This is a genomic window from Microbispora cellulosiformans (assembly GCF_008728085.1).
Taxonomy (GTDB): domain Bacteria; phylum Actinomycetota; class Actinomycetes; order Streptosporangiales; family Streptosporangiaceae; genus Microbispora; species Microbispora amethystogenes.
On record NZ_VYTZ01000018.1, the window covers coordinates 113,740 to 159,496 of the forward strand.

Here is a 45,757-nt window from a genome sequence, read left to right on the forward strand (position 1 = left end):
CCGACGATCGACAGGCCGACGATCGTGAAGGCGAACAGGAACGTCCACGCGTACATGATCAGGACGCTGCGCCGGTGGGAGTGGCCGATGTCGAGCATCCGGTGGTGCAGGTGGCCGCGGTCGGGGGCGAACGGCGACAGCCCTGCCGACGTGCGGCGGACGACCGCCATGATCAGGTCGGCGAGGGGCAGGACCACGACCGCGATCGGCAGCACGAGCGGCAGGATCACCGGGAACTTGTTGATCTTTCCGGCGATCGCGTCCGGCTCGACCGACGACAGGATCGTGATCATCGAGGTGGCCAGCAGCAGGCCGATCAGCATCGCCCCGGTGTCACCCATGAAGATCTTGGCGGGGTGGAAGTTGTGCGGCAGGAAACCGGCGCACATCCCGATGAGGATCGCCGCGATGGCGGCCGTCCCGTTGATCCGCGAACCGCTCGCGGTCTGCTGGAGCACGATCGAGTAGGCGAAGGTCGCCGCGGCCGCGATCCCGACGATGCCCGCCGCCAGGCCGTCGAGGCCGTCGACGAAGTTCACCGCGTTGATCACGACGACCACGATCATGATCGTGAGGATCGTGTACAGGGTGGTGTCGAGCGCCTGCGACCCGCCCATGAACTGCGGCAGTGGGAGCCACTGGAGATACATGCCGAACTTGACGAGCACGGCTCCGGCCGCGACCTGGCCGCCGAACTTGACCAGCGCGTCCATGCCCAGCCAGTCGTCCAGGAAGCCGGTGACGACGATCAGGCCGCCGGCTGCCAGGAGGGCGAGCACCGTGTTTCCCGTCTGACCGCTGTCGAACGCGCCTCCGACGTACGGGAGGTTGGTCGCCACCAGCAGCGCCGCCGCCATCCCGCCGAACATCGCCAGGCCGCCCAGTCGCGGGGTGGGCACCTTGTGCACGTCCCGCTCCCGCACCTCGGGTGCGGCGCCGATGCGCAGCGCGAACACCCGGACCGGCGGCACGAGCAGATACGTCACCGCTGCCGCCACGAGTGCCAAGAGGAGATATTCCCGCACGGACCTAGTTTCCTGGATAGGCGGTTCAGTTGTGACGGGCAAAAGACGCAGATCGCCCTATCCCTGGGGATATGCCGGATGCGCCGCGGTCAGCCCCTTTACCCGTTCGAGAACTGACGGTATCGCACCCAGCCGCCCAATGGCCCGGACGACGAGAGACCCGATCTCCTCCATTCCGGACGCGCCCATCCCCCGGCACCGCGCGAGAGGCCGCCGGGCCCTGTCCCGAAGGGCGCCCGGGGGCGCCCTGTGGGCACCGGGGGCGCCGGGGGCGCGGTCACGGTTCCAGGCGTACGGTCTGGCCGGTGCGGCGGTCCGCGGGCCGCCCGGCCGCGTGACAGGTGCCGGCGGGTGCCCGGAGGCACCGGCGGGCGTCAGGAGGTGAACGCGTGCGGCGCGCTGGTCTTGCCGGGAATCCAGCGCGGCGTGTCCGCCGCCTGGTCGCTGATCGCCGTGAGCACCGCCTGACGGTACATGCCGAGCCTGCTGCGCCACTCCGCGATGTCCTGGACGTACCGGCCGGCGACGGGCGCGTCCCAGACGTCCCTGCTGCGCGCCATCTCGTACGGCTTGTCGAGGGACTTGGTGAGCTGGTCCAGCAGCGGGACCACCTGCAACCACAGGTCCACGAGCTTCTGGTACTCCGGGTTGAACACCCAGTGCGTCGGCTGCCCGCCGGGCGAGAGCAGGTCGGTGCTCGACGGCGCCGGCGGGGTCTCGCCGGGCTGCAGCGGGGTCGGCGCCGGGGGGTCGGCGTAGCTCACGATCGCGCCTCCTGTGCGGGGCCGGCGGGAACGCCGGCGATGGTGATCGCATGCCCTGCGGCACGGTGCCCGATACGGTGCCGGGCAGGGGACCAGGCCGCGGTCCCCACGCCCGGCGACAGCGTCGTTCGTGCTCGCACGGTCAGTTCTCCGGGGTCGGCGGACCGGGGTCGACGGCCTCGACGCCTCCGGGAGGCCCGTCGGGCTGGATCTTCCTCGCCGCCCAGTCGCCCTCGCCCCACTCCCCCTCCGGGACTCTGACGTCCGGCATGTCGTGGGGAGCGATGTCGCGGTGATGGTCGGCCAGCATCTGCAGCGCCGCGTCGTCGTGCAGGTGACGCGCCGGATAGGTGAGCACCTCGCCGGGCTGCGTGGAGGCGACCGTCCGCGGATCGGCCCACGAGGAGCCGTCGCCCTCCCTGGCCCCCGCGCCCGTGTCGTCCCGGCCAGTACCGGTCACACCCGTCCCGCTGCCGTCTCCCCCGCCCGGCCCATGTCCGCCCCATCCCTGGCCACCCGCCGCTCCGTGGTCCCCCGCTCCCCTGCCGCCGGCCCCATGACGATCCGCCGGATCGCAGTCCCCCGCTCCTCGGCCACCCGCCGTGCCGTGATCACCCGCACCGTGCGTTCCGTGACCGTTTCCGTGACCATTCGCCGAGCCGTGACCACCCGTCTCGCCCTGACCGCCGCCGCCGGTCCAGCCGGTGACACCGTGGCCGGCCGTCACGCCGTGACCGCCCGCGCCGGCGTGCATCGCGCCGCAGGTGCAGCCCGGCCCGCCGATGGCGCCCCCAGGCGCCGCGCCGCAGGTGCAGGACATGCCGTGGGTCGTGTCCGAGGTCCCGGCGGAAGGGGCGGTGTCCACCGGCCGCGTCACGTCAACCGTCACCGCACCGCTGCCCCTGCCCGGGTGATCGGCCAGGCCGCCCGTGGCCGTGCCTTTGCCCGGGTGATCGGCCAGACCGCCCGTGCCTGTGCCCGTGCCACTGGCCGTGCCGTGCGCGGCGCCGCCCGTGCCCGTGTGACCCCTCTCCACACCGTCCATCGCGACACTGGACGTCGTGCCGTGCGTCCCACCGCTGCCGGTGCTCGCATGACCGCTGCCCGTATGACCGTTGCCCGTGCCCGTATGACCGCTGCCCGTGCTCGGGTGGTCGGCCAAGCCGCCTGTGCCTGTGCCCGTGCCACTGGCCGTGCCGGTCGCGGTACCGGTGCCCGAATGATCGGTCAGGCCGCCGGTGCCTGTGCCCGTGCCACCGGCCGTGCCGGTCGCGGTACCGGTGCCGGGGCCTGCCGGACCGTTGTCCGTCCTGTTCATCTCGAGGCTCGCCGTCGTGCCGTTCGCCGCCCCGCTACCGGTGTCGGCGTAGCTGGTGTCGGCGTAGCTGGTGGCCGCGTTGTACGTCACAGGCTGGCCCGTGCTCGCGGTGTGGGTCGACACCGCGCCGTGACTGTCGGGGGTCCCCGGAACCGAGGTCGCGGTGCCCGCCGCGTACGGGTCCTCCGTGGCATTGTCGGCAGGTGTGCCGACATAGTCGCCCTCGGGGTCACCGGGCGCGAGCCCGGTGTGCGAAGCCTGGTTCGCCGTCTGGCCCGTGCTCGCGGTGTGGGTCGACACCGCGCCGTGGCTGTCGGGGGTACCCGGAACCGAGGTCGCGGCGCCCGCCGCGTACGGGTCCTCCGTGGCGTTGTCGGCAGGTGTGCCGACATAGTCGCCCTCGGGATCGCCCGGCGCTAGCCCGGTGTGCGAGGCCTGGTTCGCCGTCTGGTTGCTCGGTTCGAGCGGATTGACGTACCCGGGTGCCCCGTTCGGGTGCGGACCGGTCCCGTTCGCCGTCTGCTGAGCGTGGGTCGCCGCGCTCCCCGCGTCGGGCTGGTTCAGGGGAGTGGCGACGACCCTGACCCCGTCGACCGTCATCTCCTGCCGGCCGGCCCTCTGGTCGATGTCGTCCGGATGGTCCTTGCCCGGGGTGTCGATGATCTGCGAATCGTCGCGGACGCCGACCGGCTGCTCGGTCACCGGCTTCGACGCCTCCGGCACCCCCTGCGCATGACCCTGGCCCTGAGTCTGGCCGACACCCGCGGGCTGCTCACCCGCCGCCTTCGACCCCTCCGGCGTTCCCTGCCCGTGGTCCTGAGTCTGACCGACACCCGCAGGCTGCTCGGTCACCGGCTTCGACGCCTCCGGCACGCCCTGCGCATGACCCTGGCCCTGGGTCTGGCCGACACCGGCCGGCTCTCCGAGGCCGGAGTCGCCCGTGTCGGTGACGTCGACGGGCCGGACGGGATGGACGACCTGGGCCGCGTCCTGTGCGGGCCGCATCTGGGGAAGCTCGCCCGTCGCCGTGCCGTGCGTCTTCTCCGCGGGCTTCGCCCCGGCCGAGCCGCTGCCTTCCGCGGCGGAGCGATGCGCTCCGTCGGACGCGCTGTGCACCTGGTGAGAGCTCTCGCCCTTCGCCGACCCGCCGGAGTCTCCCGAGCCGTGGCCGGGCGGCGAGGTGCGGACCGGGTGCTCCTTCTCGTGGACCTGCTTGTCCCCGGGCTGCGTGGCCGTGCTCTCCGCCCCGCCGGCCGCCGTCCCGTGCTTCGCGGCGGGCTTGTGGTCGGCCTTGTGGTCGGCCTTGTGCTCAGTCTTGTGATCGGCCTTGTGGTCGGCCTTGTCTCCGTGCGAGTCGGACTTCGGCGCCGGGTCGTCCGCCGGCGCGGTGATGTCCTTCTCCTGCGTGTAGGCGGCGCCGTCGACCGTGGGCGCCTTGCCGGTGCTCTGCTTCTCCTTCTTCTCCAGCAGCTCGAGCCGGCCGGTGACGTCCTTGACCAGGGTGGAGCAGGCGTCGGCGACCTGTGACGGCCGGTGCGTCACGTGCACGGACACGCCCGCGTTGCGTGCCAGCTGGGTGACGCGGGCCTCGATGGTGCCCATCTGGTTCGCTGCGTGCTGAACTTGCGACAGCAGCTCACGGACGAGCTTGGGATCCATCCCGTCAAGCTTGGCCATCGGCGCGCCTCCACAGAGATATCGGCGCACTTCACGGTAGCCGGGGTGACTTCAGTAAAGAAGACCGATAGCCAGACGGCATTGATCGTCCTGCTCAGAGCCGAGATCACATCTCACATCGTGAGACATACAACCAGAGGGCGGTCACTCCTCCGTCGCGAGATACCCCACCAGGTTCCGGATCTTGTCCGTGGGGATCGCGCCCGTGCGCAGCACCCGGGGCACGGCGGTGGTCAGGTCGACGATCGTGGAGGGGACGTTGTCGTCGCAGGGGCCGCCGTCCAGGTAGACGGCCACCGACTCCCCAAGCTGCTCCTGGGCCTGGTCCACCGTCTTGGCGGGAGGATTGCCGGTCCGGTTGGCGCTGGAGACCGCCATCGGACCGGTCTCCTTGAGGAGGTCCAGCGCGACCGGATGGAGCGGCATGCGGACGGCGACCGTTCCCTTGCTGTCGCCGAGGTCCCACGACAGCGACCGGTTGGCCCTCAGGATGAGCGTGAGCGGCCCGGGCCAGAAGGTGTCCACCAGGTCCTGCCCGTACGTCCCGAGACTCTCCACGAGCGCGTTGGCGGCCCGCACGGTGCCCACGAGAACAGGCAGGGGCGTGTCCCTGCCGCGCCCCTTCGCCTCCATCAGCATGTTGACCGCGGAGGCGGTGAAGGCGTCGGCGCCGATCCCGTAAACCGTGTCGGTGGGAAGCACCACGAGCTCGCCCTTGCGTACGGCAGAGGCGGCATCGGTCAGACCACCGGTTCGCTCGTCCTGGTTCGCGCAGTCATACCGTCGGCTCACGAAGCCATCCTTCCACGTCTTCCGCCCGGCCCCGCCGTCGTGACCGGCTCACCGAGCCGATCGCGGTCAGTCCCGAATCAGTCCCGGACCAGTCTGGATCAGTCCTGGGTCAGCCGCGCGGTGACGAACCGGTCCCGGCCGGTCAGGTCCTGCCGCAACCGCACGTCGCGCCAGCCCTTCTCCTCCGAGAACAGCCAGTACACCGCGTTGCCCTGGAGGTCGGCGTGCTCGACCACGACGAACCCGCCCGGCCGCAGCAGCCTGCGGGCCGTGCGCTCGACGGCCCTGACCTCGTCCAGCCCGTCCTCGCCCGAGCCGTACAACGCCCGGGAGGGATCGTAGTCGCGCACCTCGGGGTCCCTGGGGACCGCTCCGGGCGGGATGTACGGAGGGTTGGAGACGACCAGGTCGACCTGGCCGTTCAGCTCGGGCAGGCAGTCGGTGAGGTCCTCCGGGTGCAGGGTCGTGCGCCCCTGGCCGTGTTCGAGGACGTTGCGCCTCGCCCAGCCGTACGCCACGGGGTCGATCTCGACGGCGTGCACCTGGGCCAGCGCGACCTCCTGCGCGATCGACAGCGCGATCGCCCCCGAACCGGTGCCGAGGTCGACCACGACCGGGGAGGCGACGTCCATCTCCTGGAGCCGGTCGATCGCCCAGCCCGCGACGACCTCGGTCTCCGGGCGGGGCACGAAGACCCCGGGGCCGACCTCAAGGGACAGATAGCGGAAGTAGGCCCGCCCGGTGATGTGCTGCAGCGGCTCGCGTGCCTCGCGCCGGGCGACCCCCTCCCAGAAGCGCGCGTCGAAGTCGGCGTCCTTGACCGTGTGCAGCATGCCGCGCGGCACGCCGTGGACGAAGGCCGCGATCTCCTCGGCGTCCGTTCGCGGTGACGGCACTCCCGCCTCGGCGAGCCGGGCGGTGGCGAGGGCGATTTCGTCGAGCAGAAAGGTCATGATCTCTTACGGCACGGGGTTCGCGGCTGGGCGTGGCGGTCGCCGGTTCGCGGAGCACGGGCCGACGGGGTGGCGCGCGGCGGGGTCGCCGGGTCTGCGGGTCTCACGCATCATCTCCCAGGTCCTCCACGGTCTCCCATCGACCCCCACCGCTAGCTCACCCACCGCTGTCTCACAAACGGGCGGCCAGCTTCTCCGCGAGTTCGGCGTCGAGCAATGCCTGTATCACCGCGTCGAGATCGCCGTCCAGGACTTGGTCGAGGTTGTAGGCCTTGAAGCCCACACGGTGGTCGGAGATGCGGTTCTCCGGGAAGTTGTAGGTGCGGACCCGCTCGGAGCGGTCGACGGTGCGCACCTGCGACTTGCGCTCGGCCATCGCCGCGGCGTCGGCCTCCTCCTGCGCCATCGCGAGCAGCCGGGCGCGCAGGATGCGCAGCGCCGACTCCTTGTTCTGGAGCTGGCTCTTCTCGTTCTGGCAGGAGACGACCACGCCGGTCGGCAGGTGCGTGATCCGTACGGCCGAGTCGGTGGTGTTGACGCTCTGCCCGCCGGGCCCGCTGGAGCGGAAGACGTCGATCCGCAGGTCGTTGGGGTCGATCTGGACGTCCACGTCCTCCGCCTCGGGATACACCAGCACGCCCGCGGCGGACGTGTGGATGCGGCCCTGCGACTCGGTCACCGGTACGCGCTGGACGCGGTGCACGCCGCCCTCGAACTTCAGCCGCGACCAGACGCCCTCCCGCCCCTTGATGGCGACGGTGACGTCCTTGTAGCCGCCGAGGTCGGAGTGCTGGGCGTCGATGACCTCGGTCTTGTAGCCGGCCCGCTCGGCGTACCTCAGGTACATCCTCAGGAGGTCACCGGCGAACAGGGCGGACTCCTGGCCGCCCTCACCCGCCTTGATCTCCATGATGACGTCCTTGTCGTCGTTGGGGTCGCGCGGCACGAGGAGACGGGTGAGCTTCTCCTCCAGCACCGGGATGCGGCCCTCCAGCTCGGTCGCCTCGTCCGCGAACGCCTGGTCCTCGGCGGCGAGTTCGCGCGCCGCCGTGAGATCCTCCCGTACGCCTTCGAGCTCCCGGTACGTCGCGACGATCGGCGTGAGCTCCGCGTACCGCTTGCCGTACGCCCTCGCCTTGCTCTGGTCGGCGTGCACGGCGGGGTCGGCGAGCCGCAGTTCCAGGTCCGCGTATTCGCTCATGATCTCGTCGAGGTTCACCGCACGCTCCTTACGCTCTGTCCTCGGTAAAGGCCGCAATCACCAAGAACGCCGACCCGGTGGCGCCCCGAAAGAGGGCGCCCCGAGCCGGCGTGTTGGAGGAGCTACTTGCCCTGGGCCTTCTTGCCGAAGCGCGCCTCGAAGCGCGCCACCCGGCCACCGGTGTCGAGGATCTTCTGCTTGCCCGTGTAGAAGGGGTGGCAGGCGGAGCAGACGTCGGCGTGGATGACGCCGTTCTTGGCGGTGCTACGGGTGGTGAAGGAGTTCCCGCAGCTGCAGGTCACCTGGGTGACCACGTACTCCGGGTGGATGTCGGCCTTCATGTCTCAGTCCTAACGCTAGGTGCGGTCGCCGGGTCGCTCTGCCTGTCGGGGCTGCGCGCATCGGGCACACCTCGATGCGCTGCGCGGGAACCGGTACCGCTGCGGTCGGCTACCAGTGTGCCAGATCCTGCAACCATCCCAGGCCATGCGCTATTCCCCCGCGCGCGAGGGCTGCCGGGCGGCGTCACCGGTCTGACAGAAACGCGGTGAAACATGACCGGGGTTATCAGCCGTGTGGACGAGCCACATCTGTACCACTAGGCTCCCGTGTCCAAACCCGACTTTTCCCTCAATTTTACCAATGTAAGGGGTAACCATGAGGAAGGGCTTGCGGATCGCCTGGGCGACCGCAACGGGGGCAGCTGTTCTCGCCGCAGGAGCGGCCATCACGACAGTCACCCCCGCGTACGCCGCTGCGGCGATCGCAGAGATCAAAATCGACACCACGGTGAGCTTCATTCCGCCCAGCGGCAGTGACTCGATCCCGTTCGTCGTCAAGGTCAACAGCCCCTACGTGGGTTCCAAGGCTCCGGACATCAAGGCCGAGTTCTGGAAGGAAGGGGAGGCCACCTCCAGCGCGGGGCACGCCGCGTCGGTGACCGCCCTGAGCGACCTGGCGAACACGACTCCGGCTCCGACGCCGCCGGCGAGCCCGGTGGAGGTCAAGGGCAGCATCCCGGTCTCCTCCAGCGACAAGCCGACCACCTCCACGGGCAAGTGGACCCTGAAGGTGGCGGTCTACCCCGATGGCAGCACCACCGCCGTCAGCAGCGACACGGCGACCTTCGAGGTCAAGGCCGCGACGCGGGTGACCAGCGCGAACGTGGACCCTGACCCGGTGTATCTGAAGTCGGGCAAGGAGGTCGACGTCTACGCCGGCTTCCACCTGGAGAAGTTCGGCGACGAGAAGATCACCGACGTCCGGCTGGAGTCGAAGGACTCGGACGACTACTACTCGCTGTCCACGGGCCTCGAGGCGGACGACTCCTACCACGACTCCACGTCGATGGACTACAGCACGTCCACGGGCAGCTGGCAGCTGCGGATCAGCATCAGCCGGGCCACCAAGAAGTACTCCTTCACCAAGGCCTTCCAGGTCAAGAAGAGCGGCAGCTCGAAGGCCAAGTCGAAGATCACGCTGTACGCCTCCCCCAGCAAGGTGAAGAAGGGCAAGGCGACCAAGCTCTACGGCAAGGTCTACCGCGGCTCGAAGGCGTGGAGCAAGAAGATCCTGAAGCTCTACTTCAAGAAGAAGGGCACCAAGAAGTGGAAGTTCGTCGGCTACGTCGGCGCGACCTCCACCGGTAAGTACACCAAGAGCGTCAAGCCGAAGTACGACGGCTACTGGCGGACCACGGCGGCCGCGACCAGCCTGACCTCCGGCTCCCTGTCGAACATCAAGTTCGTGGACGTGAAGTAGCGCCGGGCTGTACGGCTCGCCCCACCAACCCCTGGCGCCGGCCGTACAGCACACCGCGGTGACGCGGCACAGATCGTCGAAGGCCCGCGCGGACCAGTCCGCGCGGGCCTTTCCGCGTCCGGGCGCGGATGCGTACCCGGAGACGCCGTACCCGGAGACGCGGACGCCCCGGACGGGCGGGCCGTCCGGGGCGTCCGCGAGAGCCGTGCCGGTGTCAGTCGCGGTCGTTGCTGACCGTGGTCTTCTGCACCTGGAGCAGGAACTCCGCGTTCGACTTGGTCTCCTTCATCTTCTCCAGAAGGAGCTCAAGCGCCTGCTGCATGTCGAGGGCGTGGAGCACGCGGCGGAGCTTCCAGACGATGGCCAGCTCCTCCTTGCCCATCAGGATCTCCTCCTTGCGGGTGCCGGAGGCGTCCACGTCGACCGCGGGGAAGATCCGCTTGTCGGCCAGGGAGCGGTTGAGCTTGAGCTCCGCGTTGCCGGTGCCCTTGAACTCCTCGAAGATGACCTCGTCCATCTTGGACCCGGTCTCGACGAGGGCCGTGGCGAGGATCGTCAGCGAGCCGCCGTTCTCGATGTTGCGGGCGGCGCCGAAGAACCGCTTCGGCGGGTAGAGCGCGGTCGAGTCGACACCACCGGACAGGATCCGGCCGCTCGCGGGCGCCGCGAGGTTGTAGGCGCGCCCGAGGCGGGTGATCGAGTCGAGCAGGACGACGACGTCGTGCCCCAGCTCCACCAGCCGCTTGGCCCGCTCGATGGCGAGTTCCGCGACGGTGGTGTGGTCCTCGGCCGGACGGTCGAAGGTCGAGTGGATGACCTCGCCCTTGACCGACCGCTGCATGTCGGTGACCTCTTCCGGACGCTCGTCCACGAGGACGACCATCAGGTGGCACTCCGGGTTGTTGCGGGTGATCGCGTTGGCGATCGCCTGGAGCACCATCGTCTTGCCGGCCTTGGGCGGCGACACGATGAGCCCGCGCTGACCCTTGCCGATCGGCGCCACGAGGTCGATGATCCGGGTGGTCAGGACGTTCGGCTCGGTCTCCAGGCGCAGCCGCTCCTGCGGGTAGAGCGGCGTGAGCTTGTTGAAGTCGGGGCGCTGGCGGGCCTGCTCCGGGTCCATGCCGTTGACGGTGTCGAGGCGGACGAGCGCGTTGAACTTCTCGCGCCGCTCGCCGTCCCTCGGCTGCCGGACGGCGCCGGTGACGACGTCGCCCTTGCGCAGGCCGTTGCGGCGGATCTGGGCGAGCGAGACGTACACGTCGTTCGCGCCGGGCAGGTAGCCGCTGGTGCGCACGAAGGCGTAGTTGTCGAGGATGTCGAGGATTCCGGCGATCGGGATCAGGACGTCGTCCTCACTGATCACCGGCTCGTTGCCCTCGAAGCGGTCGCGCCCGCGGCGCCCCCGCTCCCGGAAGCGGCCACGACGCCCGCGGCTGTCGTCGCCCTGGTCGCCCTTGCCGTCGGAGCGGTTGTCCTGACGGTTGTCCTGGCGGCCGTCTCCACGACTGTCACCACGACTGTCGCCACGGTTGTCGCCACGGGTCTGCTGGTCGCGGCGGCCCGGGCCGTCGCCGCCGTCGGCGACGCGCTGCTCACCCCGCTGGTCGCCACGCTGGTCGCCACGGCTCTCACGGCTCTCGCGGCCGTCGCGGTCTCCGCGCTCCCGGCTCCGCTCGCCGCGCGTGCGGCGCTCCCGGCGCTCGCCGCGCTCGGGCCGCTCGCCACGCACGTCGGACGGCGCGGACTCGGCCTGCGGCTCGGAGACCACGGCGGCGGATCCGTTCTGCGCGGGCTCGGCGACCACGGCGGGCGCGTGCTCGATCGCGGGGCGCTCCTCGCGCGGCGCGACGACGGGCTCGGCGGCGGTCACGGGCTCGGCGGGCGCCGCCACGGGCGCGGCCGAGCGGGAACGTTCCCTGCGGGTACGGGCGGGGCGCTCCGCGACGGCGGGCGCCGCCTCCGCGGCGGCCTTCGGCTCGGCCGCGGCCTCTCCCGTTCCGCCCTGCTTCTCCTGGATGGCCGAGATGAGCTGGCTCTTGCGCATCCGTCCGGTCCCCGTGATGCCGAGGCTGGTCGCCAGGGCCTGAAGCTCGGGGAGCACCATGCCTGCCAGGCCCGTGCCGGAGCGACGTCGCGGACGGGCCGGGGCGGAAGTGGGGGTGTCGCCGGCGGCCTGGCCGTCGGAGAGGAGTTCGGTGGTGTCGCTCAACTAAGGGTCCTTCCCAGGGGTCGGGCGCCAGAATCGTGCGTCCAGGCGTCCCGGTGATGCGACCCGGCGGGACAGACCGGGTCGGGCTTCGCGAATCTCATGTGTCGGTGACCCTCGGGATTCGCGAGCGGTAGGTGCCCGGGGGCGATCCCCCGGATTGCCGCCACCGACCAGATGTCTTGGTGGTTCGAACGCGCATGTCTCCGAGAGCGCCGCCTCCGGCCATGCCACCCGAGGGTGTGCCGACTGGAGGAAACGGTTTCGGGGAAATCGCCTTGCCCGCGTCGCGGGACGCGAGACGAAGTGCAGCGATGAACGAATGACAAGCACGCACCCAACACGGGGGCACCTGGTGCGGCTATCAGCCTAACATCACCAGCGCGCACAGCTATTCCCTGAAGGTCGAAGAAACATCAGCGTGTCTCGGGAAACCGAACGAACGCACCAGACGGGTCGACGTTCATTGGCTGGATGTGCCAGTCATTACCCACTTCTGCCGCGATCAAATCCTTGGTTCCCGTTGTCGTCAACGCGAGCACCGTCGGACCTGCCCCCGAGACCACGGCGGGCACCCCCGCCGTACGGAGCCGTCGCACCAGGTCGGCGGTGCGCGGCATCGCCGGCGCTCGGTACTTCTGGTGCAGGCGGTCCTCGGTGGCGGCGAGCAGAAGGCCGGGTTCCGGTCTCCCCGTGAGCGCCGCGACGAGCAGAGCCGCCCGTCCCGCGTTGGCCGCCGCGTCCGAGTGCGGTACGTCCTTCGGCAGCAGCCCCCGTGCCTCCTCCGTGGACAACCGGAAATCCGGGATCAGCGCCACCGGCCGGACGTCCTCGTGCGGAGTCAGTTTCACCATACTCGCCACCCCCGACTGGTCGGTCCAGGCGATGGTGAGCCCGCCCGCCAGGCACGGCGCCACGTTGTCGGGATGCCCTTCCAGCTCGGTGGCCAGCGCGAACACGTCCGCATCCGGAAGATCTTCCGCGCCGCGCCCCCGCGCGAGGGCGCGGGCGGCGAGGATACCCGCGCAGATCGCGGCGGACGAGGAGCCGAGCCCGCGCGCGTGCGGAATCCGGTTGCGGCACCGCAGTTCGACGCCGGCCGGCTGGGCGAACCCCATGCGGTCGAAGGTGGCGCGCATGGTCCTGACGACGAGGTGGCCCTCGCCGTCGTCGAGTTCGCCGGCGCCGTGGCCCTCCACCTCGATCCGAACGCCGGGCGAATCGGAGATCGCCGCCTCCACCTCGTCGTACAGGTCGAGGGCGAGGCCGAGGCTGTCGAAGCCCGGGCCGAGGTTGGCGCTCGTCGCGGGCACGCGTACGACGACGCCGTGACTGTCGGTCAATTCGTCACCTGGAGATGTGCTGAGTGTCAGAGAGCGGGTCAGGCGAGTCCCAGCGCCGCCGCGGCCGCGTAGGCGTCGGTCGGGATCGTCACCGGAGCGGGAGCGCCGGAGATGGCCCAGTCCGGGTCCTTCAGGCCGTTGCCGGTCACGGTGCAGACGACCCGCTGTCCGGCCGTGAGCAGGCCCTGCTCGTGGGCCTGCAGCAGGCCGGCGACGCTCGCGGCCGAGGCGAGCTCGACGAACACGCCCTCCTCCTGCGCGAGCAGCTTGTACGCCGCGGCGATCTGGCGGTCGGTCACGGCCTGGATGTCGCCGCCGGACTCGTCGCGGGCGGCCTCGGCGAGCCGCCACGAGGCGGGGTTGCCGATCCTGATCGCCGTGGCGATCGTCTGCGGATGGGTGACCGGGGAGCCGCCGACGATCGGCGCCGCGCCGCTGGCCTGGAATCCCAGCATGCGGGGACGCTTGGTGGCCACGCCGTCCTCGGCGTACTCCTTGTAGCCCATCCAGTAGGCCGAGATGTTGCCGGCGTTGCCGACCGGGATGCAGTGGACGTCCGGCGCGTCGCCGAGCGCGTCGACGATCTCGAAGGCCGCCGTCTTCTGGCCCTGCAGGCGGTGCGGGTTGACGGAGTTGACCAGCGCGATCGGGTACGTCTCCGCGAGCTTCCTGGTCATCTCCAGGCAGTCGTCGAAGGAGCCCTCGACCTGGAGCAGCTTCGCGCCGTGGACCAGCGCCTGGGCCAGCTTGCCCATCGCGATCTTCCCGCGCGGCACGAGGACGGCGCAGGTCAGCCCGGCCCGTACGGCGTAGGCGGCGGCCGAGGCGCTGGTGTTGCCGGTGGAGGCGCAGATGACCGCCTGGGCGCCCTCCTCGACGGCCTTGCTGATCGCGAGGGTCATGCCGCGGTCCTTGAAGCTGCCGGTGGGGTTGAGACCCTCGACCTTCAGATGAACGTCACATCCCGTGATCTCGGACACCCGCCTGGCGGGGACGAGCGGCGTGCCGCCTTCCAGCAGGGTCACCACGGGCGTCGTCGCGGAGACCGGCAGACGGTCGCGGTACTCCTCGATAAGGCCACGCCAAGCCCTGAACATGGTTGCTCCTCCCACGCGTGCGGACGCGTGTAACCAGGGGTATCGGTCACCGAGTCTACGGCCAACCGTTTGACGTGCGGACTCCGTTGTCCACCGACTGGACATATTGGGCGTCACCTTAGGGAACCGTCAGTCGCTTTCGCTAGTCTGGGCCAGCCCTTTGACCACCGCTGTGAAGGACGAGGATTGGCCCACCTGACGGGCGTGGAGCCCCGGCCGAGGATTCGCCACAACGACTACTCTCCGCTCACGCCGCCGCCCCTCGGCGGCTGGAGTCCCACGCTCGGCGCGAGCGTCGTGATCCCCGCGCACGGCGGGCAGCACCGCCTCGACCTGACGCTGGCCGCGCTGGCCGCGCAGACCTATCCCGCGCGTCTCACCGAGGTGATCGTGGTGGACGACCGCAGCGATCCCCCGCTGCGCCTGCCCGATCTGCGGCCGGAGAACACGAGAATCGTCCCTGTGCCGGACGGCGGGTGGGGCGCCGGGCACGCGATGAACACCGGCATCGCGGCGGCCGAGGGAGAGATCGTGCAGCGCCTCGACGCCGACATGGTGATCTCGCGTGAGCACCTGGAGGCGCTGTTCCGCTGGCACCACCTCACCGACTACCTCGTCACCATCGGCGGCAAGAGGTTCGCCGAGGAGCCCGCGCTCACTCCCGGCCAGGTCAACGACGCCGTACGGCACGGCTCGCCGGAGGACCTGTTCGACCCGTCGGCGCTGGTGTCCAGTTCGACCGAGGAGACCATCCGCCGCCTCGACGGCCTGCGGGCCAGCAAGAACCCCTACCAGGTCTGCACCGGGCCGACGGTCTCCCTGCGGCGGACCCTGCTGGACGAGGTCCGGGGCTTCGATCCCGAGGTCGTGCGCGGCCAGGACACCGAGTTCGCCTACCGGCTCGCCCAGGCGGGGGCCGTCTTCGTCCCCGACCCGGAGGCCCGCGCCGTCCACCTCGGCCTGCCCGCGCAGCGCGGCGAGCACGGCAGGGCGATCGTCCGGCTGGTCGAGGCTCACCTGGCGCACCGGGTGCCGCTCCGCCGCGACCTGCGCAAGGAGCCCGGCCGGCGGTGGCGCGTGCCGTACGTGGAGGTCGTCTTCGACGTGACCGGGGCGGACGAGCCGCGGATCGCCGCGGCGGTCGACGCGGTGCTGCGCGGCACGCTCACGGACGTCGCGGTGACGCTGACCGGCCCCTGGACGCTGCTCGACGGGGACCGCAGGTGGGCGCCGGGGACCGAGGCGTTCGACCTCGCCCTGGTGCGGGCGGCGTTCGGGCACGACGCGCGGGTGCGGTTCGCCGAGAGCGCGGCGCCGACGGCCGCGCCCGTCCCCTTCCGCTACACCGCGCCGATCGACGCGCCACCCTCTGCGGCGCTGCTGGAACGGGCGGTCAAGGCGATGCTGGAGGAACGCCTCGGCCTGCTGGTGCTGGAGGCGCCCGGCGGCCGGACGGCCACGCTGGAGCGGACCGAGGCCGTCGCCCGCGCCCGCCTCCTCGCCGCGCCCGGAGAGGCGATCGCCGACGTCGTCGCCCAGACCCACGGCGTACGGCACGCCACGCCGAATCAGTTCGACAAGGTTTCGACGACCGGCCGCGAACCGGCCGCCCAGTCCACCCAGTCCGCCCAGTCCACCCAGTCGGCGCAGCCCGTCCGGACGACGCAGACCGGGTCCGGCACGCCGGGCGGCGGCGGGGCTGCGGATGGGAACGCCAAGGCACGACCGGAGGAGCAGGCGCCGCGGGCGCGCCGGGGCCTGTTCCGCCGTTCCTGACGCGGGGAGACGCGGTCAGGACTTCTTGAAGGTGAAGGGCCGGGTGAGGCCCCGGGCGATGCCGCGCAGGCCCTGGCTCTGGCTCTGCCCCTGGGTGCGGCGCAGCGCGGAGATCTGCTTGCGCAGGGCGCCGATCTCCCGGCGGAACTCGACGGCCGACTTGCGCCACCGCCCCGCCTCGTCGCGCCACTTGGCGACCTGGCCGCGCAGTCGCTCGACCTCATTGGTGAGCCGCTCGACCTCGGCCTGCGCCGACACCCGCGCCCGGTAGGCCGCGCGGGGGTTCAGGTAGGGCGCGGCCTCGCCGAAGGCCCGGAAGCCGAGCGTCTCGCCGTCGGCCCAGTAGGTGCCGAACATCTCGTCCACGAGGTCGTCGGCGTTCTCGCCCTCGGCCGCGATCAGGGCGGCGCGGGCGAAGGCCTCGGTGCGCTCCAGGCGGGCGGCGACAATCCCCTTGGCGTCCTCGGCCAGGAGCACGCTGACCAGCCCGCGCTCCCGCCCGCGCAGCACTTCGAGCAGCCGGCCGAGGGTGTCCTCGCCCGGCGACCAGCCCGGCGGGACGCGCAGGCGGTACGGCGACGTGGTGTCGGGCGGCGTCGTGGCCAGCCGTACGCGGCCCTCGTGCGCGTAGTGCGCGCGCAGCAGCACCAGATCCAGGCGCGGGTCCCTGAGCGGGGCGCGCTGTTCGGGCGCGAGTTCGTCCCACGGGCCGGTCAGGACGACGGCGAGGTCGGTCACGGTGCCGGCCAGCACGCCGTCCACGGTCGCGCGGACCTCGTCGTACGACCCCGCCGTCGCGTCGACGACGACCTCGACCTGCGGGATCTTCCACTGCCGGGAGGGATGGGTGCGCAGCCACCGGTAGCCGGGGACGCGGTCGGTCACCAGGGCGTGGCTGACCCGGCTGATCCGCTCGCTGTCGCGCATGCGCATGGACGGCCCGAGGTGGTACGCCCTGGCCTGGGGGTCGGGGATGAAGACCGCCCCCGCCTGCGCCAGCCGGTAGCCCATCTCGGTGTCCTGGCCGAGGATCATCTCGGGGTCCATCGCCCCGGCCCGCTCGAACAGCCTGACGTTCGCCGACGACGCGCCGCCGATGTGGATGCTGAACGGCCGCGGCGAGCGGGTCAGCCCCTGCGACCGCTCGACCAGGTCCTCGATCCAGGCGTGCGGCTCGGCGGGCTCGAACAGCGTGGCCAGATCGTCCGTGCCCGCGACCTCCTCGGGAGCGGGCAGCGCCGCGGTGCTGAAGCGCAGATAGGAGGTGACCGACAGATAGGGCGCGAGGTGGTGCCAGCGCATGTGGGCCTCCACCTCCGCACGCTCCGGCACGACGTCGGAGTCCATCCAGTGGATGACGTCCCCCGTCGCGGCGGCCAGGCCGGCGTTGCGCGCCCTGGCCCGGCCGGGCGCCTCGCACACCAGCAGCCGCGTGCCGCGCGGCCGGATCTCCGGCAGGCGCAGCGGCGGGTCGCTGCCGTTGTCGACGACGATCACTTCGAGCAGGTCGGCCGGGTACGTCTGGGCGGCCAGCCCGGCGAGCGTGAGGTCGAGCTTCTCCTGGGCTCCGTACGCCGGGATGACGACGCTCGCCCGCAGACTCGGCGTCCACGCCGATCCGAGCGCGGGCGGCTCCAGAACGGTGTAGTCGTTTCCCCTGATGCGTGGCGTCATGGCGTGTCCAGAAGCAGACTCGGGCGAAAACCGCGCCATTGGTTCGTCGCGACTCGCAGGAAGTGGGCAAGGGGAAGGTTCCAGGTGTGGTCGGCGCTGAGGGACCGCCGCAGGACGTAGCCGAGGCCGTGCGTGCGGTAGATCCGCCCGCCCGCCTCCTCGACGGCGCGCCGCAGGTGGGCGTCCTCTCCCCGGTCCTGCGGCCCGAAGCCGCCGACCTCCTCCAGCAGGTCGCGGCCGAGCAGGATCGTGCCTCCCGCGACGTGGTCGGTCCACACCTCGCTGCTGTAGTCGGTGCGGCGGATCGTGGCGTCCAGAGGCTGGAGGTAGAAGAACTCGGGAGCGGTCCCGACCAGGTCGGCGCCCGAGTAGGTCATGGCCAGCAGCAGGTCCGACAGGTGCTCGGGGCCGTACCAGTCGTCGTCGTCCCACTTGGTGACGATGCCGGTGGACGCTCGCGCGGCCGCCTCGTTGAGGACCGTTCCGAGCGGCGCCCGCTCGGCGGCCTCGACCACGGTGACGGGACGCGGGAACTCCTCGACCGCCTGCCGAACCCGCGCCGCGGGGAAGCCGTGCAGCGCGACGACCACCTCGAAGTCCACCCCGCGCTGGCGGGCCATCTGCCGCAGCGCGTCGCCGACGTACTGCGGCCGCCGCGTGGCCATGACGACGGTGACCGGCGCCGGGTTCGCGGCGACTCCCCGGGCGCGCAGTGCGTGCCTGCGGAGGCGCACGCTGTGCTCCTCCCGGCGCAGGTCGGCGACCGACGCCGGGGTACCGTCGCCGGACTCGGGCGTCCAGGCCGCGGCGAGCCGGGCGAGGACCGGATCGGCCTCGCGCACCCATGGGGGCGGGTCCGGGCAGGTCAGCGGCACTCCCGCGGCGGCGAGCGCGGCCACCGGCTCGAACGCTCCGGCGACGGGCCGCGCGGGCCACTCGACCGTCAGCCCGCGCAGCGGCCGGAGTTCCTCGACGTCGGCGGGTCGCGGCGAGCCGGGCAGCGGGCGGTCTCCCGCCATCCAGCTCTCACCGCTCCAGGACAGTGTGGCGGTCTCCTGGGTGGGACTCCTGGTGAAGCCGTACGGCGAGCACAGCTCCGTCGCGACCGTCACGTGTCCCTCCCGCTCGTCTCTTTACGAGGTTTGTGGACTTATATCATCAGAAACTGGTAAGAACCTGTGACTTTGAGGCCCCGGACCGTCTCTCACATGTCGTCGGGGACCGGCCAGACCTTTCCGCCGACGAGGTCGCCCAGCGCCCTCACCTGGATCTTCCCCGCCTTCCGCTGCCGCGCCACCCAGTCGATGAAGGCCGCGAACTCCTTCGGCGCCGTCGCGTACTGGTCCCTCGGGTTGTTCTTGATCTCGTGGAAGACGAAGGTGACCAGCCCCGGGGCGCCCTCCTGCTGGGCCCGGGTGACGAAGCCCTCCAGTGTGCGGGCCGTACGCGGCAGGCGGGTCTGGCTGGTGGCACGCACGGCGGCGAGGTCCACTGGCGGCAGCTTCTCGGCGATCGGGCACGACTGGCAGCTGTCGGGCCGGTAGAGGCCGTTGATGCCGCGTGCGGTGGTGTAGCCGCACCGCATGGCGAGCTGCTTGGTGGTCTCGTCGTAGTCGCCGAAGGGATAGGCGAACGAGCGAGCGGCGAAGCCCAGCTTCAGCAGCGCCCGCCTGTCGTCGCAGATCTCGCTCTGCTGCACGGACTCGGACTCGTCCGACAGGTGCGGATGACGAAGGGTGTGGCCGCCGATCTCGTGGCCGGCCCGCGCGATGGCGCGTAGGGCCGGCACGCTCAGATATCTGCGGGAAGTGCCGAGGCGCGCGCTGTTGACGTAGAAGGTGCCCTTGAGGCCGCGCTTGCTCAGCATCTTCGCCACGGCCAGGTGGTCGGCCGTCCCGTCGTCGAACGTGAGCGCCACGATGGGCACCCCGCTCCTGGCCGCCTGCCGCGTGCCGTGAGCGGGGGCGGTCGCATGCCGGGCGGCGTGCGCGGCCGCCTGCCCCGAGGAGGGAACGCCGGCCGCCCCGGCGGGGGCCTGCTGGAGCCCCGCGACCGACGCCGCGGCGACGAGACAGGCCGGTACGAGTCTCTTCACCGTAAGTCGCATAGGGGAAGACTTTACTTGCATCGGGCAATCACTTTGCCGTCACCTCGGCGATCGGGTATCGCCGAGGTGGTCATTTTCCGCCCCGCCCGCGTTCGAACAGCGCGACGGTCAGACCGGGCAGTTCGGCGGAGTGCCAGGCGGTGGACAGCCGGAATCCCGTCGCGCGCACGGCCGCCACCCGCCGGATCCTCGTCCCCTCCAGGCCGGCCTGTTTGGTCCCCCGCCAGACGACCCAGACCCGGCGGCGCCCGGCCAGGGCGTCCGCGAGGCCGGGTTTCTCCGCGTACTCGAAGGCCGGGCCGCGCCCTGCGAAGAGCACGTCGTCCGGGAGCCCGTCGCGGCCGTAGTAGCCGAATCCGGTGCGCAGCCTGCTCTGGCCGTACACGATGGCGTCGCCGGGGCGCTCCTGCGCCCTGATCACGTCCACCGCTCCGGGGAAGTCCTCGTAGTGGCCGTTCCGCCGCCGGTAGTCGGCCTGCGCGGGCAGCCCCAGCACCGTGACGGCCAGGACGGACGGCACGGCCACCAGCGCGGTGGTGCGGGCGGAAGACGGGCGGACGGAGGCGAGGGCCACGCCGCCCGCCAGCGCCAGCGCGGGCGCGGCGACGAACACGTAGCGGTCCACGTAGGCGGGGGTCACCAGCGCGTCGACCGCGAGCAGCAGCAGCGGCGGGAGGACGAGCCAGCCGCCGATGAGCACTCCCCAGGGGACGGACGCGCGCAGCAGGATCACCACCCCCGCCACGGCGAGGGCGAACAACACCGGCCCGGCGAGATCGGAGCCCGCGACGTGCTTGGGCACCTTCAGCAGCACCTCGGGCCCGTGCGGCTCGATCCAGCTGATCGCGGCGCGCTCACCCCATCCCACCAGCCCGAGGATCGCGACGGGGACGCACCCCGCGGCCATCGCGGGGACGACCCTGGCCGACACCGTACGGAGGGGCAGCGCCAGCAGGGCGGCCAGGAACTGCGCCGGGAGCACCAGGACCGAGAACAGGTGCGTGCAGCCGAGCAGGGCCACCGCGGCCGCGTACGCGCCCGCCCGGCCCCAGGTGGGCGCGTCCGCCACCCGGTGCAGCGCCCAGGCCGAGACGACGGCCGCCGCGGCCGCGAAGGCGTACGGCCGGGCGTTCGCCCCGTGGAAGGACACCGACGGCAGCACCGCGAACAGCGCGGCGGCCGCCGTTCCGGCACGCGGGCCGGCGAGCCTGCGGCCGAGGTCGGCCAGGAAGCCGGCCGCGACGCCCGCCGCCAGGGCCGACGGCAGGCGCAGCCACCACTCGGCCTCCCCGAGGAGGGACCAGAGGTGGATGAGCAGGTAGTAGGGCAGGAAGTGGCCGTCGACGTGCTGAACGAGCGTCCACAGGCCACTCAGCGGCCGGGCCACCGCGGCGCTGTAGGTCGCCACCTCGTCTCCCGACAGCGACGCCGTGCCGCCGGAAACGGCGACGCCGGTGGTCACGAGGCCCGCGACGAGCGGCGTCCACCGCGAGCGCCCGGGCCGTCCGGGCCGTCCCGCCGCGGCCCCGGCCGCCCCGTCGCCGTCCGTACGGGCCGCCTCGCCCGTAACCACGCTCTCCCCCGATGAAGTGATCACTTCAACGAGGTTAGGGACCTCCCGTTTCCACCGGCACGAAGATCCATAAGGCCGTTACCGGATCGAGTCGTCACTCCGTCAGGAAGGAGGGTCAGGGGGCCTCGTCGCCCTCCACGCGCATCACGCTGGCGACCGCCCGGACGATGTCCAGTTCGCGCAGGTCCTCGATCGTGCCGGACAGGGCCGCGTCGCTGGCCCGGTGGGTGACCAGCACGAGCCGGGCGTCGTCGCCCCGCCCCTCCTGCCGCACCGTCTGGATCGACACGTCGCGCCGGGCGAAGGTGTCGGCCACCCGGGCGAGCACGCCGGGCTTGTCCGCCACGTCCAGCGACACGTGGTAGCGGGTCACGCTGTCGCCCATCGGGTGGACCTTGAGGTCGGCGTACGTCGACTCCTCGGGGCCGCGGGTGCCGGCGAGGCGGTTGCGCGCCACCGCGACGATGTCGCCCAGCACGGCGCTGGCGGTCGGCGCGCCGCCCGCGCCCGCGCCGTAGAACATCAGCCGCCCGGCCGACTCGGCCTCCACGAAGACGGCGTTGTACGCCTCCCGGACCCCCGCGAGGGGGTGGGACCTCGGGATCATGGCGGGGTGCACGCGGACGCCGGCCGACCGGCCGTCGTCGGAGCGGGCGCAGATGGCCAGCAGCTTGATGACGTAGCCCATGCCCTTGGCGGAGGCGACGTCGGCCGCGGTGATGTCCGTGATGCCCTCACGGTAGACGTCGGCGGCCGTCACCCGGCTGTGGAAGGCGATGCCCGCGAGGATCGCGGCCTTGGCCGCGGCGTCGAAGCCCTCGACGTCGGCCGTCGGGTCCGCCTCGGCGTATCCCAGCGCCTGGGCCTCCTCCAGGGCGTCGGTGAACGAGGCGCCGGTGGAGTCCATCTTGTCGAGGATGTAGTTGGTCGTGCCGTTGACGATGCCCAGCACGCGGCGCACCCGGTCACCGGCCATCGACTCGCGGAGCGGCCGCAGCAGCGGGATGGCCCCGGCCACGCTCGCCTCGAAGTAGAGGTCGGCGCCGTTCTCCCGGGCGGCCCGGTGGATCGTCGCGCCGTCCTCGGCCAGCAGCGCCTTGTTGGCGCTGACCACGGACTTGCCCCGCGCCATGGCGGCGAGGATCAGCGAGCGGGCGGGCTCGATCCCGCCGATCACCTCGACGACGATGTCGACGTCGTCACGGGTGACGAGGGCCTCGGCGTCGGTCGTGAGCAGCGCGGGGTCGACCTCGGCGTCCCGCTTGCGGCCCAGCCTGCGTACGGCGACGCCGGCCAGCCTCAGCGGCGCTCCGACACGGGCGGCGAGATCGTCGGCCTGCTCGCCGAGCAGGCGCACGACCTGCGACCCGACGACGCCGCAGCCCAGCAGCGCGACCCCGAGCGCCGGTTTGGCGTTACTCACGACCCCTCCTCGCTTCGCCGCCGGACCGCCGGCGGCGGCTGGTCACAGCTGCCCCCTGAGCAGGTCGTCCTCGGTCTCCCGGCGGATGATCACTCGCGCCTGGCCGTTGGACACCGCGACGACGGCGGGCTTGGGCAGATAGTTGTAGTTGCTGGCCAGGGACCGGCAGTAGGCGCCGGTGCCGGCGACGGCGATCAGGTCGCCCGGGGCCAGGTCGCCCGGCAGGTACAGGTCGCGCACGACCATGTCGCCGCTCTCGCAGTGCTTGCCGACCAGGCGCGACAGCATCGGCCCCGCCTGGCTCTCGCGGGAGGCGAGCACCGCCGTGTACTCCGCGCCGTACAGCGCGGTGCGGACGTTGTCGCTCATGCCGCCGTCGACGCTCACGTAGGTGCGCAGGCCCTCCACGTTCTTGACGGTACCGGCCTCGTACAGGGTCACACCGGAAAGGCCCGCGATCGAGCGGCCCGGCTCGACCGTGAGGCGCGGCACCGGCAGCCCGGCCGACTCGCACACCTTGGTGACGATCTCGCGGAGGCCGTCCGCGATGACCTTGACGTCCAGGGACTCGTCGCCCGTGACGTACGGGATGCCGTATCCGCCGCCGAGGTCCAGCTCGGGGAGCACCACGCCGTGCTCCTCCTTGATCTCGACCAGCAGGGTGGCGAGACGGCGGGCGGCGACCTCGAAGCCGCCGACGTCGGTGATCTGCGAGCCGATGTGCGAGTGCAGGCCGGTCAGTTCGAGCTGCGGCAGCGCGAGGATGCGCCGCACCGCCTCCGCGGCGGCGCCGCCGCTCAGCGACAGGCCGAACTTCTGGTCGTCGTGGGCGGTCGCGATGAACTCGTGGGTGTGCGCCTCGACCCCGACGGTCACCCGGATCATGACCTTGGGCCGTACGCCGTGCTTCTCGGCGAGGAAGCCGAGGCGGGCGATCTCCTCGAACGAGTCGACCACGATGTGGCCGACGCCGGTCTGGACGGCCTTCTCCAGCTCGGCGAGCGACTTGTTGTTGCCGTGCAACGTGATCCGCGCGGGCGGGAAGCCCACGCTGAGCGCGACGGCGAGCTCGCCGGCACTGCACACGTCGAGGCCGAGCCCCTCCTGGTCGATCCAGCGGGCGACCTCCCGGCACAGGAAGGCCTTGGCCGCGTAGTGGACCTCGCCGTCGTGGAAGGCCGAGCGGTATTCGCGGCAGCGGGAGCGGAAGTCCTCCTCGTCGACGACGTACAGCGGTGTGCCGAACTCCTTCGCCAGGTCGCGTACGTCGATGCCGCCGATGGTGACGGCTCCGCCGGTCCGGCCCGACGTTCGCGGCCAGATGGCCGGTTCGAGCGTGTTGAGGTCGGCGGGCGTGTGCGGCGGACGCTCCTCGGGCGGTCCGGCGGTCACGGCGACGATCGTGGAGGCGGCGTGCAGGTCGCCGGCTGGGTGGGCGAATCGACTCACCCGCACGAGGCTAGCCGACCCGGCGATTCTCCCGCGCCCGCTGCTCACCCTGCGAGACAACGTGTGGAAGATATTCTGTGCTGCAGGTCATCCTGCGTACTGTTTCCGGCCGGTTTCCGCTTTTGCTCAGATTTTGCGGGCTCAGATTTCACGGGGCGGGGTGACGCCGAGTTCGCGCAGGCCCGTGGCGAGCACCGCGCGCACCGCCTCGCCCAGCCGCACCCGCGCGGCGTGGACGTCCGAGGGCTCCTCGTCGCCCCGGGGAATCGGCGCGGCGTGCTCGAAGGCGTCGTGGTAGGCCGCGGCCAGTCGTTCGAGATACACCGGCCAGGCCGGATCGCGGCTCTCCCGCCTGCTCGGCAGCTCCGCGAGGACCCGCAGCACCGCCCGGTCGTACGGGCCGTCCAGCCGTCCGGGGCGCACGCCGGCGCCGGTCGCGACGCCGAGATCACGCGCCCAGCGCCGTACGGCCTCGGCCCGCGCGTACGCGTATCTGACGGCGAAGCCGGGGTTGTCCCACGTACGGGGGAAGTCCGGCCACGGCCCCGTGCCCGTCGCCGGGAGGAGTGCTTCTCGAGGTGCGGGTTCGGCGGGCGGAACGTCGGCGAGGACGTCCTCCGGTTCGGTGACGGCGATGACGAGGAAGCCGTTCGGCCGGACGTCCACCCGCCCGACCCCCGGGACGGCCCGCAGCCGTCCGGCCAGCCGCTCCGCCGTCTCTTTCGCCGTCTCTTCGGGGGGCTCGCCGGTCCCCCGCAGCGCCGCCGCCGAGGCGAACGTCGCCTCCCGTTCCCACGAGCCCTGGGGAACGGGCGGCGAGCCGAGGACGGCGGCCAGCGCCCTGACGATCACTCGCCGTCCTCCACGGGCGGCGTCCGGCGCCCGTGGTTCCGTTCTGCGGGGCTCGCGATGGTCATCGCGGCCAGCCTAACGCCGGCGCCGGGGGCGCTCAGAGCAGGAGGGCGAGAGGCTCGGCCGGGACGTACCCCTCCATGCGCGCCGAGGAGAGCAGCGCGCCCTCCGCCGAGTCACGGACGCAGACGTAGGAGTAGCGGTCGGCCGAGTAGACCCGCACCCCGTCCGTACGGCACTGCCGCATCAGCACCTCGCCCCACTCCTCCGAGACGTCGGCGAGGCCGAGGTCGGTGAGGGTCTGGCGGCGGGCCAGGACGGTGCCCCCGGCGACCTCCGGCAGGAACCGGTGCTCGGCCCCCGGCTGGCGCAGCAGCGTGGCCCCGGTCGCGGGCAGGTGCGCGTAGAAGGACGCCTTCCCGAGCACCTCGGCGTCGGTGGAGGCGAAGTGCCGGACGAGGTCGGCCAGGTAGTGCTCGCCGTACAGGTCTCTCGGGTCGAGCACCGCCACGTGGTCGCCGTCGGCCAGCCGGACCGCGCGGTCGAGGGCGGCGCCCCGCGTGATCGGCTCCTCGGTGACGCGGACCACGACGTCGAGGCCGGGGCAGGCCTGGCGGACGGTCTTGTCCACCAGCCCGGCGTCCAGGCCCTCCGCGACGATCACGAGCTGGCCGGGCCGGTCGATCTGGCGGGCCACCTGGGCGAGCAGGTGGTCGAGCTCGGCCTGACCGGCGACCGCGGCGACCGCCGTGATCACGCCGCTGCCCCGCACGCTGGGCACGCCGAGCGTGTCGAGGATCGGGTCGAGCAGCGGCGTCACGCCGGCGCCGGCCCGCCAGGCGAGGTGCGCCTCCCTGGCCAGCCGCTCGGTGTCGGCCATGAACATCTCGGCCGCCGCGACGATCTCCTCGCCCTTGGCCCCGGCCCGCACCTGGAGCACCGGGGTGCCGCAGGCCGTGACCTCTCCTATCGTCCGCGGCTCGGCGTCGGCGCCCGCGATCACCAGGGCCGGCTGCCGGTAGGCCGTCAGCACGTCGTCGTACGCCGTGTCGTCGTCGCCCTGGCCGGCCAGCGGCCTCCAGGCGGCCGATCCGTCGGCGGGAGGGGTGACGGTGCCGAGGGTGACGATCTCCCCCGTACGGCCGCCCTCGGCGGGGATGGGATTGTGCACCCGGGGCTGGATCGCGTGCGGGAGCACGCCGACCCGGTCGTGCCGCAGCGCCGCGCGCCACTCGCGGGCCCGGGCCTCGGTGGTGGTCAGCACCCACTCGAAGTGCTCGGCCGCCGGAACCCCCCGCGACACCGCGCCTCCGGAGTGCCAGAAGACCGTCTTGATCCCCCGCTTGCGGCAGGCCGCCACCAGATCGCGCAGCGCCCGCGTCTCCCCGGCCAGCGCCTCCAGCCAGCGTCCGCCGTTCCCCTGCCGCGGGCCGGGCCGTACGGACTCGACGAACAGCACGTGCGGCCGCTGCTGGTCGAGCATGGCCTCCCAGTTGTCCGGGCCGAAGTTGGTCACCAGCCGCCACTCGTACCGCAGCAGCGCCTCGGTCTGCCGGTCGACGATCGCGGCGACCGTCATGTACGGCCGTGCCGTGGGGCCCTTGGGGACCACGAAGTGCTCGGCGAGCGGCGCGGAGACCTGCGGGGGCTTCGGCTGGGGCTCGGCCGCGATGGCCTTCGCCTCCTCGACGACGGGGATCTCCGGCTTGAAGTCCGAGCGCCTGGGCGCCGGGCGCTTCCTGATCGGCGTCTTCAGCGTCTTGGCCACCGAGCCGGGGTTCTTGCTGTGGATCGCGTCGCCGAGCTTGCTCCACCGGCTGTCCTGGAGCGAGGCGAGCTTCCAGTTGGCGACCTCGGTCTGGTAGCGCTGCTCGGCGAGTTGCTTGGCGAGTTGCCTGTTCTGCCGCTCCGCCGTCTTCAGCCGCGCCTCGGCCTCGCGCGTCTTGGTCACGGCCTCGGCCTCCGCGCGCGCCACCTCCTCCAGCCGCCGCTGGTAGTCGCCGATCAGCCGGGTGAGCTCCGCCGCGTTGGCCGCCTGTTCCACCGCCTCCGCCAGCGCCCGCCGCAGCACCGCCGGGTCGCTCCGCTCAGGCTGTCCGGCTGCCGGTTCGCTCAGCTCGCTCATAAGGGGTGACTCCGCGGTAGGCCATCAGGACGCAAGTCACAATATTCGCAGAACCCCCTGATCATTCTCAGCCGGAGGCGCGACCCCGCCGATCCCGGCACCTCGCCGCTCCACCCACCGTGTCAGCGACCAGTCGCTCACGCGACTTCCGACCAGCGGCTCACGTCCAAAGCGGCCAGACGACCACACACCACGCGACCAATTCGTCAGCGATCATGCGACCAACGTTTCACATGACCCTCCTCATGTGCCATCCTGAGCTGGTGAGAACCGCCTCGCAGACTCCTCTCGGCCGCGTCGTCCCTCGGCATGCGGAAAAGCCCGCGGCGGACGCGCTGAGTGACACGCGTGTGGTGCTGGTCAACGGCGCCCGCCAGAGCGGCAAGAGCACCCTCGTGCGCCTCCTGGCGAAGGAGAGGACCGCGGAATGGCGCAACCTGGACGCCCTCGTCGCACGACAGGCGGCGCAGGAGGATCCGGCGGGCTTCGTGGCGTTTCCCGACCTCGTGGTGATCGACGAGATCCAGCGGGTGCCCGAGCTGTTGCTGGCCATCAAGGAGCAGGTGGACGGCGACCCCCGGCCGGGACGCTTCCTGCTCACCGGATCCGCCCGTGTGCTGGGGTTGCGGGCGCTTCCCGACACGCTGCCAGGGCGCATGGAGACCATCGAGCTGTGGCCGTTCTCGCAGGGCGAGATCGACGGCACCCCGGACGGGTTCGTGGACGCCGTCTTCGCCGAAGGCGAAAACCTGCGTCACACGTCCACACTGTCACGCGCCGACTACGCCGAACGGGTCGTGCGCGGCGGCTTCCCCGAGGCGGTGGCCCGGGAGAACACGCGCAGGCGCGAGCGCTTCTTCGACTCGTACGTCTCGGACCTCATCGCCCGGGACGTCAGTCAGTTGTCGGAGATCGAGCGGACGGCCGAGATGCGCGCCCTGGTGCGGTCAGTGGCCGCCCGGTCGGGACAGCTGCTCGTAGGCAGCTCTCTCGGTGCGGCCGTGGGGCTGTCCACCGCGACCGTCAACCGCTATCTCGGCCTTCTCGAAGAGGTCTTCCTGATCAAGCGCGTCCCGGCCTGGTCACGCAATCTGAGCAGCCGGGCGGTCGGCACCCCCAAGGCGGCCTTCGTCGACTCCGGCGTGGCCGCGAACCTGCTGGGCGCCGACGCCAGAAGTCTTATACGGCCCGACGGTCAGTTCGGGCCGCTGCTGGAGGGCTTCGTCCTCATGGAGCTCGCCCGCCAGCTCACCTGGTCGGACGAGCGGGTGGAGCTCTTCCACTACCGGACCAAGGACAAGGTCGAGGTCGACGCGGTGCTGGAGAACCGGCAGGGCCGCGTCGTCGGCGTCGAGGTCAAGGCGTCCTCGACCGTACGCGGCGACGACTTCCGCGGCCTGCGCCACCTCGCCGACCGCCTGGGCGACGATTTCGTGGCGGGGATCGTCCTCTATACCGGCACGCAGACCCTCCCCTTCGGCCCACGCATGCGCGCAGTGCCGGTCAGCGCCCTGTGGCAGATCTGACGGCCGGTCCGAGCGCAGGACCGGCTGAGCCGTGCCTCCATGAAGGTCACTCACAGTTCTCGGGGCGCTGGCCGGAGCGCTGGAACTCCTCGACCGGGATGACCACGTCCACGACCTGCTGCTTGTGGTCGTCTGTCTTCGGCAAACAAATGGATCACGGTCTGTCGGTCCGATCGAGTTGGAGTATGACGAGGCCCGCGCTTCCGGGCCTTTTCCACAGCCTCCTGATCACTTTTGCCAGACGTGGGTCTTCGAACTCGTCCACCTGGTATGACGCGATCCTGGTGAGGGACAGCCGGGTGTTCTCCCACCGGTCCGACCGCATCGATACCCGATCAGACATCCCCTGGGAGTCGACCGCCCATCCGCGACCTTTCGCCAGGGCGACCACTTTCTCCAGCGCCTTCCGGCTGTCCGTGTTCCTCGTGTCAACGACCAGGACGTTCGTGACCGTGGTGTGGCCTTCCCAGGACAACTCCGACGTCGTATCCGCCACGATGCCGCCGATCCTTCGCACATCATCGACGACCGGGGGCCACACCCGAGATATCGAGGGGGAGAACCAGCAGCCGGCCAGAACGGCGAGCATGGCGAGCAGCGTCAAAGCCAGGCACATTCCGCAGCCCCGCAATCGCGGCCGCCTCCTCATCGTCCCAACCGACGACATACGCCCGAGGCACCTTCCTGTACGGCCGCTCACAAGCGGCGGCGTACGACCACAATCCTCAGATCGCGGTGGCGGTTCACCACGACCTCAGCACAGCACACCCCCGTCTGCCGACCATTCTCCACGGACTGCCGAGACCGTCACGTCATATTCGCCGCCTGCTCTGTTTCCAGCGGCATCGGGCGACTTGATGGAGACGAAAGCCGCACCGCCCGTTATCGCCTTGGTCAGGCACAACCTCTGCCCAACCGATGTCGACGAGTTTTCCCCCACATCGACGGCGCGCCAACCGTCCCGCGAAGAGACCTCCCGATAGAAGGAGAGGACGTCCGCTCCGTCATCGGTCAGAACATAGCTACGCCCGACGTAGACGTACTCATCGTCGCCGTCACAGCCGCTGTACTCGCTTCCCTTCTCCTTGACCCCCTCCGGGTGCACGAGAAAGCAGATATCGCGATGCCGGTTCCGGAGCCAACCGGCTGGGAGAGGAACAGAAATCCCCGCCGCTCTGGATGAACCATCCACGCGAGAAGCCGAGAATGAGGACCGCCATGCCGATGAACCCGGCTGCGACGGCCCCGGTAGCACAGACTTTCACAGGGAAGCGACACGCCCTTCCTCGAGAACGGGCTCGCACCCTATACGGCATGGACAGGGCCTCCGATACTTGTGATTTCGGATTGCCGCATCCGAAATAGCAGGCGCTCTTCCTGCCGGCGGCCCTGGCCGCGGTGGGATGGGTTCCGGTGCCCCGGGGCCGGGAGGTCCGTAGACTCGGCTGCGGTTCAAGGGAGGGCAAACCGTGCGCAAGGGTGAGTGGCCACGATTCCAGGCCAGGCCGTACGTCTGCGGGGCCGTCGGGCCCTACGAGCAGGCCAGGCTGGACCTGCTGGCACGGTCGGGGCCCGCCGTCCAGGCCGTGCACACCGCACCCGAGGCCGCGCTGCTCGCCTCCGCCCCCCTGGCGCCGTACGCGTCGGGCCCCGAGGCGACCGCGTACGCCTGGGAGGGCCGGCGGCCGGAGGCCGCGCCGGGCGCGAACGCGTGGCTGCGGGTCGCGGAGACGTACGAGACCCCGGGGCTGGTGGACGGCCAGGAGACGGTGGTCCTGCACACCGGCGGGCTGGGCCTGATCGACGTCTACTACCTCGCCGACGGGGACGCGGTCTACTTCTCCTCGCTCATCGAGCCTCTCCTCGCGCTGGCCCGGCGGCCGTACGAGGTGAACTGGGACGCGTGGGCGGCGATCCTCCGGCTGACCTACCCGCTGCTGGAGGACACGCCGTACCGCCAGATCCGGCGCCTGCCCGGCGCGACCGCGCTGACCTGGTCGCGGCGGGAGCGCACGCTGCGCGTCGACCGGCGCGCGCCGCGCTGGGTGCGGGAGGAGCCGGTCGACCGCGGGGTGACGGCCGGCGACCTGGTCACCTTGCTGCACGACGCGCTCGCGCCGTACGAACGGGTGCTGGTGCCGGTGAGCGGCGGGTACGACTCGCGGCTGCTGGCCAGCGTGGCGATGGCCCGGAAGATGGACGTCGAGTCGTGGACCACCAGCCCCGACGACGGCCTGGACCACGACATCGACTTCGCCCGCTACATCACCCGTGAGCTGGGCATCCCCCACCGGATCGTCCCGCAGTTCCCGGAGAGGTACCCCGAGGAGGCGCTGTGGGCGGCCCGCCGCCTGGAGTACCTCACCAGCCACCACGCCTGGTACTCCCCCTTCGCCAGGGAGGTGCACGGGGCGGGGCGGGCACTGGTGGACGGTCTCGCGGGCGGCCCGCTGATGAAGAACTTCCTGATCACCGCGGACGCCGTCGGCGCGGGGACGGGCGCGTCCCGCCGCGCGGCGCTGCTGAAGGCGCTGGCGACCGGCGACGCCCACATCCCCGTGCTGGGCGAGCAGGCCGCCGCGTGGATGGACGACCGGGTGAGCGCGGCCTTCACCCGGGCGACCTCGATGTTGCACGGCCACCGGGCCGAACTGCCGTTGAGCGTGCTCCACACCCGCACCGTGCGGGGCATCGCCCGCTCCCCGGTCAACCTCGTCGGCCCCGAGGCCACCCCGGTCTTCCCGTTCCTGCACCCGCCGTTCTTCGACGCGGCGCTGTCGGTGCCGGTCGCGGCCAAGGAGGGCGGGAAGTTCTACCGGGAGGTCCTGCGGGCCGCCAACCCCCGGGTGGCCGCGCTGCCGTCCACGAACACGCCGCTGCTGCCGAACCGCCGGGTGCCGCTGCGCTCGAACGGCCCGGCCGCCCGCGAGTGGAACCACCGAATGCTGGTCAAAGCCACGGAAATCCCGGGGCTGATGTCGCCCCAGATGCTGGAGGCGGTCGCCGCCGGGCCGGACGCGCTGACCGCTTTCGGCTCGTGGAACTCGCGGTTCTGGCTGCGGGCGCTGGTGGCGTTCGGAGCGTGGCTCGCCGACTACGAGGACCTGCTCGGCGACCTCACACCGCCCTGGAGCCTCCGGCCCGCGGCCGCCGTCCCCACCCCGTGAAAGCCGTCCCCACCCCGCAATAGGGGCCCGCCCTCGTAGGGGTTACGGCTCCGCACAGTTCGGAAAGACGGGTTGTGATCGCCGTCCGTGATCACCCGTAAGCAGGTAAAAACCGCATGTTAGGGGGGTGTCAGGCTTTCCAGTCAGGTCTAGGCCGATGGTAGTTTTGGCCAACTACAGCCAAACAACACGGCGTGAGCTTAAAAGCTCGGGTGTGACCTGACCACGCGCCCTTCTTTCCTCAAGCGAGAACCTGATGAACGCTGCTGCGCCCTGCCCTGACCCGGTTCCCGGGTCGTCCGGCGATCTCCCGGAGATCACCGACTTCGCCTCGCAGGACCCCCGCTGGTACAAGCGCGCGGTCTTCTACGAGGTGCTCGTACGCGGCTTCAAGGACTCCAACGGCGACGGCACCGGCGACCTGCGCGGGCTGACCGAGAAGCTCGACTACCTCTCCTGGCTGGGCGTCGACTGCCTCTGGCTGCTGCCGCTCTACCAGTCCCCGCTCAGGGACGGCGGATACGACATCGCCGACTACCTCAAGATCCTTCCGGAGTTCGGCGACCTCGGCGACTTCGTGAAGCTGATCGAGGCGGCCCACGAGCGGGGCCTGCGGGTCATCACCGACCTCGTCATGAACCACACCAGTGACCAGCACCCGTGGTTCCAGGCGTCCCGCACCGACCCCGACGGCCCGTACGGCGACTTCTACGTGTGGTCGGACGACCCGACCAAGTACTCCGGCGTCCCCATCGTCTTCGTGGGCACCGAGGAGTCGAACTGGACGTACGACCCGGTGCGCAAGCAGTACTACTGGCACCGGTTCTTCCACCACCAGCCCGACCTGAACTACGACAACCCGGCCGTCCAGGCGGCGATGATGGAGGTCATCCGCTTCTGGCTCGACCTCGGCGTGGACGGGTTCCGGCTGGACGCGGTGCCGTACCTGTTCGAGCGCGAGGGCACCTCCTGCGCCGGGCTGCCCGAGACGCACGCCTACCTCAAGAGCATCCGCGCCGAGGTTGACCGGATCTACCCCGACCGGGTGCTGCTGGCCGAGGCCAACGGCTGGCCCGAGGACGTGGTCGAGTACTTCGGCGACCCCACCCGGGGCGGCGACGAGTGCCACATGGCCTTCCATTTCCCGCTGATGCCGCGGATCTTCATGGCCGTACGCCGGCAGAGCCGCGAGCCTATCTCCGAGATCATGTCGCGGACCCCCAAGCTGCCGGAAAGCGCCCAGTGGGGCATCTTCCTCCGCAACCACGACGAGCTGACGCTCGAAACGGTGACGGAGGAGGAGCGTGACTACATGCACGCCGAGTACGCCAAGGACCCGCGCATGCGCGCGTACCTGGGCATCCGGCGGCGCCTGGCCCCCCTGCTGGACAACGACAGGGACCAGATCGAGCTCTTCACGGCGCTGCTGCTCAGCATGCCGGGCTCGCCGGTCATGTACTACGGCGACGAGATCGGCATGGGCGACAACATCTGGCTGGAGGACCGCGACGCGGTCCGCACGCCGATGCAGTGGACCCCCGACCGCAACGCCGGGTTCTCCGAGGCCGACCCCGGACGGCTGTACCTGCCCGTGGTCATGGACCCGGTGTACGGCTACCAGGCGGTCAACGTGGAGGCCCAGATCAAGAGCGAGTCGTCGCTCCTCCACTTCACCCGGCGGATGCTGCAGATCCGGCGTGAGCACCCGATCTTCGGCACCGGCGCCTACACCGAGCTGTGGTCGCCGAACCCGAGCGTGCTGGCCTTCCTGCGGGAGGAGGGCGACGACGTGGTCCTGTGCGTCAACAACCTCTCGCGCTTCGCCCAGCCGGTCGAGCTCGACCTGCGGCGCTTCGCCGGGGTCGTCCCGGTCGAGTGCCGCGGCGGGGTCGCCTTCCCCACGATCGGCGACCTGCCCTATCTGCTCACGCTGCCGGGGTACGGCTTCTACTGGCTGTCGCTGCGCCGGGCCCCCGGAGCCGGGATCTTGGAGGCCTGAGCCGTACGCTCAGCGGGCGGTGACGGGCACCCGGGCCCGCGCCGCCCGGCGGGCGGGGATCAGCGCCACCAGCGACGCGGCGCCGATCGCGATCAGGAGGGCGGCGGCGAGCATCCCGGGAGTCGGCGCGCGGCCGATGCCCGCCCCGACGCCGCTGCCGCGGCCCTCCAGGTCGATCAGCGCCCGCGACCAGAACGCCCCCGCCGCGGCCCCGGCCACGACCCCCACCGCGGCCGGCAGGCCGGCGGCGGTGACCAGGGTCGCCGTGACCTGGCGGGGGGTGAGGCCCATGGCCTTGAGCACCGCGAGGTCGAGGACGTGGTCGCGCAGGCCGAGGGCGCTGGCCGTGAGCAGGTTGGCCAGCCCGATCAGGGCCAGCACGACGACCAGCGCGACGATGATCACGCGGACGACCGCCAGCCGCTCGGCCGGGTTCACCGCCCGGGTCACCTCCAGCCCCTGCTCCTGCAGCCGGGCGCGCACCTGCGCCGCGTCGGCGCCCGGCCGCAGCACCAGGGCGTAGAACCGGGGCGGCAGCGCGTCCTTCGCCGCCAGGCTGTCCAGCCCGAACGACAGCACCTCGCCGTCCTGCTCGGGCTCGATCACCCGGCCCACGATCCGCACGATCAGCGGCGTGCCGCCGATCGTCATCCGGACCCGGTCGCCGACCCGCACGCCGAGCAGGTCGAGCAGTCCCTGGCCGGCCACCGCCTCGCCCCGGTCGGCGAACATGCGGCCCTCCACCACCGGGAAGGGGTACGGGTCGGAGGAGAGGCCGAGGGCGCGGGTCCGCACGGTCCTCGTCTGCCAGGGCACGAGCGCGTCGAGTTCGGCCCCCGGATAGGCCGCGACCACGTCGGGGTCGGCCATCACCCGCTGCCGGGCCTCCTCGGCGGTCATGTCGCCCGGCCGGATGCTCAGCGCCGCGGCCTGTCCCACGCTCTCCGGGTGGCGGCCGAAGTCGTCCAGCGTCGCCCAGCAGCCGAGCCCGATGGTGATCAGCATCATCGGCAGGGCCACCCCGCAGGCCGTGAGCGCGGCGGGCGTCCTGCGGGTGAAGGCGTCCCTGGCGCCGAGGACGAGCGCGGGCGGCAGCCGTACGAGCAGGGCGACCCGGGCCAGCCGGGACAGGCGCCCGCGCGGCGGCGCGGCGGGGGCGGCCGGGAGCGGCGGGACGCGCCCGCCGCGCCAGGCCGGGACCAGGACCGCCACCAGCACCGCCAGCGCGGTCCCCGCGACGATCGCCGCGAGGGGCCCGGCCGACAGCGGCACCGCGACCGTCTCCCCCATCGCGTACGCCGTGACCAGCCGGGAGGCGAGCACGCCGAGGGCGATGCCGAGCAGCCCCAGCGTGCCGTGCTCGGCGAGGAGCATCCGGACGACCTGGCCCCGGGTGAACCCGAGCGACTTGAGCGTGGCGATGTCGCGCAACTGGGTCAGCACCCGGCCGCCGGCCGCGTTGGCGAGCGCCAGCGCGGCGGCGACCAGGCCGGCGACGCCGAACAACGCGAGCAGCAGACCGAGCAGCCGGTCGTCCAGCTCCATCGAGGCGCGCACCTCGCGCCAGGTCGTCACCCGCTGCACCTGGTTGCGCAGCGTGAAGACGGCCCGCTGGACGACGAGGTCGGTGTCGGCGGGGTCGGCGAGGCGCAGCCCGGTCACGGCCTCCGTACGGCCGGGCGCGGGCTCCACGAGGTCGAGGGTCTGGCCGAGCGTCCAGGCCAGGCCGGGGGTCCACTCGGGGTAGAAGCCCTGGTCTCCGCTCTCGGCCAGCCCGGCGACGGTCAGCCGGTGGGTCGCGCCGTTCAGGCCGGTGACGGTGAACGGGCTGCCGGGCCGCAGGCCGAGGGCGCGGGCGAACGACCGCTCGACGACCACGCCGTCCGGGGCGCGCGGGTCGAGCCAGCGTCCCTCGCGCGGCAGCGGGCGCGCCACGGAGGTGAAGGCGGCCGGCGTCTCCCGCAGGGTGATCGGCACCCGCCGGCCGCCGGTGGCGAGCGTGGCGGGCGCGCTGCGGTACGGCCCCGCCACCTCGGTCACGCCGGGCAGGCCGCGCAGGGCCGACACGTCGGGGACGTCCTTGCTGTGGATCCAGATGTGCGCGCCGTGACTGCGCTCGAACAGGCCCCGCCAGGGGTTGGTGCCGCCCTCCAGCAGCGTGGCCGCGACGATCAGCGCGGTGACGATGCCCGCGACCGCGAGCACCGTGAGGCCCGCCTGGCCCCGGCGGGCCCGCAGGTCCGCGCGGATCCAGCGCAGCTCCGCGCTCCTCGGCACGGTCAGGTCACCCCCTCACGGTCGTCTGCTCGCGGGCATCCGGTGGTGCGCATCCGGTTCAGCTCCGGAGTTCGACGACGTCCCCGGCCCCGCCGGCGGGCCGGCGGCGCACGCGGGGGATGGCGCCGTCGTCGACGATCTGGCCGTCGAGCAGGCTGACGACGCGGTCGGCCATGCTCGCGACGCGGGCGTCGTGGGTGACCAGCACGATCGTCTGCCCCTGGCGGTGCACCCGGCCGAGCAGGCGCAGCACGTCGCGGGTGTTGCGGCTGTCGAGGTTGCCGGTGGGCTCGTCGGCGAGCAGCAGCCGGGGCTGGTTGGCGAGCGCGCGGGCCAGCGCCACCCGCTGCTGCTCGCCCCCGCTGAGCTGCGCGGGGGCGGCGTCCGCCCGGTCGGCCAGGCCCAGCTCGCCGAGGAGGTATTCGCGCCGCTCGCGGGCGTGCCGGGGCGAGGCGCCGCCGAGCAGCGCGGGAAGCTCGACGTTGTCGGCCACGGTCATGTTGCCCACAAGATTGAAGAACTGGAACACGAACCCGATCTGCTCCCGGCGCAGCACCGCCCAGCCGCTCTCCGACAGCGTGTCGGCCCGCCTGCCGTCCAGCCAGATCTCGCCGCTCGACCGCGTGTCCAGGCCGCCGATCATGTGGATCAGCGTGGACTTGCCCGACCCGGACGGCCCGGTGATCGCGACGAACTCCCCCGCCTCGACCGTCAGGTCGACCCCGCGTACGGCCGGCACGGGCAGCCCGCCGGTCTGATAGATCTTGACCAGGTTGACCACCCGGACGACGGGTGTATCCGACATACCGCTCACCCTAACCGCGTCGCGCCGCCGCCTCGCCCGGGTGCCGCCACGGGATCACTGCAGCTCCTCCTGGCAGCGCTCCAGCCAGTCGAGGTCGGCCTGCAGGTGGAGCATCGCGCCCTCGATGAGCAGGAGGGACGCGCGGTTGTCCGGATCGGTCCGCTCGGCCGCCTCGGCCAGCTCGCCCAGGTCTCTCATGAGCGAAAGGTAGTGCCGGCGCTGCCGGTTCACCAGGGCCATGCGGTCGGCCAGGCCGGTCAGCGGGGCGAGCACGAGCTTCATGAAGAACTCGTCGCGGACCCGGGGACCCTCGGTGGGCTCGTCCACCCAGGTCTCCAGCGCCTCCCGCCCGGCGGCGGTGATGTAGTAGACCTTCTTGTTCGGCCGGTTGGCCTGCTCCACGTCGACCGCGCGGACGTACCCGTCCTTCTCCAGCCGGCCCAGCGTCACGTAGATCTGGCCGATGTTGGGCGAGGGATAGGCGATGCCGAAAATCGACTCAAGAGCCTGTTTGAGCTCGTAGCCATGGGCAGGTTCCTTCGCCAGGAGCGCCAGCAGCGCCTGCCGCACGCGCCCACCCCCAGACCGTCGGAGCAGTTACCGGAGCGTTACCCGCCCATCCGTTGACGGTCACATTATCGCTATGCATAACATGCATGCACCTACCTAACACGTATGTAACCGGTTTTTCACGCGGAGGCCATATCGTTCGCCGAGCCGTCGCCGTCCTGGCCGCCTTCCTGGTGGCCGGATGCGCGGGGCTCACGGACACCGGCGCCGGCCCCACGACCGGCACCGGGGGAACCGGGCCGATCACGCTCGCGATCGGCCGGGACACCACCGCCTACCTCCGCCCGTTGCTGGACCGGTGGAACCAGGGCCACCCGGACGAGCGGGTCACGCTGCTCGAACTGCCCGAGGCGTCCGACGAGCAGCGCGCCCAGATGGTGGCGAACCTGCAGGCCCGTAACGACGTGTACGACGTGCTCGCGCTCGACGTGATGTGGACGGCCGAGTTCGCCGACGCCGGGTGGATCGTGCCGCTCGACCGCAGCCTGTTCCCCCTCGACAAATTGCTCGGGGGGGTCGCGGACACCGCGATCTACCGCGACCGGCTGTGGGCGGCGCCGTACACGAGCAACGCCGGGTTGCTCTACTACCGGTCCGACATCCTGAAGAAGGAGCACCTCAAGCCGCCCAGAACCTGGGCGGAGCTGCGCGACCAGGCCAGGCGCCTGGGCGCGAAGTATCACATCGGGGGATACGCCGGTCAGTTCCTGCCGTACGAGGGACTGACCGTCAACTTCGCCGAGGCCGTGCAGTCGGCGGGCGGGTCCATCCTCAGCCCGGACGCCCGCACGGTCACGATGGACCTCGGCAGCGCGCGGGCCGCGCTCGGCTTCCTCGTCGGCGGTGTCACGGAGGGGTGGATCCCCCGCGAGGCGCTGACGTACAAGGAGGAGGAGTCGCGGCTCGCCTTCCAGGAGGGGCGGCTGCTGTTCGCCCGCAACTGGCCCCACGCGTACGGCCCGGCCACGCACTCCCGGCTCGCCGGGAAGTTCGCGGTCACCCGGCTGCCTGGCCTGAACGGGCCCGGGTCCAGCTCGCTCGGCGGCTACAACCTCGCCGTCAGCGCCTTCTCCAAGCGGCAGAAGTCGGCGCTCGACTTCATCCGCTACTTCACCGGCCGGGACAACGAACGGCTCGTCCTCACCGAGGGGTCGTTCCCCCCGGTCTGGGCTGATCTGTACGACGACCCGGAGCTCATCAGGCGGTTCCCCTACCTGCCCGTGCTCAAGGAGGCCATCCTCTCGGCACGGCCCAGGCCGGTCACCGCCGGCTACAACCAGGTCAGCCTGGTCATCTCCAGCGCCGTGTCCGGCGCGCTCGCACTCGCCAAACCCGTAGACGAGACCGTCGCCGACCTGAAACAGGGGCTCGGCGAGGTCATCCAGCCCGGAGGATAGATAGATATGCGGAAACTTCCCCCCATCATGGTCGCGTGCCTCGCTCTTGCCGCCGCCGCCGCGTGCGGCAGCGACTCCGGCGGCGACACCGGCTCCGGCAACGCCCCGGCCGCCTCGGGCAGCGCGCCGGCCGCCGGGGGCGCCAAGCCCCTGGAGGGAGAGAAGATCGAGATCGCCGCGAAGTGGACCGGCGACGAGCAGGCCAACTTCGAGAAGGTGCTGAAGGCCTTCGAGGAGAAGACCGGCGCCACCGTCACCTACGCCTCCACCGGTGAGGACACCGGCGCCTACCTCGGCCCCCGCATCGAGGGCGGCAACCCTCCGGACGTCGCGATCCTGCCCCAGCCCGGCCTCGTGCAGCAGTACGCCGACGAGAACGCGCTGAAGCCGCTGAGCCCTGAGGTGCAGGCGCAGATCGACCAGAACTACACGCCGTACTGGAAGGATCTCGGCTCGGCCAAGGGCCAGGTCTACGGCGTGCTCGTCAAGGCGGCGCACAAGTCGCTCATCTGGTACCGCCAGGGCGCCTTCGACGACGCCGGGGCGCAGCCCGCGTCCACCTGGGACGACCTGATCAAGAACGCGCAGACGCTCAGCGACTCCGGCGTCGCGCCGTTCGCCCTGTGCGGGGCCTCCGGCTGGACGCTCACCGACCTCTTCGAGAACGTCTACCTCTCGTCCGCCGGCCCGGAGAACTACGACAAGCTGGCCAAGCACGAGATCCCGTGGACCGACGCCTCGGTCAAGACGGCCCTGGAGAAGATGGCGCAGATCTTCGGCAAGAAGGAGTTCATGCTCGGCGGCTCGTCCGGCGCGCTGCAGACCGACTTCCCGACCTGCGTCACCCAGGTGTACGGCCAGAAGAAGGCCGCGATGGTCATCGAGGCCGACTTCGTCGCCGCCTCCGTCGGGCAGTCGGGCGCGAAGGTCGGCGAGGACGCCAAGATCATGCCGTTCCCGAAGGCGGGCGACACCGCCCCCGTCGTGCTCGGCGGCGACGTCGGCGTGGCGATGAAGGACACCAAGGGCGCGATGGCGCTGCTGGAGTTCCTGGCCAGCAAGGAGGGCGGCGAGGTCTGGGCCAAGCAGCCCGGTTACCTCTCCCCCAACCGCAACGTCTCCCCCGACAACTACCCCGACGACCTCACCAAGCAGCTCGCCCAGACGATCATCTCGGCCGGCGAGTCGGTGCGGTACGACATGTCCGACCTCGCCCCCAGCGCCTTCGGCGGCACCGACGGCAAGGGCGAGTGGAAGGACCTGCAGGACTTCCTCCGCAACCCCTCCGACGTGAAGGGCGCGCAGGAGAAGCTCGAGGCCGACGCCGCCAAGGCCTTCAAGAAGTAGAGGGGGGACGGCCGTGACCGAACGGTTGGACGGCCCGCAGGCCGCCGGCGGCGACGACTCCGCCGCCGGGGCCTCCTCCGGACCGCACGACACCCCCGCGGAGCCCACCCCGGCAGCGCGGCTGGGGCCGTCGCCGAAGCTGGCGGTGATGTTCCTGCTGCCCGCGGTGCTGCTGCTCGCCGCGTGGATGATCTATCCGCTGGTCTACTCGATCTGGCGCAGCCTGTTCGACGCGACCGGCGGCACCTTCGTCGGGCTGCGCAACTACATCTCGATCTTCACCGACTCCGGGACGCTCACCACGATCAGGAACAACATCATCTGGGTCGTGGTGGCCCCCGTCGTCGTCACGGTGCTCGGCCTGATCTTCGCGGTGCTCACCGAGCGCATCCGGTGGTCGACGGCGTTCAAGCTCGTGCTGTTCATGCCGATGGCCGTCTCCCTGCTCGCCGCGGGCGTCATCTTCCGCCTCGTCTACGAGCAGGACCCGGACAAGGGCGTCGCCAACGCCATCATCACCACCGTCCACGACGCGTTCTCCTCCAGCGCCGGCTATCCCGGCGCCCGGCCCCGGGACAACGACCAGGCCCCGGCGGTCGCGAAGGGCGGCGCGGTGGTGACCCGGCAGCCCGCGCAGGCGGGGACACCGGTGCTGATCCCGCTCGTCGGCCTGAACCAGGACGCGGTCAAAGGCGCCGCGCCCGCCAAGGCCGCCGCCGGCGGCGACGGCGGCGACGGCCTGAGCGGCACCGTGTGGCTCGACGTCGTACGCGGCGGCGGGGGCACGCTCAACCAGGTCGACCCGCAGGAGAAGGGCCTCGCCGGCGTGACGGTCGAGGCGGTCTCCGGCGGGGTGGTCAAGGCGACGACCGAGACGGCCGCCGACGGCACGTTCCGCTTCGCCGGCCTGCCCGCCGGGTCCTACGACGTACGGCTGCCGCAGTCGAACTTCGCCGCGCCCTTCAACGGCATCACCTGGCTGGGGCCGTCGCTGATCACTCCCGCGATCATCGGCGCGTACATCTGGGTGTGGGCCGGTTTCGCGATGGTGCTCATCGCCGCGGGCCTCTCGGCGATCCCGCGCGACGCCCTGGAGGCGGCCCGCATCGACGGCGCGACCGAGTGGCAGGTGTTCCGCAGGATCACCGTCCCCCTGCTCGCGCCGGTCCTGCTGGTCGTCTTCGTGACGATGATCATCAATGTCCTGAAGGTCTTCGACCTGGTGTTCATCATCGCGCCCGGCTCGGTGCAGCCACAGGCCAACGTGATCGCGCTGGAGATGTGGCGCGTCTCGTTCGGCGGCGGCGGCAACCAGGGCATGGGAAGCGCGCTGTCGATCTTCCTGCTCCTGCTGGTGGTGCCCTTCATGATCTTCAACATCCGCCGGTTCAGGAGGGACGAGCGATGACGACCGTGGCCGAGCCGGCCATCGAGCCGAACCCCGCGTCCGCGATCCGGCGGGGAGCGGTGTCCCGGATCGCCGACCGCCTGGGCGGCGGCCTGGTCCAGGTCTTCCTGATCCTGATCGCGTTGTTCTGGCTGCTCCCGACCCTGGGCCTGCTCGTCGTGTCGCTGCGCGGCGAGACCGACAACAACTCGTCGGGCTGGTGGACGCTGTTCACCAAGCCGGCGCAGCTCACCTTCGAGAACTACTCGAACCTGCTCGCGTCGGGCTTCGGCGCGTCGTTCTGGAACACCGTGCTGATCACGGTGCCCGCGACCCTGCTGGTGATCGGCATCGCCGCCATGGCGGCGTACGCGTTCGCCTGGATCGAGTTCCCCGGCAGGGACACGGTCTTCCTCGTGGTCATCGCCCTGCTGGTCGTCCCCGTGCAGATCGCGCTGATCCCCATCGCCAAGTTGTACGGCCTCCTGGGGATCTTCGGCTCGATTCTCGGGGTCGTGCTGTTCCACGTGGCGTTCGGCCTGCCGTTCGCCATCTTCCTGCTGCGCAACTTCTTCGCGGGCATCCCGCGCGAACTGCTGGAGGCGGCGCGGATGGACGGCGCGCCGGAGTGGCGGATCTTCGTCACCGTGGTGTTCCCGCTGGCCAAGCCCGCGATCGCGTCGCTCGGCATCTTCCAGTTCCTGTGGGTGTGGAACGACCTGCTCGTCGCGCTGGTGTTCGCCGACACCGACAACCAGCCGATGACGAAGGCACTGCAATCCCAGATGCGGCAGTTCGGCACGAACGTGGACATCCTCGCGCCGGGCGCGTTCCTGTCGCTCCTCGTCCCGCTGGTGCTGTTCTTCGCCTTCCAGCGGTACTTCGTGCAGGGCATGCTCGCGGGTTCGGTCAAATAGGGCCGGCCGGAGGCCCCCTCGGGGGCCTCCGGAACCTCCGCATCAGGTTGACATACCGGGGAAACGTCCCATCTGTGGCAGGCTGTACGAGAAGAACGTCGGATGCCCGCTTCACGGGGGTAGGCGGGCATCCGATCTTTCCGCCGCCGGGCCGTACGGGGCCGGAAAAGCCGATAGAGTCCGCGGACATGTCAGGACGTCCGTTGCAGGAACTCGTGGAAACCGGATGGGCCGAGGCCCTCTCACCCGTGGCCGGGCGCATCGCCGCCATGGGCGACTTCCTCAGGCAGGAGATCGCGGAGGGCAGGCAGTACCTCCCGGCAGGGGACAACGTCCTCCGCGCCTTCCGGCAGCCGCTGAGCGAGGTCCGGGTGCTGATCGTCGGCCAGGACCCCTACCCCACCCCCGGCCACCCCGTCGGCCTGAGCTTCTCCGTGGCCCCGGACGTGCGGCCGCTGCCGGGCAGCCTCGTCAACATCTACAAGGAGTACACGGCCGACCTCGGCCACCCCCTGCCGTCGAACGGCGACCTCACCCCGTGGACCGAGCAGGGCGTGCTCCTGCTCAACAGGGTGCTGACCGTGATGCCCGGCAAGCCCGCCTCACACCGGGGCAAGGGCTGGGAAGAGGTGACCGAACGGGCCATCACCGCCCTGGTCGAGCGCGGCGGCCCGCTCGTCGCGATCCTGTGGGGGCGGGACGCCCGCAACCTGCGCCCCATGCTCGGGCAGGTGCCGTGCGTCGAGTCGGCCCACCCGAGCCCGCTGTCGGCCCGCAGCGGCTTCTTCGGCTCCCGCCCGTTCAGCCGGGCCAACGCCCTTCTGGAGCAGCAGGGCGGAACTCCGGTGGACTGGAAGCTGCCGTGACGGCCCACCGATAGGATCACCACCATGAGCGATGGAACGGACACCGGTCGCTATCTGCGGCTCACCGTCGACCTGGTGGTCGAGGTCCTCGACGTGGACGCGCTGCAGGCGGCGGCGCTCGCCGAGATCCGCGACCCCCAGGCCGAACTGGACGACGCCGAGCGGCAGGAGCAGATCGAGCTGGTCAACTCCGACGAGACGGGTGCGGCGGCCCTGCAGTGGCTGATCGAGCCCGACCACGTGCTCGGCCTGGTCGAGCACGTCACCGAGGTCGAACCGCGGGAGGCGATGCTCGGGGTCGAGCCCTCGGACGGCATGCTGGAAGACGAGGACGACCACGACCACGACCACGACCACGATCACGAGGAGCACGGCCACTGACCGGCGGAACGAGCTTGCCCGGCGGGCCGCGCAAGTCGTAAAGTCGGGCCACTCTGAACCGGGCACTCCCCCAGAAGTACGCCGCAGAACGGGGAGCGTATCGCGAAGGCCCTGAGGGGGCGGCACGTTCTGTCCGCATGCCCTCTCGGAGGCAACTGTGTTGAACGTGGGTCTCGGCCTGCCCGTCACTGATCCCGAATCCCTGCTCGACTGGGCCCGGCGCGCCGACGCCGGTCCCTTCACCACTCTCGGCCTGCTGGACCGTCTGGTCTATGACAATCCCGAACCGCTGGTCGCCCTCTCCGTGCTCGCCGGCGCCACCTCACGCGTCCGGGTGCAGACCGAGGTGCTCCTCGCGCCGCTGCGCGAGACCGCCCTGCTCGCCAAGCAGGCCGCGACCCTCGACCGCCTCTCCGGCGGACGTCTGGTCCTCGGGCTGGGCGTCGGCGGCCGCGAGGACGACCACCACGCCGCGGGCACCGACATCCGCACGCGGGGTCGCCGTCTCGACACGCAGATGGCGGTCCTGCGCCGCGTCTGGGCCGGCGAGCCGTACGGGGAGGGGGCCGGTCCCATCGGCCCGGTCCCGGCCCGTCCGGGCGGCCCGGAGGTCCTCTTCGGCGGATTCAAGCCCGCCGCGCTCCAGCGGGTGGCCCGCTGGGGTGACGGCTTCCTCTGCGCCGCCGCGCCCTCCTGGGCCGGTCCGCTGTTCGACACCGTCCGTACGGCGTGGCGGAAGCACGGGCGGGACGGCGCCCCGCGCATGGTCGCCCAGGTCAACGCCGCACTCGGGCCCGAGGACGTGATCGAGGAGGCGCGCCGGGCCATGGCCGCCTACTACCGGTTCACGGAAGCCGCGGACCACATGGTCGCCGGGATGCGCACCACCCCGGCCGAGATCCGCGAGGCGATCGCGCGGTTCGAGGACCTCGGCGCCGACGAGGTCATGCTGTACTGCCACGGACGCGACCCGGACCAGGTCGGCCGCTTCGCCGACATCCTGTCAGCTTCTCGGCCGTAAACAAACGACCGAGCTTGCAGCTCCTCGCCGTCGATGGATTCGACGGTTCAGGCCGCGTCGTCGGCAGCGTGACTCACTGCCCAGCCCGCGGCACCGCGCGCGGCGATGTTGCGGGCTGCGTTGACGTCGGCGTGCTCAGCGAAGCCGCACGACGTGCAGGCGAAGGTGGCCTGGTCGGGCCGGTTCCTTTTGTCCACGTGCCCGCATGAGGAGCAGGTCTGGGAGGCGTAGGCCGGATCCACATGGATCACGGCGACTCCGGCGCGGGCCGCCTTGTAGGCGATGAAGCTTCCCAGCTGGTGGAAGCTCCACGAATGCAGCGTGACCCGCTGGGGCTTGCGGAGCCGTACCCGTTCGCGGATACCGCCCAGGTCTTCCAGGGCGATGCCGCGTCCGGTGCGTTCTGCCTCGGTCACGATCTGCTTGGCGATGGTGTGGTTGATGTTCGCGGCGAACCGGGCCTCCTTGCGGCGGCGCCTTCTGGCCAGCCGTTTGGCGGACTTGGTGGCCTTGGCCTGCAACCGGCGGCGCAGCCGGCGCTGCCGGTGGCGGTGGGCGTTCAGGCCCTTGCCGCTGTGCCGGTCGCCGTCGCTGGTGGTCGCGATGGTGGCGATCCCCAGGTCCACGCCCACGAAGGCGTCCGGGACGGTGATGGGCCGGTCGGGGACATCGCAGGTGGCGATCAGAAACCACATGCCGTCCCGGCGCACCAGGTCCGATTCGCCTTTGCGGTGGGCGGCCAGCGTCGCCAGCTGCTCGGCAGATGCGGTGAAGGCCACATCACGCACCCGGCCGGCCGTCGTCCAGATCGACACCGTGCGCGCGTCGATCCGCCACGACAGGCATCGGTCGTCGAATGGCTGGGCGGCATCGGCGCGGAAGGTGATCGGTTCGGAGGTGACGCGGGCACGGCGTGCCGATCCTTGGGGGCCCAGGTTCCCGTTGCGGATGTTGGCGTGCAGCGTGGTGTAGGCGTCG

Annotated in this window: 34 protein-coding genes and 2 pseudogenes (1 of these 36 cut by a window edge); 12 read left to right on the top strand and 24 right to left on the bottom strand. The window is 71.4% G+C overall.

Annotated elements, in window-relative coordinates; genetic code table 11:
• The 7 genes and pseudogenes from F5972_RS33165 to rpmE form a co-directional block, all read right to left on the bottom strand.
• Positions 1–1,025, bottom strand: a pseudogene (locus F5972_RS33165) (MraY family glycosyltransferase) (its annotated part extends 118 nt beyond the left edge of the window); the annotation flags it as partial.
• Positions 1,026–1,399: 374 nt separating this feature from the next.
• Entirely contained in the window at positions 1,400–1,789 is a 390-nt protein-coding gene (locus F5972_RS33170; RefSeq protein ID WP_150939452.1) for a hypothetical protein, read from the bottom strand.
• A 142-nt stretch (positions 1,790–1,931) separates the two neighbouring features.
• Positions 1,932–4,784: a hypothetical protein gene (locus tag F5972_RS33175; protein ID WP_150939455.1), complete on the bottom strand. Its 2,853-nt coding sequence runs from the start codon at positions 4,782–4,784 to the stop codon at positions 1,932–1,934.
• 144 nt (positions 4,785–4,928) lie between these two features.
• The gene (locus F5972_RS33180) at positions 4,929–5,576 is read right to left on the bottom strand and encodes an L-threonylcarbamoyladenylate synthase (protein WP_150939457.1); all 648 of its coding nucleotides are present in this window, start codon (positions 5,574–5,576) and stop codon (positions 4,929–4,931) included.
• 98 nt (positions 5,577–5,674) lie between these two features.
• The gene (gene prmC, locus F5972_RS33185; protein ID WP_150939461.1) at positions 5,675–6,529 is read right to left on the bottom strand and encodes a peptide chain release factor N(5)-glutamine methyltransferase; all 855 of its coding nucleotides are present in this window, start codon (positions 6,527–6,529) and stop codon (positions 5,675–5,677) included.
• 172 nt (positions 6,530–6,701) lie between these two features.
• The gene (gene prfA / locus F5972_RS33190) at positions 6,702–7,748 is read right to left on the bottom strand and encodes a peptide chain release factor 1 (RefSeq protein WP_225312115.1); all 1,047 of its coding nucleotides are present in this window, start codon (positions 7,746–7,748) and stop codon (positions 6,702–6,704) included.
• 104 nt (positions 7,749–7,852) lie between these two features.
• Complete coding sequence (rpmE, locus tag F5972_RS33195; protein WP_117409077.1) at positions 7,853–8,071, bottom strand: 50S ribosomal protein L31; 219 nt, start codon at positions 8,069–8,071, stop codon at positions 7,853–7,855.
• 316 nt (positions 8,072–8,387) lie between these two features.
• Here rpmE and F5972_RS33200 point away from each other — a divergent pair, with 316 nt between their 5' ends.
• Positions 8,388–9,491: a hypothetical protein gene (locus tag F5972_RS33200; RefSeq protein WP_150939463.1), complete on the top strand. Its 1,104-nt coding sequence runs from the start codon at positions 8,388–8,390 to the stop codon at positions 9,489–9,491.
• A gap of 214 nt (positions 9,492–9,705) precedes the next feature.
• Here the strand turns inward: F5972_RS33200 and rho are convergent, their stop codons facing one another.
• The 3 genes from rho to thrC form a co-directional block, all read right to left on the bottom strand.
• Complete coding sequence (gene rho, locus F5972_RS33205) at positions 9,706–11,703, bottom strand: transcription termination factor Rho (protein WP_150939464.1); 1,998 nt, start codon at positions 11,701–11,703, stop codon at positions 9,706–9,708.
• Positions 11,704–12,116: 413 nt separating this feature from the next.
• Positions 12,117–13,043, bottom strand: coding sequence for a homoserine kinase (gene thrB / locus F5972_RS33210; protein ID WP_150939466.1), 927 nt, complete (start codon positions 13,041–13,043; stop codon positions 12,117–12,119).
• A 38-nt stretch (positions 13,044–13,081) separates the two neighbouring features.
• Positions 13,082–14,140 carry a threonine synthase gene (thrC, locus tag F5972_RS33215; RefSeq protein ID WP_150939469.1) on the bottom strand — a complete coding sequence of 353 codons (1,059 nt, stop codon included), beginning with the start codon at positions 14,138–14,140 and terminating at the stop codon, positions 13,082–13,084.
• A gap of 186 nt (positions 14,141–14,326) precedes the next feature.
• On the opposite strand from thrC, the gene F5972_RS33220 reads away from it, so the two are divergent.
• On the top strand, positions 14,327–15,916 hold the full coding sequence (locus F5972_RS33220; protein WP_225312116.1) for a glycosyltransferase: 1,590 nt from the start codon (positions 14,327–14,329) through the stop codon (positions 15,914–15,916).
• A gap of 15 nt (positions 15,917–15,931) precedes the next feature.
• On the opposite strand, the gene F5972_RS33225 is transcribed toward F5972_RS33220, so the two are convergent.
• The 8 genes from F5972_RS33225 to F5972_RS33260 all read right to left on the bottom strand — a co-directional run bounded on the left by F5972_RS33225 (position 15,932) and on the right by F5972_RS33260 (position 27,119).
• Positions 15,932–17,590 (bottom strand): glycosyltransferase family 2 protein, encoded by a 1,659-nt coding sequence (locus F5972_RS33225; protein ID WP_150939471.1) that lies wholly within the window; start codon positions 17,588–17,590, stop codon positions 15,932–15,934.
• Complete coding sequence (locus F5972_RS33230; protein ID WP_225312117.1) at positions 17,587–18,702, bottom strand: glycosyltransferase family 2 protein; 1,116 nt, start codon at positions 18,700–18,702, stop codon at positions 17,587–17,589. The genes F5972_RS33225 and F5972_RS33230 overlap by 4 nt, the downstream gene beginning before the upstream one ends.
• 92 nt (positions 18,703–18,794) lie before the next feature.
• The gene (locus F5972_RS33235; protein ID WP_150939473.1) at positions 18,795–19,685 is read right to left on the bottom strand and encodes a polysaccharide deacetylase family protein; all 891 of its coding nucleotides are present in this window, start codon (positions 19,683–19,685) and stop codon (positions 18,795–18,797) included.
• Between the two features lie 82 nt (positions 19,686–19,767).
• Positions 19,768–21,294 (bottom strand): glycosyltransferase family 39 protein, encoded by a 1,527-nt coding sequence (locus F5972_RS33240; RefSeq protein ID WP_225312118.1) that lies wholly within the window; start codon positions 21,292–21,294, stop codon positions 19,768–19,770.
• Positions 21,295–21,385: 91 nt separating this feature from the next.
• Positions 21,386–22,693: a homoserine dehydrogenase gene (locus tag F5972_RS33245; RefSeq protein ID WP_150939475.1), complete on the bottom strand. Its 1,308-nt coding sequence runs from the start codon at positions 22,691–22,693 to the stop codon at positions 21,386–21,388.
• 42 nt (positions 22,694–22,735) lie between these two features.
• Positions 22,736–24,142 (bottom strand): diaminopimelate decarboxylase, encoded by a 1,407-nt coding sequence (gene lysA, locus F5972_RS33250; protein ID WP_191910435.1) that lies wholly within the window; start codon positions 24,140–24,142, stop codon positions 22,736–22,738.
• Between the two features lie 141 nt (positions 24,143–24,283).
• On the bottom strand, positions 24,284–24,994 hold the full coding sequence (locus tag F5972_RS33255) for a DALR anticodon-binding domain-containing protein (RefSeq protein ID WP_150939477.1): 711 nt from the start codon (positions 24,992–24,994) through the stop codon (positions 24,284–24,286).
• 97 nt (positions 24,995–25,091) lie between these two features.
• Entirely contained in the window at positions 25,092–27,119 is a 2,028-nt protein-coding gene (locus tag F5972_RS33260; protein ID WP_150939479.1) for a glycosyltransferase family A protein, read from the bottom strand.
• Between the two features lie 263 nt (positions 27,120–27,382).
• Here F5972_RS33260 and F5972_RS33265 point away from each other — a divergent pair, with 263 nt between their 5' ends.
• A complete protein-coding gene (locus tag F5972_RS33265; protein ID WP_225312119.1) occupies positions 27,383–28,645 on the top strand; it encodes an ATP-binding protein in 1,263 nt (420 codons plus the stop codon).
• Positions 28,646–28,799: 154 nt separating this feature from the next.
• Here F5972_RS33265 and F5972_RS33270 read toward each other — a convergent pair whose 3' ends face one another.
• Both F5972_RS33270 and F5972_RS33275 read right to left on the bottom strand, forming a co-directional pair.
• The gene (locus F5972_RS33270) at positions 28,800–29,249 is read right to left on the bottom strand and encodes a hypothetical protein (RefSeq protein WP_150939483.1); all 450 of its coding nucleotides are present in this window, start codon (positions 29,247–29,249) and stop codon (positions 28,800–28,802) included.
• Between the two features lie 150 nt (positions 29,250–29,399).
• Positions 29,400–29,837: a hypothetical protein gene (locus F5972_RS33275; protein ID WP_150939485.1), complete on the bottom strand. Its 438-nt coding sequence runs from the start codon at positions 29,835–29,837 to the stop codon at positions 29,400–29,402.
• Between the two features lie 277 nt (positions 29,838–30,114).
• Here F5972_RS33275 and F5972_RS33280 point away from each other — a divergent pair, with 277 nt between their 5' ends.
• A complete protein-coding gene (locus F5972_RS33280) occupies positions 30,115–31,812 on the top strand; it encodes an asparagine synthetase B family protein (protein WP_150939487.1) in 1,698 nt (565 codons plus the stop codon).
• Between the two features lie 256 nt (positions 31,813–32,068).
• On the top strand, positions 32,069–33,811 hold the full coding sequence (treS, locus tag F5972_RS33285; protein WP_150939490.1) for a maltose alpha-D-glucosyltransferase: 1,743 nt from the start codon (positions 32,069–32,071) through the stop codon (positions 33,809–33,811).
• 9 nt (positions 33,812–33,820) lie between these two features.
• Here treS and F5972_RS33290 read toward each other — a convergent pair whose 3' ends face one another.
• Genes F5972_RS33290 through F5972_RS33300 form a run of 3 tightly spaced genes read right to left on the bottom strand, consistent with a single transcriptional unit; the run spans position 33,821 to position 37,463 of the window.
• Entirely contained in the window at positions 33,821–36,088 is a 2,268-nt protein-coding gene (locus tag F5972_RS33290) for an ABC transporter permease (protein ID WP_225312120.1), read from the bottom strand.
• A gap of 58 nt (positions 36,089–36,146) precedes the next feature.
• On the bottom strand, positions 36,147–36,893 hold the full coding sequence (locus tag F5972_RS33295; protein WP_150939494.1) for an ABC transporter ATP-binding protein: 747 nt from the start codon (positions 36,891–36,893) through the stop codon (positions 36,147–36,149).
• A 54-nt stretch (positions 36,894–36,947) separates the two neighbouring features.
• Positions 36,948–37,463 (bottom strand): PadR family transcriptional regulator, encoded by a 516-nt coding sequence (locus tag F5972_RS33300; protein ID WP_150939496.1) that lies wholly within the window; start codon positions 37,461–37,463, stop codon positions 36,948–36,950.
• A 173-nt stretch (positions 37,464–37,636) separates the two neighbouring features.
• On the opposite strand from F5972_RS33300, the gene F5972_RS33305 reads away from it, so the two are divergent.
• The 7 genes and pseudogenes from F5972_RS33305 to F5972_RS33335 form a co-directional block, all read left to right on the top strand.
• Positions 37,637–38,860 (top strand): ABC transporter substrate-binding protein, encoded by a 1,224-nt coding sequence (locus F5972_RS33305; protein ID WP_225312121.1) that lies wholly within the window; start codon positions 37,637–37,639, stop codon positions 38,858–38,860.
• 6 nt (positions 38,861–38,866) lie between these two features.
• Positions 38,867–40,207: an ABC transporter substrate-binding protein gene (locus F5972_RS33310; protein WP_150939499.1), complete on the top strand. Its 1,341-nt coding sequence runs from the start codon at positions 38,867–38,869 to the stop codon at positions 40,205–40,207.
• A 13-nt stretch (positions 40,208–40,220) separates the two neighbouring features.
• Entirely contained in the window at positions 40,221–41,615 is a 1,395-nt protein-coding gene (locus tag F5972_RS33315) for an ABC transporter permease (RefSeq protein ID WP_191910436.1), read from the top strand.
• Complete coding sequence (locus F5972_RS33320) at positions 41,612–42,511, top strand: carbohydrate ABC transporter permease (protein WP_150939501.1); 900 nt, start codon at positions 41,612–41,614, stop codon at positions 42,509–42,511. Before F5972_RS33315 ends, F5972_RS33320 begins: the two co-directional genes overlap by 4 nt.
• Positions 42,512–42,699: 188 nt before the next feature.
• Entirely contained in the window at positions 42,700–43,377 is a 678-nt protein-coding gene (locus F5972_RS33325) for a uracil-DNA glycosylase (protein ID WP_150939503.1), read from the top strand.
• A gap of 24 nt (positions 43,378–43,401) precedes the next feature.
• Positions 43,402–43,758 carry a hypothetical protein gene (locus tag F5972_RS33330; RefSeq protein ID WP_150939505.1) on the top strand — a complete coding sequence of 119 codons (357 nt, stop codon included), beginning with the start codon at positions 43,402–43,404 and terminating at the stop codon, positions 43,756–43,758.
• Positions 43,759–43,897: 139 nt separating this feature from the next.
• Positions 43,898–44,779 (top strand): annotated as a pseudogene (locus F5972_RS33335) (LLM class flavin-dependent oxidoreductase); the annotation flags it as partial.
• 47 nt (positions 44,780–44,826) lie between these two features.
• Here F5972_RS33335 and F5972_RS33340 read toward each other — a convergent pair.
• The coding region (locus tag F5972_RS33340; protein ID WP_150939509.1) for an RNA-guided endonuclease InsQ/TnpB family protein at positions 44,827–45,757 on the bottom strand (931 nt) is incomplete at its 5' end.

Excerpts from the sequence above, each read along its gene's own strand:
- F5972_RS33200 (WP_150939463.1), top strand. The coding sequence starts at position 8,388 with ATGAGGAAGGGCTTGCGGATCGCCTGGGCGACCGCAACGGGGGCAGCT.
- F5972_RS33175 (WP_150939455.1), bottom strand. The coding sequence starts at position 4,784 with ATGGCCAAGCTTGACGGGATGGATCCCAAGCTCGTCCGTGAGCTGCTG.
- F5972_RS33325 (WP_150939503.1), top strand. The coding sequence starts at position 42,700 with ATGTCAGGACGTCCGTTGCAGGAACTCGTGGAAACCGGATGGGCCGAG.
- F5972_RS33320 (WP_150939501.1), top strand. The coding sequence starts at position 41,612 with ATGACGACCGTGGCCGAGCCGGCCATCGAGCCGAACCCCGCGTCCGCG.
- thrC (WP_150939469.1), bottom strand. The coding sequence starts at position 14,140 with ATGTTCAGGGCTTGGCGTGGCCTTATCGAGGAGTACCGCGACCGTCTG.
- F5972_RS33295 (WP_150939494.1), bottom strand. The coding sequence starts at position 36,893 with ATGTCGGATACACCCGTCGTCCGGGTGGTCAACCTGGTCAAGATCTAT.
- prmC (WP_150939461.1), bottom strand. The coding sequence starts at position 6,529 with ATGACCTTTCTGCTCGACGAAATCGCCCTCGCCACCGCCCGGCTCGCC.
- F5972_RS33330 (WP_150939505.1), top strand. The coding sequence starts at position 43,402 with ATGAGCGATGGAACGGACACCGGTCGCTATCTGCGGCTCACCGTCGAC.
- F5972_RS33260 (WP_150939479.1), bottom strand. The coding sequence starts at position 27,119 with ATGAGCGAGCTGAGCGAACCGGCAGCCGGACAGCCTGAGCGGAGCGAC.
- F5972_RS33225 (WP_150939471.1), bottom strand. The coding sequence starts at position 17,590 with ATGACGCCACGCATCAGGGGAAACGACTACACCGTTCTGGAGCCGCCC.
- rpmE (WP_117409077.1), bottom strand. The coding sequence starts at position 8,071 with ATGAAGGCCGACATCCACCCGGAGTACGTGGTCACCCAGGTGACCTGC.
- treS (WP_150939490.1), top strand. The coding sequence starts at position 32,069 with ATGAACGCTGCTGCGCCCTGCCCTGACCCGGTTCCCGGGTCGTCCGGC.
- F5972_RS33310 (WP_150939499.1), top strand. The coding sequence starts at position 38,867 with ATGCGGAAACTTCCCCCCATCATGGTCGCGTGCCTCGCTCTTGCCGCC.